Raw genomic sequence first — 57,671 nt, 5'->3', positions numbered from 1 at the left:
ACGGAGAGGATATCAAGGTTGTCCTTGGAGGCATTTCTTATATCGATAAGGTATCCGATCCGCAGCAAGGGGCAGTTAACAAGAATATTCTCGGCTATGATATTGAATTCAAGAGCAATCCGTATTCCCTGGAAGCCATGAATCACATTCCTGCGCTACAGGCATCCACCGAGCAGGCACTCGCTGAATCCGGTCTGGACAACGCCAAGGCAAGCGTATGGATCAGCGGGCAAACGGCTACCCAATACGATACCAAAGAAATCGGAGAACGGGATACGGATCTGATTATTCCCGTCGTGATCGGGATGATTACCATACTGCTGTTAATCTATCTGCGGTCTGTGGTAGCGACAGTTTATCTGGTAGCCACTGTAATCCTGTCCTTCTTCTCTGCGCTAGGACTCGGCTGGATTATTATTCATTATATTATGGGGGCAGACGCCATACAGGGGGCGATCCCGCTATATTCCTTCGTATTTCTGGTTGCGCTTGGCGAGGACTACAACATCTTCATGATCTCGAACATCTGGAAAAAGCGTAAGGTCATGCCGCTGAAGCAAGCCATTGCCGAGGGCGTAAATGAAACCGGATCGGTTATCACTTCAGCCGGGCTCATCCTGGCCGGAACCTTTGCGGTGCTGGCCAGCCTGCCGATTCAAGTGCTAGTGCAGTTCGGCATCATCACCGCCATTGGGGTGCTGCTGGACACCTTTATAGTCCGCCCGTTCTTGGTGCCGGCGATTACTGTACTCTTGGGCCGCTGGTCCTTCTGGCCTGGCAAACACAAGGAGCTGGATCGGGCGCTGTCTGTGAGTGAGGATTGATAAGTATCTGAACATACTGGAGATGGGGTGTCAGGGAGCCTTAAGTAAGGAGTGACCCGGCATCTCCGATACTATTTGATATACAAAGGGATGCCTTGCTGAACCGTATAGTTCAGCGGGGCATCCCTGTTTTGGTAGTGGGGCAAATAACGGCAGAAACGCCGTTATTGGGCGCGCCGCGGCCGGAAGTGGAGCGAATAACGGCAGAAACGCCGTTGTTGGGCGCGCCGCGGTCGGAAGTGGAGCAAACAACGGCAGAAACGCCGTTATTGGGCGCACCGCGGTCGGCCTCTGCGTGATGAGGTCTGACCCGCGCTCCTTCCGCCACCCGGAAGCCTACTCTCCTGGCGTACGGCTGAGCAGCAGCTCGTATTTGTCGAGCGAGGCTGCGATAATATTCTCGTTCTTGCCGGCGCCGCGGTGAGACTCGCGGAAGGCCGGGCTGGTGGTCCAGCCCTTGAAGGCGTCCTCATCCTCCCACGTGGTGCATATTTTCAGTTCTTCTACACCGTCCTTGGGTGCGCCGTGCCATACCTCCAAGCGGATGAATTCAGGCATGTCCTGTACGCCATTAGCTTGGCCAAAACGGCTGGCCAGGCCATCTCCGTGGCCTTCTTTTACCTTAATGGTATTCGTTACTACGATCATGTCCTGTCCTCCTTCGAAAGGTTAACTCTCCCGTTTACTGCGGATTAGTAGTCCATATTCCTGCAGTTTTCAGGAAGACCCGGTCCGGCAGCTTCAAGGCGGCCAGCGTGAGCTCGGCCACATCTTCAGGCTGCATCATCCGGTCCTCGTCGCCGATCTTCAGGCCGGCATTCTCCGCCAGTCCGGTGTTAACGGTGCTTGGGGTGAGTGCAACCACACGGATGTTGTGCTTGCGGACTTCCTGTGCCAGCGCTTCAGTCATGCCCATGAGCGCGAACTTGGAAGCACAGTAAGCAGAGCCGGTGGCAAAGCCCCGCTCTCCGGCTGTGGAAGAGATGTTGATGATATTGCCGCTGCTGCGCTCAATCATTGCCGGCAGAGCTGCCCGGGTTACATAGTAGCTGCCAAATAGGTTGATCTGCATATGGCGTTCCCAATCTGCAGGGTCCATCTCAAGAAAAGTACCGAACTTGGCGATACCCGCATTGTTGATCAGCGCATCGAACGCGCCAAGGTCATTCTGCAGGGCAACTACGGCCCGCTCTGCTTCCTCGCGGACAGCGATGTCTGCCACTGCAATGCTTACCTTGACATCATAAACTTCGGTCAGCGCCGACTTCAGTGCCTCCAGATCGGCTGCAGTTCTGGAGATCAGTCCCAGATTTGCACCTTCTTTGGCCAGTGACATAGCCAGAGCTTTACCGATCCCTTTGCCGGCACCGGTAATGACAATACTTTTTCCTCTCAAATCCATGATCTTACGTCACGCTCCTTTGCAATGCTTATTAATAGGGCTGCTATTCAGCTCCCATTATACCCGAGCGGGAACGGAGAATCACGTCTCAGACAGGAGGGGTTGCTTCAGCTTACTCCCCGGACTCCAGCCTGGTGAGCGGAAGTGTCGCCGGACCTTCCAGCACCTCTCCTTCAAAAGAGAAGCGGGAGCCGTGGCAAGGGCAGTCCCAGGAGCGTTCTCCCTCGTTCCACTCCGTTTCGCAGCCCATATGAGTGCAGGTTCTGTCCACCAAATGCAGATGTCCTTCAGGGTCACGGTAGGCCCCAACGCGCTTGCCGTCATGAAAGACGACTGCACCTTGATCCGGCTTCAGATCATGCGTCTTCTTATGGACAATCTCTACCTTGCCTGCGATCAGCTCCTTGGCGACATTGGCGTTTTGGACGATGAAATTTTTGATCGAAGGCCGGGCCTTGAAGCGCGAGGGGTCGTATAGTTCTGTGTACGGATTGGTATGCCGCTGGATACCGTCTGCGATCAGGCGCGCCGCCAGGGTTCCGGTGGTCATGCCCCATTTACGGAAGCCGGTGGCGATATATATTTCTTCATCCTCGGCTGTTTTGCCGATATAAGGCACACGGTCCAGAGTGACCAGGTCCTGGGTCGACCACCGGAAGGGAATACCCCGAATGCCCAATAGCTCCCCGGCGAACTTCTCCAGATTCTCATAATGGCCGAAGGTGCAGATGCCTTGTCCGGTTTTGTGGTTGTCACCGCCGACAATGACCAGTTTTTTGCCATTCCATTCCACTGCCCGCAGAGAACGGGCGGGAGTTCCGGCACTTAGATACATTCCACCCTCATAATCGGTTTCCGGATCAATAGCCAGACAGTAGGAGCGCTCCGCATGCAGACGGGAGAAATATAGTGCGCCGCCGTCATAAAAAGGAAAGTGGGATGCGGAAACAGCATGTCTGCAGTTGATTTTCAGCTTCTGTTGCTCTGTGTACAGTGTAAGCAAGCCGCCATCCTTGTCCACTTGTTCTCCAATCATCGTATGCTCGTAGATCATCCCTCCCTTCTCCAAAATAACGTCCAGCAGTCCCTTAAGGTAGTGGAGCGGATGAAAACGGGCTTGGCCCGGAAGCATAATGGCACCGTCAACCCTCAGGGGAAGCGAAATATGATCCTGCCACTCCCCCGGAAGTCCAATTTTGCCATAGGCCTCGAACTCTGCCTCCAGCTGTTTCAGCGTCTTCTCATCGCCCTTATCGGCATAGAGATAAGCTGGTTCGCGTGTAAGTCCGCAGGACAGGTTCAGTTCTTGCGCCGTTTGGATAATCCACTCCAATGCCTCACTGTTTGACTGGAAATAGAGCCGGGCTGCGTCTTCCCCGAAATCCTTGACCAGATCATGATAGATCAGTCCGTGCTGGGCGGTGATTTTGGCGGTCGTAAATCCGGTAGTGCCGGCAAAAAGTTCACCCGCTTCCAGCAGCGTCACCTTATATCCTGCCTTGGTCAGCAGGTAGGCCGTGGTAATCCCGGTAATTCCGCCGCCGACAATCGCAACATCGGTATCGTGGTTTTCGGCAAGAGGTGGAAAGGAAGGTATTTCGCTGCTGGCTCTCCAGAACGATTGCGGAAATTGCGGAAGACTTTGTGGGAACTGTTGTGAACTGTTCATCCTATTCTCCTTCATGTTAATCTCCTCCATCACTGTAAGACTCATTTCATTTATTACCACACTCCTGCCAAAAGAAACCCTGGTGGAGGGAGCATGCCTGATGAAAAGTACTGCGTGCGATATTTCTGCGTGCTGCGCCTGCCGGATTGACTATGTCATCTTTTGTATTTATACTTGATCTAAAAACAAATTAGAGGATGATAAAGATGAAGACCCTGAATCTGACCTCCCAGCGTCAAGCCGTGTATGATATTGTCCGGGGTTCCCATGACCACCCCACTGCCGCAGAAGTAATGAACCGGCTGGTAGAGCAGGGACATAATCTCGCCTATGGGACCGTATATAACTCTTTACGCTATCTGTCGGACAAACAAATGATCCGCGAATTGAAGCTGGGTGAGGCCGCCAGCCGATATGATGCCCGTCTCGATGACCATCAGCATATTCTCTGTGAGGTTTGCGGGGCGGTGGATGAGGTCATGACCCAGGTGCCACAGGAATGGACAGACAAGGTCAGTGAGGAGACAGGCTATTCGATTACTCATGCTCATGTGGTGTTTGGAGGGGTATGTCCATCCTGCAGAAACAAAATAGGCAAGAGGTCTTAAGCACTGGCTGGAAGTGAAAATTAAATCCGGAAAATCATGAACATATATAAGAAAAGACCGTTTTCATGGAAACGGTCTTTTTGCTGTGTTTATATGAAAATTCTACAAATAAGTATGATAATACTGAAGAGTTGGTAAATAAAAAAGGGTTTGTTGGGCTGATATATAATTATATATTAGGCTGAAGATCAAGTCATGCTTAAGACCCAAAAGAAAGCGAGCGTGAACATGCGTATGAAACTCAAGTCCCGTTTAACCATCCGTATGAAGCTGATTACCACATATTTGCTTGTCCTTCTGGTACCGAGCATGATTATAGGCTGGCAAACCTACGATTCGGCCAGCAGCAAAGTGGAAGGCCAGCTTATGAACAATGCCAAGGAAAGTGTAGCGGCAGTAAATGAAATCATTGACGCGAATATTCAATCCAAAATGGATGATATCCAGTATTTTGCCAAGAAGGTTTCCTCCGCAGCGCTGAATGGAGAACAGTCTGGAGACGCCAGTGCTGCGGTAAAAGAAAGATTGAAGGAGTATGCCGTGCTTCACCCTGATGTGCTGGATATTCATGTCGCAACCAGCAGGGCGAAGATGGTGCATGCCGCGGATGTCAAGTTCCCGGAAGGGTATGACCCGCGCAAAGAGAACGCTTACGTGAATGCACTGAAGCATGGGAAGGGACCGGTGATTTCACCGGCTTTCCAGACGGTTAATAATGAAACGGCAGTAGCGATTTCCGCTGTACTTGAAGATGGCGGAGGAGTTATGACTCTGAACCTCAACCTGGCTGAATTGGCGAATCTGACAGACATTAAGGTGGGTCAGGAAGGATACATCTTCCTTATCGACAGCAGCAAAAAGTTTCTCGTACATCCTACAGAAAAGATTGGGCAGGAAACCTCGCTTGATTTCGTGAAGCTGATGTTTGAGGGTGAGAGCGGTTCATTTGATTATACCTACAAGGACGCCCACAAAAAGATGACCTATCAGGTGAACGGGCTCACCGGCTGGAGAATCGGGGGAACCATCAGCAAAAGTGAGGTGACCGCTGCCACGAGCGGGATTCGGGACAAGGCTCTGATCGTAATCTCCATCTCGGTACTGCTCGCACTGGTGCTAATCTATTTCAATGTGTCCTCTATCCTGAAGCCGCTGACTCGTCTGCGCAAGGCAACAGAGATCATTGCCCGGGGAGACCTCTCGGAAGATATTGGTGACTTCCATAGAGATGAAATCGGACTACTGGCGAATAATTTCCGTTCCATGGTCGTGAATTTGCGCGATATGATAATCAGCGTGCAGGAGATGACTGACAATGTGTCCGCCTCCGCAGAAGAGCTGACCGCCGGGGCGGAACAGACAACGAAGGCTATTGAGCATGTAACAATAGCGATTCAGGAAGTAGCGGCAGGCACGGAGCGGCAGGTGCACAGTGTGCATAAAGGAACGGAGAGTACAGCCGCAACCGCAAACGAAGTGGCGCAAATCTCCGGGTTCATGGAGCAGGTATCGGCAATGATGGATAAAACCTCGTTGTCCGCAGCGGAGGGGAATGACTCTGTGATTAGCGTAGTAGACAAAATTAACGGCATTCATGAAACGGTGGAGGAGCTCAGCGGTGTGATCGACAAGCTGAACGGCCGCACCAGCCAGATTCACGGGATAGTCGGTGTTATAACCGGCATTGCCCGCCAGACGAATCTTCTGGCTCTCAATGCTTCCATAGAAGCGGCCAGAGCCGGTGAACAGGGCAGGGGCTTTGCCGTTGTGGCATCGGAGGTCCGCAAGCTGGCCGAGGAATCGGAGAAATCGGCGCATAGGATCGCGGAGCAGATTTTTTCCATTAACACAGAGATGCAGCAGGCAACGGTGACGATGGAGGATGCCCGGGGCAAGGTGTCGGAGGGGATTCTTGCGGTGGATTCAACGGGGCGTTCCTTCTCCCGCATCCGCAGAGCCGTTAAGGGGGCAGCAGAGAAGATTGAAGCTATGAAAGGAGCCGTTGACACGCTGACAGCAGAAGCTGTCAGTATGCAGGCAGCCATTAGCGAGATCCAAGGAATCTCCCAGGAGGCAGCCGGTAATACGGAGACGATTTCTGCAGCTGCCGAGGAGCAGCTCGCTTCAGTGGAGGAGATTGCATCTTCATCGGCCGATCTTAGTCATCTTGCGGAGGAATTGCAGAAGCTCGTGGGACGTTTTAAGTTGTATTCGACAAAATCATAAGCTAAGAATAGCTTTGCATCTTTTCTTTTTCCGCCCTTTGCAAGTATACTGATAAGCAATAATGTTTGGGCTGTTGAGGGGGAGGAAGGGATATGGCAGAGCAATTGCAGGGGGTTACCGTTGCCCTGGCGGGTCCGCGCAAAGCAGAGGAAATGGCCAAGCTGGTGCAGAACATGGGTGGTACCGCATTACATCGTCCTGCACAAGGAACGGTGTTTCTGGATGATGAGGCCCTGCGGGAGGGAATCACAGCCTGGACCGCCCATCCACCGGACCTGGCTATTCTGACGACGGGAATGGGGCTGGAAGCCCTGTTTGATATGGCAACGCAAATGAAGCTGGAGGATCGCTTTCTCGAGGTTCTCTCCGCTGCGCCGATAGCGGCACGTGGCTACAAGACTGTTAATGCGCTGAAGAAGCGCGGGCTCCGGCCTGACGTACGTGATGACGACGGCAGCACAGCCGGAGTGATACGGGGCCTCGAAGACTGGGATCTGCGCGGCAAATCGGTTGTGCTTCAGCTGCACGGCGATCCGGCCCCTCAGCTGGTGTCCTGGCTGAAGGAAGCAGGAGCGTCTGTCCTTCAAGTGGAGCCTTACCGCCATACGCCGCCGGAGCCTGGGGCGCTTGCTCTTCTATTTGACGATATCGCTGAAGGCAGAGTTGACGCTGTAGCCTTCACGAGCGCTCCGCAATTCCGATTTCTGGCCCAATATGCCAGGGAGCAGGGGAATCTGCAGGAGCTCGTGCGGGCTTTTGAAGACAAGGTACTGGCTGTTTCTGTAGGCCGGATTACCTCGGAGTCCTTGAAAGAGGAAGGGATAACGCGAATTGTGATGCCTGAGCATGAACGGATGGGCAGCATGTTCGTGGAGCTTGGCAAGTACATCGCAGCACAACGCTATTAATTACAACTACAGATACAGAAAGAAGGAGGAGGCCCCCTATGGACAAGAGAAAATGTCTACTTTTGGGTGACTATACCCATCCCCGTTTCCACCCGCTGCAGGGTGTGGATAAACAAATTAGTGAAATCCTGAATGATCTGCTGATTGTTCAGTGTTCGGAGAACAAAAAGCTGCTGCTCAGCGAGCACCTGGCCGGGTATGATCTATGCATCGCATACAATGAATTATGGAATGAGACGGTCTCTCCCCAGCAGACTGCCGGTCTGCTGAGCTATGTAAGCGGCGGCGGCGGACTGATCGTCCTGCATACCGGAATCTCACTGGCCAAGCGTAACGAGCTGGCGCAGCTGATCGGCGGCAGATTTACCGGTCATCCGCCTTATGCTCCGCTGAACTTCAAAGTGCTGGAGCATGATATTACTGAGGGTATTGAAGATTTCCAGCTTGATGAGGAGCCGTACACCTTTGACTTCGATCCGTTTACGGACAAGACCATATTGCTCGAGTATGAAGCAGAAGGTGAAATGCGGCCGGCGGCCTGGTGCCACAGCTTCGGGCTTGGGCGGGTGGTTTTTCTGATGCCTGGTCATCATGAGCCTTCCTTCACCCATCCGGCGATCCGTCAGCTGATCCTCCGGGCAGCCACCTGGGCAGCACGGATTCCCAGATAATGATCCTGACAACGGGCTTCAGCTGCCTTAAGCTTTGTGAAATTGCCCGCTAAAGGGTATACTTTATCCATAACTGGAATCATTGGGAGGAAAGTGCGATGAGTGATTTGTTCAAGAAAGCAATCTCATTAGGAGTAGGCCTCACCATTGTCAGCAAGGAAAAGGTAGAGAAGGTAGTCGAAGAACTGGTGAAAAAGGGCGAGCTTGCGCCGTCCGAATCCAAGGCTCTGGTGGACCGGCTTGTGGAGCGGGGCGAGGAAGAGCGCGGAATGTTCAAGTCTGCGATTCATGAACAGGTTGAGCGTGTGCTGAAAGAGCTTAAAATCCCTGTTCAGAGTGACGTTGCCGAGCTGGAAGCACGGATTGCGGTCTTGGAACGCCGTGTGGCCGAACTGGAAGGCACTCCTTCCCCGGAGGAGACATTGCCGGAAACGCGTACGGATTAAATGGCGGTACGCATAAGACATGCCGGACGGTACCGGTCTATTGCCATGGCGCTCATGCGTCATGGCTTCGGTTATATGGTGGAGGAACTCGGCCTCTACCATCTGCTGTCCCTTCCGCGGCGGATGATTACCCAGGAGGTTCACGAGAGTCTGACGCTGGGAGAGCGGATTCGCCGGGTGCTGGAGGATTTGGGGCCAACCTTTGTGAAGCTGGGCCAACTGGCCAGTACCCGATCTGATCTGTTACCCGATTCCATTATTCAGGAACTGGTGAAGCTTCAGGACAGTGTCCCTCCGTTCTCGGCGGAAACTGCGCGCAATATTTTGGAGCAAGAGCTTGACCAGTCTATTGATGAGATGTTCAGTTACTTTGAGAATGCCCCGCTCGCTGCAGCTTCCATCGGCCAGGTCCACCGGGCCGTCCTGCATGGAGGACAGAGTGTAGCGGTCAAAATACAGCGTCCTGGTGTCATGCGGACCATGACAAGGGATCTGGAAATTCTTCAGGATCTCAGCGCTCTGGCCGAGAGAAAAATGGACTGGGCGAAACAATACGGACTTACCCGGATGGTCGAGGAATTCTCCCGCGCCTTGCTTGCCGAACTGGACTACGGCCAGGAAGGGCGTAATGCGGAACGGATTGCAGGTCAGCTCGCCGAACAGGATCCGGTCTATATCCCGGCGATTTATTGGGATTACAGTTCTACCCGTATACTCACGATGGAGTATGTCGAAGGTGTCACACTGAACCACCGTGAGGAGCTGCTGCTGAAGGGCGTGAAGCTGAAGGCGCTTGCCCAGCAGCTCGTGGAGATGATGCTGAATCAGATCTTTATTCATGGTTTTTTTCATGCCGATCCCCATCCCGGGAATGTCATGAGGATGGATGACGGCAAGCTGGCACTGATTGATTTCGGTATGGTAGGACGGCTCAGCGAAGAAATGAAGGACAACCTGTCTTCGCTGGTTATCGCGCTGATGCGGAAGAATACCGATTCCATGGTGAGGGCCATTCTGCGGCTGGGTGTAATCCCCGAGGAAGCCGACCGGATGGCGCTGCACGATGATATGGACAGGCTGCGTGAGTCCTATTATGATATTCCCTTCAATCAGGTGAGCATTGGCAAGGCATTGAACGATCTCTTTGGCATCGCCCGCAAGCACCGGCTGGTTATTCCGCCGGACCTGGCGATGCTGGGCAAGACGATGCTGACGCTGGAGGGTGTCGTCGGCAACCTTGATCCAGCCTTCAGCATTGTGCAGATGGCTGAGCCTTTCGGAAGGCGGCTGGTGAGACAACGGTTCAGCGGCAGCCGCCTCCAGCGCAAGATTCTTAGCGGAGCGGCTGATCTTGCAGAAAGTCTGGTGGAGCTGCCTGCCCAGGCCAGACAATTGTCTGCTCTGATTAGCAAGGGTAAGCTTAAGGTGGAGATCGGGCTGCCGGAGCTGAAGGGAGTCGAGCAAAAGCTGAGCCGGGTGGGCAACCGTTTGTCATTCAGCATTGTACTCCTTGCCTTCAGCATTATTATGGCCGGTCTGATTGTCGCTTCCTCGCTGCGCGGAGAGCCCTCTATGCTCTGGGATTTCCCGATTGTTGAGATCGGCTCCGTAATTGCCGCGTTGATGATTCTGTGGCTGCTGTACTCCATCTTCAAGTCAGGGAGATTCTAGCGAATAAATATTCTTAGATAGTGCACACAAACCCTGCTGGATCAAGTACAATATATAGGTTAACTTCTTAATCCTATAAGAAGCTATTCGTAAAGAGTGTAATGGAACGCAAATGGAATGCCGTCTGAATGTCCGGTGGATCGCTGCTGCCCCAGAAACCGAACCTTGGACCGCACATCTGCAGGCAAAGGGCGGCTAGTGAGACGGAAGGGCTCCGGTGACGGGGTTCTTCCGCTTTTGTTTGAAATGGTTCCGTCCGCATAACAGGACGGCAATTCGTTTCTGCTTGAATACGTGGCTATAGGCCGCTGGCGGCAACTGCAACATGCCTACATTACTCCAGAAAATGGATGACTATAGTGTTATGAATTGAACAACATTAAAGAAAATTGTGAGGTGGAGACTATGCCGGGTTTTAAAGAATTAGGAGTATCTGAATTATTGAACGGACTGCTTCAGGGTCAGGGTATTGTGAAGCCTACGCCAGTTCAGGAAGAAGCCATTCCGCCGCTGGTTCAGGGGCTGGACGTTATTGCCAGAGCCAAGACGGGAACAGGGAAGACACTTGCGTTCCTGCTGCCAATTATGGACAAGATCCGTGTGGAGCAGGCGTATCCGCAGGCGCTTATCATGGCACCGACACGCGAACTGGCACTGCAGATTACGGAAGAAGCGCGCAAGCTGGCACGCCATACCGGCGTGAAGATTCTGGCGGTTTACGGCGGTCAGGATGTGGAGAAGCAGCTGCGCAAGCTGGAGGGCGGACGTCATCTGATTATCGGGACTCCGGGCAGATTGCTTGATCATATGAGACGGGGAACCCTCGATCTGAATGGAGTCAAAATGCTCGTTCTGGATGAAGCCGACCAAATGCTGCATATGGGCTTCCTGGAGGATGTGGAGACGATTATTACGGCTGTGCCTTACCGACGCCAGACGATGCTCTTTTCTGCGACGATGCCAGATCCGATCAAGCGGCTGGCCAGTAACTACATGAAAGAGCCGCTGGATATCATTATTAAAAGCGGTTCACCTATTCCGCTGGACAATATCCGCCAGCAGGTCGTGGAATGCTCGGACCGTAACAAGGAAGAGGCGCTGATCGCGCTGATCGAGCGGGACCGTCCGTATCTGGCGATTATTTTCTGCCGGACCAAGCGCCGGGTCTCAAAGCTGAATGAAGCGCTGCAAGCGGCCGGGTATGATTGCGACGAGCTGCACGGCGATTTGTCGCAGGGTAAACGCGAAGCGGTCATGAAGCGGTTCCGCGAAGCTAAGCTGCAGCTTTTGGTTGCTACGGACGTCGCCGCCCGCGGTCTGGACGTTGAAGGCATCACCCATGTCTTCAACTTTGATCTGCCGCTGGATGCGGACAGCTACATTCACCGGATCGGCCGGACCGGCCGCGCAGGCGGCAAGGGACTGGCGATCACGTTCTCTTCGCCGCGCGAACGCGCCGGGCTCGACCTGATCGAGCACGGCATTTCCCAGCGGCTGGACCGCCGCCGGTACGAGAAGGATGAATTCGGCGTAGGCGAATTCACCTCTGTGCAGGCTGGCGGCGGCTCGCCTCGCGGCGGACGCCAGAACGCCGCACCGGAAGCGGCCCGCAGCGGACGCGGCGGGCGCGGCCAGGGGCGCAGCGGCGGAGCGCCGCGCGCTGAAGCCGGAGCACGGCCGGGCGGACGCGGCCGTGGCAAGGAAGCAGGCGGCTGGGGCGCGCCTGCAGAAGGACGCAGCAGCCGCGGCGAAGCGGCTGGCGGCAAGCGCAGCGCCTATGGCGCGGCTGCGCCAAGGGACGGCGGGCCCGCCGGCAAAAGCGCGGCGAAGCCAAGAACGGGCGGCGGCTACGGCAGCTTCGACGCCCGCAGCAACCCGGCTGCAGGTTCTGCAGCCGGTGGGAATGCCGCCGGCCCGCGCGGCGGCAGAGGGGCCGCCGGTTCGGGTGGCGGCCCAAGCAGCGGCTACAGCGCCAATGTCTCGCGTGGCGCGGAAGCCGGAGGCTTCAGCTATGGAGCCTCCAAAGGGGCAGGCTCGGGCAGCGGGTATAACCCGGGCGGCGCTCAGGCCAGCCCTAAGCATAGAGCGAACGTGGCCCGCAGCAATGACGCTGGCGGCTGGAGTTCGGCGGCGCCAGCGAAAGGCGGCGGCTCACGCGGCGGCTCCAAGGGCGGCAAAGGCGGCTTTAGCTCGGGTGGTCGCAGCGGCGGTGGGAATGCCTCATCGCGTGGCGGCCGTGGCAACGGTTCCGGCGGCTCACGCGGGGGCCGCGGCTCGTCCAGATAAAGGCGCTGGATTTCAGTATTGAAACTTGTTACCATAGGACGGTCAGCTTGCGGGCTGACGTTCTGTGGTAACATTTTTTTTTGAATATAAGCATTTACTTGCGGTTGCCTGGTGGCCTGGTTAGTTATTGTTTAAGGTTTTGAAACATTTTGGATACAATGCTTGTCTATAATAAAAGTTGAGTTGTTGTATAGAGCACCGGGTGAAACATTCATAAACATTCTGGGAGGAAACACGGCATATGTCTAAGACTGGAAAAATCGTTATTTTATTCATCATCGTAATCGCTGTGGGCTGGGGAATCGGTAAGTACACCTCACCTTCGCCTTCAGCTTCACAGGAAGAGGGGGCATCTGCTGGCGCGGGCAATGATCTTCAGGCACAGCCAGGCACTGCTCCCGACCCTTCTGCCGTGGCCTCTGAAACTCCGGAGGAGACAGGCGCGGACACGGGGAGCGAGCCTTCAACTGCCCCTGCTGACAAGCCGGACAATTCCGGCAATCAGGCAAGTGCAGAGCCTTCACCAACCGCGACCGATAAACCATCGGATGCAGGCAGCAGTGGTTCAGGCGATCCGTCTGCAGAGCTTACGGCTGCCGAGCCGGAGAGCCTGGAGGCAATCATTAATAAGCAGTACAAGCTTCCGGACGGTTATAAGCCAACTGATCTGGTCTATCCGGACGTGCCGTTTATTTTCTCCGAAAAGATTGAGAAGCGCATGATGCGCAAGGCCGCGGCTACCGCGCTGGAAAAAATGTTCGCAGGAGCCAAGAAAGACGGCGTACACCTGGCCGGGGTTTCCGGCTACCGTTCAGAAGCTACACAGACCCGGCTGTTCAACAATTATGTAGCCAAAGATGGCGAAGAGAAGGCTCGCACTTACAGTGCCGTGCCTGGGCACAGCGAGCATCAGACAGGTTTGGCTATCGACCTTTCCGGCACTGACGGCAAATGTGCCGCAGAGAGCTGTTTTGCCGGAACAGAGGAAGCCAATTGGCTTGCAGCCCATGCAGCGGAGTACGGCTTCATCATCCGTTATCCTGAAGGCAAGCAGGCCATTACAGGATACATGTATGAGCCTTGGCATGTCCGTTATGTAGGCAAGGACATTGCCGCATCCATCGCGGAGAGAGGCATTACGCTGGAAGAGTATTTTGATGCGGTTCCGGTGTCGAAGTAATTGAGTTGTTGAATGTTTACAGGCACTGCAGCCCGCCGCAAGGGGGAGGCAGTGCTTTTTTCTTTGTTGTGGAACGAATCGGAAGTCAAAAGGGTAGCGCGGGGAGCTTCAGGAAGTGAAGTGGAATAAGTACACCTAAATATACGAAAAGGTCTCCTGCAGAGGGAATAGTTGGAGAAAGTATACTTCATTTAAGCGAGTTCATCCGAAAAGATGAAAATCGGTCGGAATAGGTATCCTTTTTCCAACTAACGCTTACGCAGTAGTGGGATGGGACAGCATTAGGTTCACTTTTTCCACTTGGACTTGCCGCCAAATCTAATGAGGCCGTCCAGGCCACTTTGCACCAGAAATCATATAGCGGCTACGCTGTCCTGTTCATAACAAGTAGGCTCTTGTACCAATCTTTATAGCCGCCGATACGCAATTTTGGCCTGTTTCTAAGCCCACTTTAAAATATAAGTTGTTAAAATATCATTCCAAACTACATATAAGTTAGAGGCAGGGAGATACAGCACTCATTATCATTCAATATGGAGTGGAGGAGGAATGAAATGACCAAGCAGATTCAGGCAGATGTTGTTATTATCGGCGGAGGGACGGGAGGTTGTTCGGCCGCCCTGGGTGCTGCCAGATCAGGACGGTCGGTCATAATGACCGAGGAATATGATTGGATCGGCGGACAGCTCACCAGTCAGGTGGTGCCGCCTGACGAGAACCGCTGGATCGAGCAGTTTGGCTGTACGGCAAGCTACCGGACTTATCGCAATGCAGTGCGCGACTATTACCGCAGATTATTTCCGCTCACGGAGCAGGCGCGCGCCCGAGCGGCCCTCAATCCTGGAAATGCCTGGGTCAGCCGGCTCTCTCATGAGCCGCGCACCGCGCTGGCTGTACTCCGGGATATGCTGGCCCCCTATGTGCATAGCGGGCGGCTGCAGATATGGACAGGATACAAGCCCGTGCGGGCGGAGACAGACGGCGATGATGTGATTTCGGTAACGGTATGCGGTCAGGATGGGGATAAGTTGGTCCTGACCGGCAGCTACTTTTTGGATGCGACTGAAGAAGGAGATGTGTTGCCGCTGGCAGGCGTAGAGTACGTAACGGGTGCCGAGTCCGCTGCAGAGACCGGGGAAAGGCACGCGCTTGCGGGTCCTGCGGATCCGCAGGATATTCAAGCGTTTACGCATTGTCTGGCAGTGGACTATACCGCGGGTGAAGATTATACGATTGCCAAGCCACGGGAATATAACTTTTGGAGAAGCTACCAGGCCGATTTTTGGCCTGCTCCGCAGCTCAGCTGGACCGTTCCTTCCCCTTCGACGCTAACGCCTGTAACCTACGTGCTCTTACCGGAGGAGGGGGCGAATCCGCTGTTTACTTACCGTAGACTGGCAGACCGCAGCAATTTTCAGCCGGGGGTCTACAAGACAGACCTCAGTGTGGTCAACTGGCCGCAGAATGACTATTGGCTTGGGTCGATTATTGACGTTTCTCCCAGAGAAAGGCAGCGCCACCTGGAGAGCGCAAAGCAGCTCAGTCTTTCCCTGCTGTACTGGATGCAGACGGAGGCACCGCGCAAGGATGGCGGCATAGGTTATCCCGGCCTGCGTCCACGTCCAGATGCTACGGGGGCGCCGCATGGCCTTGCGCAAGCTCCATATATTCGGGAAGGACGGCGAATCCGGGCGGAATTCACTGTCCTTGAGCAGCATCTCAGTCCGGCCGATCGCCCGGACGGCCGGGCTGAGAAATACCCGGATACGGTTGGTATTGGCAGTTACCGGATTGATCTTCACCCCAGTACAGCGCTGCGGACCTTTATCGACATTCCTTCGCTGCCGTTCCAGATTCCACTGGGAGCGCTGATCCCGATTCGGGTGAACAACCTGATCGCTGCTGCCAAAAACATTGGGACCACGCATATCACCAACGGCTGCTACCGGCTTCATCCGGTGGAATGGAATATTGGAGAGGCTGCCGGTATGCTGGCTGCATACTGTCTGGATAACGGGATTACACCCCGTGAGGTACGGAATTCTCCCCAGCAGCTGAGCAGCTTCCAGACCCGCCTGCGCAATAACGGCTTTGAGCTGGAGTGGCCGTCCATAGGCGTAGTCTAGGCTGGACAAGGGACGAAGCCGGCCAGTATTTCTGTGTTTTCTGTGTATTAGGGATTGGCGGAAAAGTCTTCACCTGCTGTGGCTGCCTTCACCAGTGAAGGCAGCCATCTCCCGTTGATTCATCTGTCTGACCCATGGTTAAGTAGTGGGAAACCATGAATTTTCCAGCGGAAGGGGAATTTCAGATGTCGGAACATAATCATGTTGTAGATAAGGACGGAAATGTTGCGCTAGGCAAAGTGAATGAAGCCCTGGACCGGATTGACCCTGAACAAAAGGAAGTCATCTTGAACAATTTTGAGGATTTCAAGGCCTATTTAGGAAAGCGTATTCATCTGGCTCGGAAGATAGGTCTGGGTGAAGAGCAGCTGGCGGTGGCGGCGGAAAAAATAGCCGACTATCTGGCTGACCATGAAGAACCCCGCAATAGTGAGGAGAAGCTGCTGCAGGAGCTGTGGAAGGTGGGCAGCAAGGAAGAACGCCACCGGTTGGCTCATATGCTGGTGAAGCTGGCCCGGTGAGCCGGTCAGGTGCTACGGTACCGGCATCTCAAAGCATAGGCTTGAAGAATCCGCCCCGCAACGGGGCGGATTCTTGCTGAATGAGAGGATCCGGGAATAGTGGGGAAGGCGCGGGCACCGGGATGCTATACTGGAGGAAGCAAATGATAACCAACAGTTTATTCATCCCATTACCTGACTTGGAGATGCTCAGTCTATGAAATTAAGCATTTTGGATCAATCACCGGTCTCTGAGGGTTGCACGCCCGCCGAGGCAATCGCCCAGACCGTAAGCCTTGCCAGAGAGGCTGACAGGCTGGGCTATCACCGTTTCTGGGTCTCCGAGCATCATGCCGCACGCGGACTGGCTGGTTCAAGTCCCGAGGTGCTGATGGCCCATCTGGCTGCAGTAACCTCAACGATCCGCATTGGTTCGGGAGCCGTGCTGCTCCCTCATTACAGCGCGTACAAGGTAGCCGAGAATTTTCGGGTACTCGAAGCGTTATATCCCGGTCGCATCGATCTTGGAGTGGGCAGAGCCGCAGGAGGCGGGGCGCTTGCTGCAAGAGCGCTTCAGGAGAACCGGACAGGAGGGGCGGATCTTTACGAATTGCAGATCAGGGACCTGCTCAGCTATCTGTACGGCGGTCCGGATGCCGCACACCGTTTTGCCGGGCTGGAGACCAGTCCGCAAGTCAGCACAGCACCGGAGCTCTGGCTGCTCGGGTCCAGCAAGGAGAGCGCTGCTCTTGCTGCGAGACTGGGCACCCGCTTCGCCTATGCCAGGTTCATTAATGGTGACGGAGGCGGACAGGCGGTACAGTCCTTTCGGCGAAGCTTCCACCCGTCCTCCGCAGCCACTGCTCCACGGGCGCTGGTGTCGGTGTTTGCCGTCTGTGCCGGAACTTCCGCAGAGGCGGACCGGCTGGCTGCCAGCATGGATTTGTCGCTGGTTCTGCTGGAGAAAGGCCATGTCTCGACAGGCACACCTTCAGTAGAAACCGCTCTGGACTACACCTATACACCGTACGATCGCTTTCGGATTGAGGAGAACCGCAGGCGGACGGTCCTGGGATCGCCGGAGGAGGTGCGGCAGCAGTTTATCGCGCTCATGGAGGAATACTGCTGCGAGGAGATTATGTTCGCCATGCCGATGCATGGCTTTGAGGCTAAGCTGAAATCTCTACGGCTGATTGCCCGCGCCTGCGGATTGTCCCGAACGGAAGGAGATCATTAGCTTGTCCGGGCACATTGCCTATATTTTGTATTCCTCCGGCAATAAGGTAAGATGAAGGATGGCTGTACAGTGCATAGCCGGTTGATCAATCCACGGATGAAGGGAAGGATGCAGAATGTCTATTTACAGTTTTGCCGGGGTGAAACCATCGGGTACGGAAGTACCTTTCAAGGATTATGAAGGCAAGGTGCTGCTGATTGCCAACACGGCCAGCAAATGCGGACTTACACCACAGTACGGTGAATTGCAAAAGCTCTATGAGCAGTACGGAGACCAAGGGCTTGTCGTATTGGGTTTTCCCTGCAACCAATTTGCCGGCCAGGAGCCGGGAACCAGTGAAGAAGCGGAAGAGTTCTGCCAGATTAATTATGGCGTGAAGTTCCCTGTTTTTTCCAAAGTAGATGTGAACGGACCGGATGCCAGTCTGCTCTTTCAGTATTTGAAGGGCCAGCAGCCGGGTGATGGCGAGAGCAGTGACATCCAGTGGAACTTCACCAAATTTCTCGTGGACCGCAGCGGCAATGTGGTAGCCCGTGTGGAGCCGAAGGAATCACCGGAAGGCATGAAGGCACAGATCGAAGCCTTGCTCTAAGATGCGCATTTTTTTCGAATCCTAGCCGCTTAGCTGTCTTTTATAAATTGAATGTATACCTACACCCTCTGAATGACGGCATTTGCTGTGTTTAGGGGGATTTTTCAGTTACGGCTTATGAAAATTATCCTTGACGCTTTTCAAAGACACTGTATTCTTTGAAGAGGAATAGGTAATCATGGGGAATTGCATAAAGGGCATAATGAAGCAGGATAATAACGGTAGGAGGGTCTTAAAAAGGCATGAGGTTAATTACAGAGGTGGCATCGGCAGCAGGGATTCATGAGGAACATCTGGAGCTGTACGGCAAATATAAAAGCAAGCTGTCGCCATCCCTTTGGGATGAGCTTAAGCACAAACAGGACGGAAAGCTGGTGCTGGTTACCGCAGTGAATCCGACCCCGGCAGGCGAAGGCAAAACGCTGACAACGATTGGATTGTCCCAGGCGCTGAATGCGGCGGGAATCAAGACCGTAGCTGCGTTGCGCGAACCATCGCTCGGTCCATGTCTGGGCATGAAAGGCGGAGCAACAGGCGGAGGCAAGGCGCAGATTGTTCCGGCGGACGAGATCAACCTGCATTTCACGGGCGATATACATGCGGTAACTTCGGCGCATAATCTGCTGTCGGCCATGATTGACAATCATATTTTCCAGGGCAATGCGCTGGGTCTTGACCCTCAGCGTATAGTCTGGAAACGTGTAATGGATATGAATGACCGCAGCTTGCGCAGTATTGTGACCGGCCTCGGCGATGGTAACGGTACGGTGCGGGAGAGCGGATTCCAGATCACGACTGCCTCAGAAATTATGGCCGTGCTGTGTCTGTGTGACGATCTTGCCGATCTCAAAAACCGGCTCGGCCGCATGCTGGTCGGATATGACCAGTTGGGGCAGCCGGTGACGGCAAAAGAAATCGGAGCAGTAGAAGCCATGGCTGCGCTGCTGAAGGAAGCCGTGAAGCCTAATCTGGTGCAGACACTGGAAGGTACACCGGTTATCGTGCACGGCGGACCATTTGCCAATATCGCGCACGGCTGCAGCAGCGTAATCGGTACCCGTTATGCCTTGAAGCTGGGTGATGTGGTGGTGACTGAAGCGGGGTTCGGTGCGGATCTGGGCGCTGAGAAGTTCATGGATATCAAATGCCGCCAAGCCGGACTCACTCCCGCGGCAGCTGTGCTGGTAGTGACGGTGAAATCGCTGAAATACAATGGCGGTGTCCGTAAAGATGAGCTGTACACAACCAACCGGGCAGCTTTGCTCTCCGGTATTGCCAACATGGAGCGTCATATTGAGAATTTGGGCAAATTCGGCGTTCCAGTGCTTGTGGCGCTTAATCACTTCGAGGGTGATGCCCCTTCGGAGATTAACGATGTCCTGGAGGCTTGCCGCCGTCTGGGTGTGCCGGCAGCCACTTCCAAAGTATGGGCGGAAGGCAGCGCCGGGGGGCTTGAACTCGCACTGGAGCTGAAGAAGCTCTTGGAACAGGGAGAAGGCGAGCCCTCGGCTTTCGCTCCTTTGTATGAGGACAATCTGGACATTCCGGCCAAAATCAATAAAATCGTTACCGAAATCTACCGCGGAGCTGAAGTGTCCTTCTCGCCGGCAGCGAAGCGCAGCCTGAACATTATAGAGAAGCTCGGTCTGCAGCAGCTTCAGGTTTGTATGGCGAAGACTCCATACTCATTCTCAGACCAGCCAAGACTGCTGGGAGCACCCGAAGGCTTCACCATGGGCGTCCGCGATATTACGTTGTCGCTTGGAGCGGGTTTTGCGGTGGTCATCACCGGCAATATGGTCACTATGCCTGGACTTCCGGCCAAGCCGGCGGCAGAGGGTATACAGGTAGACGAGGATGGCGTTATTAACGGCTTGGAATAAATCAAAGTCATCTTGATTCAAGACTTCAGCCCCCGTATCTCTGCAACTTAAGCAGAAGTATGGGGGCTTTGCTGCGTGACTTGCCGGCTAGACGGTTCCCTGCTCCTTCCTCTTCCCTCCAGACATAATGTACTTGCCCGGGGGGAAACTAATGCGGACGCACCGAGAAATAAGGGGGTTATAAATCCGTATCAAATGTGAACAATGTGAGAAAAATCACAAAAAGGGCTTGTAATGTGAGAAAAATCACAATATAATCAACGCATAAAGTGAAATTAATCACATACAAACACAAATAAATGGAATGCCCAATTTGGAGGAGGAACAAACCATGAAAGTAGCAGTCGTAGGATGTACCCATGCCGGAACCGCGGCAATCGTCAACACCGCCCAGCTTTACCCTGATGCCGAGATTACCGTGTATGAACGCAATGATAATATTTCTTTCCTGTCATGCGGGATCGCGCTTTATGTGGGTGGAGTCATCAAGGACCCGCAGGGGCTGTTCTACTCATCGCCGGAGAAGCTTGCGGAGCTTGGCGTTAAGACGAACATGCGTCACGAAGTTATCGGGATTGATACAGAACGCAAAACACTGCGTGCCCGCAATCTGGCGACAGGCCAGGAATTCGATGACTCCTATGACAAGCTGATCATGACCACCGGCTCATGGCCGATTGTTCCCAAGCTGGAGGGCATGGAGCTTGACGGTATTCTCCTCTCCAAGAACTACAATCATTCCAACACCATCATCGAAAGAGCACAGCAGGTGGACAGAATCACTGTTGTCGGCGCCGGGTATATCGGAGTTGAGCTGGTGGAGGCATTTCAAATGAACGGCAAGCAGGTTACGCTGATTGACGGCGAGGACCGTATCCTGAGCAAATATCTGGATGAAGAATTCACCACGCCTATCCAAAAATCGCTGGAGGATCACGGAATCACTCTTGCACTCGGCGAGAAGGTTAGCTCGTTTGCAGGAGAGAATGGCAAAGTGACCAAGGTGATCACCAGCAAAGGCGAGCATGAGACAGATCTGGTTATCCTTTGTATCGGATTCCGTCCGAATACCGAACTGCTGAAGGGTAAAGTGGATATGCTGCCTAACGGCGCAATTATTGTCAACGACTATATGCAGACCAGCCTTCCGGACATCTATGCTGCTGGTGACAGCTGTGCAATTCATTATAATCCAACCGGCAAACATGCTTACATTCCGCTGGCCACCAACGCTGTACGCATGGGAACGCTGGTAGCCCGCAATCTGGTATCGCAGACGATTCCATACATGGGTACACAGGGAACCTCGGGAATTAAGATTTATGAAGATAATATTGCCGGAACCGGGCTGACAGAGGATGCCGCTATTGCAGAAGGTATGGATATCGAGAGTGTACTGTTGACTGACAACTATCGTCCTGAGTTCATGCCAACCTTCGAGCAGGTGCAGCTAAAAGTGGTCTTTGACCGCTCGACCCGCCGCATTCTCGGCGCACAGATCATGTCCAAGATGGATCTGACGCAGTCGATCAATACCGTGTCGGTGTGCATCCAGAATAAAATGACTGTTGATCAGCTGGCCTTCATCGATTTCTTCTTCCAACCGCACTACAACAAACCTTGGAATTTCTTGAATACTGCGGGACTTCAAGCCCTGCCTACAGCAGTTGCCCGCAAGGAAATTGTAACAGTCTAAACCTTAGGCCATCCCCATTAGCCGGTGCCGATTTTGTGGCTCCGGCTTTTTGCTGTGCTCCGGCATTTTTGGAGAAACGGACGCCGACTTCTTCAGGAAAGGGTGAATCCGTTTCTTTTTACATAAAAATATTCCCCAGCGGATGCTTATGTGGTAAATTTGACATGTCAGTGAAAACTTTCACTTAGTTTTTGCAAGAGTGATATTTATCACGTAAATGTGTTAGTTGACACGCTACAATGGCATAAAGGAACAAATTTTAAGTAATTAGAAGGGGATAGGAATCATGGCTTATAACAAACCACAGGGGATTGCCGAAGTCACGGTAGAGAACGGAATTAAGAAGGCACATAATCCACTCAGTTCCGTACTTATTCTAGGCTTCTTGGGGGGAGCGTTCATCGCGCTCGGATTTTTGCTGGACATTCGCGTTATCGCAGGCGCACCGAAGGAATGGGGCTCTATCGCTAACTTTATCGGTGCTTCCGTGTTCCCGGTAGGTCTGATCCTGGTGCTGCTGGCCGGAGGGGAACTGCTGACCGGTAATATGATGGCTGTGCCGCTGGCTTTTATGGCGAAGAAGATTTCGCTATGGGAAATGTTCAAGAATCTGGTGCTGATTACAATCAGTAATTTCGCCGGTGCCTTGTTCGTCGCTTATTTCTTCGGCCACGTTGTTGGCCTCACTGCAGATGGCGTGTATCTGGATAAACTGGTGGATATGGCCGGACACAAGATTGATGCCACCTTCCTGCAGGCCTTTGTTTCCGGTATCGGTTGTAACTGGCTCGTTGCTCTAGCGGTATGGCTCTCTTACGGAGCGGATAATTTCAGCGGTAAAATCCTCGGGATCTGGTTTCCGACCATGGCGTTTGTAGCTATCGGCTTCCAGCACGTTGTAGCTAATATGTTCCTTATCCCTGCTGCTATTTTTGAAGGTCACTTTACCTGGTCCCAGTATTTCGGCAATTTCGCTCCGGTCTGGCTGGGCAACCTCACAGGCGGCGCCATCTTTGTCGCTTTCGCATACTGGATGGCTTACCTGCGCAAAGCGCCAGCAGCTGTTCAATCGGTGGAAGGTATTTCTGCTGCCGGTGTGAAAAAACACGCATAAAATACTTCCGTTCTGCATGGCCGGACGGTTATATCGACACTCCCCGAATGTTTCGGGGAGTGTTTTTTGTATCTTAGGCAACACAAAATTCGCCGTGCATATCCGACTCGGGGGAACGAAATCGGGATCACGGCGAATTCATAGGGAGTGTTTCATATGCTCTATTACCCTGGCATAGTTGGAACGAATCAGTTTGTTTTCGCCTATTTTCTTTACGTGGAACAGGTGCGGTTATAGAATATACATATTCAAGTGACAAGGGGGGACTAACGCCCATGAGTTACAGCGGAGATGGGATTTTTCCGGCGGTATGTCCGCTGGATTGCCCCGACACATGCGGACTTCTAGTGCATAAGCAGGATGGTAAAATCATAAAAGTGGAAGGCAACCCCGAGCATCCGGTGACCAAAGGGGCGATCTGCAACAAGGTACGACATATGGCGGAACGGGTGCACCACCCCGAACGTCTGTTGCAGCCTCTGCGTCGTACAGGACCGAAAGGGAGCGGTTCTTTTACACCGATCAGCTGGGAAGAGGCCATCGGCGAAATCGCCGGCCGTTTCAAGGAACTGTCCGGTACCTATGGGCCGGAAAGCATTCTTCCGTACAGCTTCTATGGCAATATGGGTGTGCTCAGTGTGGACGGGATGGACCGGAGATTTTTTAATGCGCTCGGTGCAAGTCGTCTGGAGCAGGGCATTTGCAGTGCGGCAGGCACTGCTGGCTGGAAATATACGATGGGATTCAATGGCGGGACAAGCCCCGAGGATACGGTCAATGCCGATCTGATTATTGTCTGGGGCGGCAACATTGTCAGCACGAACATGCATCAGGTCGTCTATGCCGAGCAGGCCCGCAAACGGGGGGCGAAGGTGGTTGTGATCGATGTGCACCGCAACCGTACGGCGCAGTGGGCAGACTGGTTCCTGCCGCTGTATCCCGGCACAGATACAGCCCTCGCACTCGGGATGATGCATGTCCTGTTCAGGGATGGCATGACGAATGAAGCATTTATGGAGCGTTATACAACCGGACACACGGAGCTGCGCGAGCATGTGCTTGCGTACCCGCCTGAACGGGTCGCAGAGATTACTGGCATTGCGGCGGCAGATATCGAGAAGCTGGCCAAGCTATACGGCGAAGCTAAGGTATCACATATCCACATCGGCAATGGCCTGCAGCACCACGATAATGGGGGTATGAATGTGCGCACGATTGCTTGTCTTCCGGCACTTACAGGTGCTTGGCTGAAGACCGGAGGCGGAGCGATCAAGTCAAACGGGGGCTATACCGCAACGAATGCCCGCGCACTGACGCGTCCTGATCTGCGTCCAAACCGCGGGACGCGCACGATCAACATGAACCGGATCGGTGAAGCGCTGGAGATGAAAGAGCAGCCGGTAATGGGCATGTTCGTCTACTGCTGCAATCCTGTAGTGGTGGCTCCCGATGCGGATCGTGTGCGCAAGGGATTTGCCCGCGAGGATTTGTTCACAGTAGTGCATGATCTGTTTATGACCGACACGGCTCTCTATGCCGATATCCTATTGCCTGCAACCTCCACGTTTGAGAATGTGGATCTGTACGGATCGTATTGGCATCATTATATGCAGCTTCAGGAGCCTGTGCTGGATGCGCCGGGCGAATGCAAGAGCAATATGGAGGTCTTCTCGCTGCTTGGCCGGGCGATGGGCTTTGATGCAGCAGCTTTCAGCGATTCCGAATATGATATGATCCGTCAGGCGCTGGATTATCCGCGCAATCCCTATATGAACGGGGTCACGCTGGAGCGGCTGGCGGTTGAACGGTTCGTGAAGCTGGATATGTCGCCGCAGGCGGATTATTTGGAACAACTGCCGACACCATCCGGCAGAATCGAGCTCTATTCCAAGGCCATGGAGCTGGCGGGGCTGCCTCCGCTGCCAACATACATGCCGCTGAAGGAAGGCTATGACGGTCAGCGGCTACCTCAGCCGGGGACGCCGTATCCCCTGATGTTCGTTTCGCCGCCGAACCATAATTTCCTGAATTCCACCTTCTCCAATGTGGAGAAGCACCAGCGCATGGAGAAGCGGCCGACGTTGCAGATTCATCCCGTAGATGCGGCGGCAAGAGGCATTGCAGACGGCGACGAACTGACCGTGTATAACGGCAGAGGCGCTATTGAGCTGTGGGCAATGGTAACGGACAAGATGCTTCCGGGCACCGTGATCAGCCAAGGGCTGTGGTGGGAAGGCAAGGGACGCAGACAGAGGGTTAACGTGCTGACACCGGACCGGCTGAGTGATATGGGCAATGGGGCCACTTTTTTCTCAGCAACGGTAGAAGTGAAGCGAAGCGGGGAAGCGCAGCCTGCAGGAGAATCTGTGTAATTTGAAAGGAAATTGAATGGAAAGTGTTTGCTCAGGTGACGCGCCAATGCGTCAGTTCATATGCTTGCTCTTGACCCTGTTTTGGGATGATACTGGATGGATTAATGACACATAGTTAACAGGGGATGAAAGACAAAATATGAAGTTTTTGCAAGGATATCCTAAGGAAGTCAAAGTATTTCTCATTGCCAGCTTGATCAACGCAACCGGCAGCGCGCTCATGTGGCCGCTTGTGACCATGTATGTATACGATGAGCTCGGCCGCAGTATGAAAGATGCCGGTATCGTACTGCTTGTTCAGGCACTCGGCGGGATTGCCGGCCAGCTGCTGGGTGGCTCTCTCTATCATAAGGTCGGCGTTAACCGCCTGATTGTGGGGGCTCTCGCCTTGACTGCCTTGTCCTTATTCTTCATTCCTGCGGCAAGCAGCAACTGGCATTTGTTCATCGTCTTGATGGGATTATTCGGATTATTCAACTCGCTGTCTCTGCCGGCAATCCAGGCATTTGTCGGATTCCGCTTTGCCGAGCAGCGTGCGGAGCTGTTTAACATCATCTATGTTTGTAATAATATAGGAGTAGCCATCGGAACGTCACTTAGCGGCTTTCTGGGCAATTATATGCTTAGTTTTGTACTGAACGGAGTGACCTCGGCGGTGTTTGCCGTATTTTTCTTTTTTTATTTGCGCAAGGTGGGAACAGCATCACCGGATGAGCAGCACCTGAGAAAACAACCTCAGCATGAACAATCCGGCTGGAGGCTTATGGGCCACACGCGGATTTATCTGTTCATGGCCATTGGTTCGATGTTTCTGCTGATCGGGAATTCGATCTGGAATGCCGGCGTATCACCGTTCATTATCTCGGAAGGCTGGCCGAAGCAGACCTACGGCTTCCTGTGGACGCTGAACGGAATTCTGATCTTCGCCGCGCAGCCGCTGGTCAGCCTGATCAAACGCTGGTTCGCGGCAACCTCAACGGCGCAAATGACAGCAAGTGCCGTGTTCTATCTGGCCGGCTATGCAGTGATCCTGCTTATGCCAAGCTATCCGGGCCTGCTGCTGGCGATGGTGCTGGCTACACTTGGAGAGATGCTGATCTCCCCTGCCATGCCTTCGTTCATCTCAGACCATTCCGGCCACAGTGCACCATTCTACCTGGGGCTCAGTGGTGGAATCGGCGCGGTTGGCAGAGTGATCGGGCCTTATCTGCTGGGCGTCCAGTTTGATAGCGGAGGACTTGCGCCGACGGGGTGGCTGGCCTGCGGGATGGCTGTTCTGTCGGTTGGGTTCTTTGGATTCCATGCATACATCAACCGCATGTCCCGTACACTGGAACGGGATGCGGCATAAATCTGCAAGTGGGAATCCGTCATTGAACACGGTAGCCCGTTTCCGGGTGAATAGAGTAAGGCAAGGGGTGTAAAAGCGATGCAACAACTGAACAGGGATGCCTTTACAATCCGGCCCTCGGAAATCAAGGATGCCCGGGAGCTGATTGTTCTTGATAATATGATCTGGACCGAGGATACAACACCCGGACCGTTAATGTGGCGCTCGCGCGAGGATTATCTGATGCATGCCCCTCCCGGTTCGCAGCTGGTGGCTCTGCAGGATGGAGAATTGTGCGGCTATGTTGGCTTTGGTTGTCCCAGCGGTATGGAGAGTAACCGCCATGTGTGTGAGGTCAATATCGCCGTTCACCCCCGTTTTCAGAGACAGGGTATTGGGCGCGAGCTGATCCAGGCGATCAAAAGCCATGCGGCAGAGAATGGAATTCGCAAATTGCGGCTGCGTGTGCTGTCCTGTAACGAACCTGCGCTTGCATTTTACCGCAAATGCGGGTTCGTGGAAGAAGGCCGTCTCCATGAGGAGTTCTATCTCCGCGGACGTTATGTAGATGAAGTCTTTATGAGCTGCAAGCTGATTGGAGGGAATACGAATGGAAGTCATTTCGCTTAATGTAGGCAAGCCCAAGACCGTGGATTACAGGGGCAAACCGCTGGAAACAGGCATTTACAAACTGCCGGCAGCCGGTAGGATGCAGCTTCATTCGGAAGGGTTCGACGGAGACGGACAAGCGGACCTTGTGAATCACGGCGGTCCCGATAAGGCAGTGTGCGTGTATCCCTTTGAGCATTATGCTTATTGGGAGGAGTGGCTGGGCAAGAAGCTGGAGTATTCTGCGTTTGGCGAAAATATCACAGCCAGCGGCCTGCTGGAGACGGAGGTCTGCATCGGCGATGTGTACGAGATGGGTTCGGCTCTGCTGCAGGTTAGCCAGCCGCGTTTTCCGTGCTACAAGCTGGCGCAAAAACACGGACCCGCCGATATGCCGGCCCAGGTGTTGAAAACCGGATACAGCGGCTTCTACTTCCGTGTACTACGTGAGGGTCAGGTGGCCGCTGGCGACCCAATCATCAAACGGGAAAACGGCGAGGGCAGCTTTCCCGTCAAGCAGGTGCTCTATCTCATGGAGCACGGACGCAAGGTCAAGACTGGTTTGGCAGAGCTTGCCCGGCTGGAGACCCTGTCTGCTGTGACGCGGGCGAAATTCCAGGGCTGGCTGGATGCGGAGGAGAGCTAGAGCGTCCGTGCTGTTATTGCCGGAGCTTAAGACGAATGTCCGGCTTTAATCATGCACGGCGTATGCAAGGATTCCGTCCATACGGTTTAATATTTGAAAAGTGTCCAGGCAGATCAAACCCCCGGGGGAATCCTCCGGGGGTTTGGGTATTGCAGTTAGGTTCAAACCCAAGCATAGGCCTTTCATTCCAACGAGCTTGCACCTTCCGTACCGCGTACTGAAGCACCAAACCTGCTCTTTCCGCATCACGTACTGTATCAGGACACCTATACTTTCCGTACTGCTTTCCGTCCTAGCAGCCTCCACTCCACTTTCTCACCCCAGCAGCTTCCACTCACTGCGCAGCAGGCCATAGACAGCGTGGTTCACATAGCCGGCCGGGAGCTTCTCCGCCTGGCGGATGACTCCCTCGAATATGAAGCTCAGCCGTTCAGGTATGGCCCGGCTTGCCCGGTTTCCGGTGGCACAGCGGATTTCGACGCGGTTCAGATCCATTTCGAGCAGTGCGTAATCCACGAGGACCCGGCAGGCGCTGGTCATGTAGCCTTTGCCTTCATAGCCTTCGCCGAGCCAGTAACCGATGCCGACCGAGCGGTTGTGCCAGTCAATCTCGTGGTATCCGATGATACCGGCCAGCTCGCCCCGGACCCACAGTCCGGCGGAGAAACCGCCGTTCTCACTGGCCTGCTTTACGGAATTTTTGATAAATGTCTCCAGATGAGCCTGCTCCGTCACCCCGTCAACCCAAGGCAGCCACTGTCTGAGGCGGGTGCGCGAGCGCTCCACCAGCGCGAACATGTGGCGTGCATGCTCAGGCATCAGCAGCTTCAGCGTAAGCTCTTCATCAATGACATAATTGAACATGAGGCTACCCCCTCTGCGGCACAAGGATTAGCGTTTCTTCCATTCCAATGCGTAAATGTCTTCCTCCAGCGATTGCATCCGCTCACCTACCAGTGTGCGGCAGTCGCCCAGTGCTCCGTTATAAATCGCCGGGCCCAGCTCCTGCAGGAAGAATTCCAGCAGGCTGTCCGCCGCCAGATGACCGATAGTTTCACCGCGCTCGGCCTCGAAGTAGGCCTGGATATTCCCGGTAATGATCTCCCGCTGTTCTTTGGGCAGCTTGATCGGCTTCATGAATGAGTCCCCCTCTATTAGATTTACAGATATATACACCCATAATCCTCATGCTACTCCATAGCTGTGAAATAAGTCAAAGCACCCCGTAAAAACAGGCCTCTGAAGCTGGACCTCCCAGCCGTTTCTTCTTGACTTTTATTGAACATTCCCCGGTTAACGGGTATATTAGTAGGAAACATGTTCATACAAGGAAGTAGTAATATTACAGAATGAAAGGTTGATAACTGTGGAGAACCGTGGAACACCCTCCAATTTCATCAAGAATGTCATTACCGAAGATCTGAGCTCGGGAAAAGTGAAGGAAGTGGTCACCCGCTTCCCGCCGGAACCGAACGGTTATTTACATATCGGGCATGCCAAAGCGATCTGGATTAATTTTACCCTGGCTGATGAATTCGGCGGCAAGACCCACCTGAGATTCGACGACACCAATCCGCTCAAAGAGGATACGGAATACGTGAACTCTATTCAGGAGGATGTGAAGTGGCTCGGCTATGAATGGGAAGAGCTGCGTTTTGCTTCGGATTACTTCGGGGAAATGTACGAAAGAGCAGAGCTGCTGATTCAAAAAGGCAAAGCTTACGTGGACGACCTTACAGCTGAGCAAATCCGTGAGCATCGGGGTACGCTGACCGAGCCGGGAGTGAACAGCCCGTACCGGGAGCGCGGAATCGAAGAGAACCTGGATCTGTTCCGCCGCATGCGGGCAGGGGAATTCAAGGATGGCGAAAAGGTGCTGCGCGCCAAAATCGACATGTCCGCCCCTAACATCAACCTGCGCGACCCGGTCATTTACCGGATTTCCCATTCTCATCATCATAATACGGGCGATGCATGGTGCATCTATCCGATGTACACCTTTGCGCATCCGCTTGAGGATGCTATTGAGCATGTGACACATTCGCTCTGCTCCCTGGAGTTTGAGGACCAGCGGCCATTCTACGACTGGGTGGTAGCCGAATGCGAAATGCCGGCTTCCCCGCATCAATACGAATTCGGGCGCCTTAATCTCGCCCAGACGGTCACGAGTAAGCGCAAGCTGAAGCTGCTGGTGGATGAAGGCCATGTTGACGGCTGGGACGATCCGCGCATGCCGACGATCTCCGGGCTCCGCCGCCGTGGATATACGCCGGAAGCGATCCGCAGCTTTGTGCATGAGACTGGTATTTCTAAGAGCCAGGGTCTGGTGGACCTGCAAATGCTGGAGCACTTCATCCGTGAGGATCTCAAGCTGACGGTACCACGGACCATGTCGGTGCTGCGGCCACTGAAGGTGGTCATTACCAACTATCCTGAAGGCCAAACAGAATGGTTCGAAATTGAGAACAATGTGGAGAATGAGGCCATGGGCACCCGCCAAATTCCGTTCTCCCGTGAGATCTATATTGAGCGTGACGACTTCATGGAGAACCCGCCGAACAAGTATTTCCGTCTGTTCCCCGGCAATGAAGTGCGCCTGAAGAATGCTTATTTCATCAAATGTACGGATTTCATCAAGGATGAGAACGGCGAAGTTGTCGAGCTGCATTGTACGTACGACCCGGAAACCAAGAGCGGCAGCGGCTTCACCGGCCGGAAGGTAAAGGGAACGCTGCACTGGGTGGATGCCAGCCAAGCTGTGCCGGCAGAATTCCGCCTCTACGAGCCACTGATTTCCGCCGAGGAGGCGGACCAGGAGGCTGAAGTCGAAGGCATGGAGTCTTCCGCCGACAAGCCGGAACCAACCTTCCTGGATCAGTTGAATCCGAAATCTATCGAGATCCTCCATGGCTTTGTGGAGCCGGGGCTGAAGGACAGTGTAGCGCAGGACAAGTTCCAGTTCTTCCGTCATGGATACTTCAACGTGGACAGCAAATATTCGGCACCGGATCACCTGGTATTCAATCTTATCGTTTCCCTCAAAAGCTCGTTCCAGCCTGCCAAATAAGGCTGAAGCATCTGCAATGCCGCAAGGGGGTGCCTGGAGTCATGAAATGACGGGGGAGCCCCTTTGCTTTGGGGCGGAAGGGCGGAATCAAAGGTAGAAATACCTTTGAATGAGCCAAACAGGTGAAGTAGAGCCGAATCAAAGGTAGAAATACCTTTGGATGAGCAGGAGCAGCAGTTGACTAAAAATAAAAAGCAGCGATCATCCAGCCAAGGGACTGGATGATCGCTGCTTTTCTGATTTTTACGGCCTGAGACTCAGGCTTCAACTTTTTAGTTCAAAGATCTTCTAGTTCTTCGTCCGGATGCCCGCCGTGAGGATGATAGCCCCCGCGGCTGACAAGCAGCCACATCGCGCCGAATCCCAGGGTTCCGATCAGCGTCAGAAAGACGCTGGATTGGTACATGTTCTGTGCGCCAAGATACTGGTATAGCCAGCCGCCGAGAACACCGCCCATAATCCCGGAGAGGCCGCTCCAGGTCAGGGTATACAGCGCTTGTCCCGAGGAACGGTAAGGTTTCGGAACCAGCAGCATGGTCAGCCGGGTGCCGACAAAGAAGAACCCCCCGAATGTAACGCAATGCAGGATTTGTATAAAGGCCACTTGCAGCGGTGTAGTCGCATCGGCCATTAGCCACCAGCGCAGGACGAACAGGGCGCTGACCAGCGCCAGCCAGCCGAGCAGTACCGGTATGCTGCGTTTCAGGTAACGGTCGCACAACAGCAGAACAGCCACCTCCAGAATCGAGGAGAGGAACACGGCCAGACCGATCATGGTTTTGCTGCCCCCAAGCTCCGTGATATACAGGGACACGAAGGTGTTGTTCATCGTATTGGGGATCGAGACTAGAATTCCGAAGAAGATGAAGCTCAGAAAAAACGGATGATAAAAGATCTGCCCGAAACCCTTGAATGGCATCGGCGCAATGCCGATGGAATGATCGAGCCTGGGCAGGACAATCAGAGAGATCATGGCTGCACAGAGCAGCGCCGCAAATAGGTAGGACAGCACGGACACCCCGCCCCAATCGATTACCGGCCCGGCCAGAATAGCCGTAAACGCCCAACCCAGCGATCCCCACAGCCGGAAAGAGCTGAAGCGGTGCCTTGTACCGTCAATGTAGCTCAGAATCATGGTGTTGCTCTCGGCAAACAGCGGACCCTGGAAGAAATAAAAGAACAGTATGGAGACATAGATCATTTCATATGTATTTGCCTGAAACACAACCTGGGATAACACCAGCGTCCCTGTCAGCATCAGCAGAACAATCCGGCGGATATTCTGATACCGGTCTGTCCAAATGCCCCAGAAGGGATTGGCAATAATGGAGACAAGCGCCCCAACAGACATTAAACTCCCGATCTCCAGCTTGTTCATACCCACTTCCTGCAGGTATAGTGGAAAGAAGCTGGTGAAGAGGACGATTGTCCCATATAAGAAGAAGTTGTACCACTTCAATGAGGTGAAGGAAAACTGCTTATCAAGGTTCTCCCGCAAAATTGGGCACTCCTTTCCTGCCAGATGCCTTTCATTCATTCACAACAGCCTTGAAGAGGCTGCTTCTACCACTGTAACACTTGTTGAAAAGGGATACAAACCTGCGTTAAAATCATTGCCAAATCCATGGAATAGTGAGGATATATATGGGAATTACAGGAGTGATTTTGGCTGGAGGACGCTCCCGGCGTATGGGAGCCGACAAAGCGCTGCTTATGCTGGAGGGACAGCCGCTGATCGCTTACAGCGCAGCCAGGTTATCCTCCATAACGGATCATGTAGTCATTGCTTGCGGTGAAGAAGAACGGGGGGCTTACCGCATGTTTCACCTGCCGTTGATCCCGGATATCTATCCGGGACTCGGGCCGCTGGCCGGGCTGCATGCCGCACTTCAGGGATCGCATACGGAATGGGTAGCTGTACTGGCCTGTGACCTGCCTTTTGCTTCGGAAGGGCTGTTCTTGCATATGCTGGAGATTGCGTACGGAGGGGGGGATATACAGGCCGTTGTTCCTGTAACCTCCGAAGGCCGAGTTCAGCCGCTGCTCGCGCTCTATAACCGGAGCATCCTCCCTATTCTGGAGAAATTCCTGTCGCGGCGGCAACTGCGGGTAATGGAGTTCCTGGATGTACTTGATGTTCATTATGTCCGGGACAGTGATTATGAGGAAGGCCCCCGAACACATGCGTTTTCCCTGATGAACATGAACACACCGGAGGACTATGCTGCCGCCGTCAAGCTGGCCTCGCTTCACCCGGATGATTCTTCTGTACAATAGTCAGCCGTTTAACTTCAGTTTACACGGCTAGGATAATGTGGTGATTAAGGCGGAAGAGACGGCAGACGACGTCATTGCATGAATCCGCTGGAAAGGGGAATTTCTATGAATACTAATCAGCCTGACAAGAAACAGGGTGCGTCCTTGAGGCCTTTTTTGAAGCTATTGCAGGGCACCAGACCTTCCTATGGACTGCTTACTCTTGCTGTTGCGCTTAGCATGATATCGACTCTTGTGGGTCTTGTGATTCCCATGTTCACCAAGAACATGGTCGACGGGTTCTCGCTGGCATCTATCAGCAAGCTGCAGATCGCCGGTATTGTGGGGGCTTTTATTGGCCAGACCCTTGCTGGAGGAATCTCGATCTACCTGCTGAACTATGCCGGTCAGAAGACAGTGGCAGGCTTGCGGGACAGGTTGTGGCGTAAATTTCTTGTGCTTCCGGTCGCTTACTACAATGACAACCGTACCGGAGAAAGTGTCAGCCGGATGACGAATGACACCGGGATCATCAAGACGCTGATTTCGGAGCATTTGGCGAGCCTGTTCACCGGAGTGATCTCCATCGTCGGCTCGATTGCTGTACTGCTCTATCTGAACTGGCAAATGACGCTGGTGCTGTTCACGGTACTCCCGCTGTCCGCACTGATTCTGGTTCCGCTGGGACGGCAGATGTACAAAATATCCAAGGGCACACAGGACGAAACAGCGTCCTTTACCGCTACACTCAGCGGCGTTTTGTCTGAAATCCGGCTGGTGAAATCCTCCGGTGCGGAGCAAAAAGAATATGAAGCAGGGCGTACCGGAATCATGAACCTGCTGTCCTTCGGTATCCGTGAGGGCAAAATCAGCGCCATGATCAGCCCGCTCGTCTCCTTCGTATTCATGATGCTGCTGGTAGTGATTATCGGCTACGGCGGAATGCAGGTGTCTTCAGGTGTCCTGACGGCAGGGGAGCTGGTCGCGTTCATCCTGTATTTAATTCAGATCGTGATGCCGCTGACCCAACTGACCCAGTTCTTCACCCAGATTCAAAAAGCCAAAGGCGCCTCCGAACGGATCATTGAGACCCTGGCGGCCGATGAAGAAATTTACGAGGGTGTAGAGGAAGCCAAGGGGGCTGAAGAGCCTATCGTGATCGACGATTTAAGCTTTGGTTACAAAACAGGTGAACCGGTGCTCAGCGGGGTAAGCTTCTCCATGCTGCCGGGACAGGTGACGGCGATTGTCGGACCCAGCGGGGGCGGCAAAACGACTCTTTTCTCGCTGCTGGAACGGTTCTATGAACCGCAGAGCGGAGTGATCAAGCTGGGCTCGAAGCCGGTGTCCACCTTCTCCCTTCGTTCCTGGCGCAAGCTGATCGGTTACGTATCTCAAGAAAGCCCGCTGCTCTCCGGCACAATTGCCGACAACCTGGCTTATGGTCTGAACCGGGAGGTTGGTGTGGATGAGCTGCGCCGTGCGGCAGCGATGGCCTATGCCGACGGCTTCATCAGCGAGCTGCCACAGGGTTATGATACAGATGTCGGTGAACGCGGGGTGAAGCTGTCCGGAGGTCAGCGCCAGCGGATCGCCATTGCCCGGGCACTGCTGCGCGATCCCAAGATTCTGATGCTCGACGAAGCCACCTCCAGTCTCGACAGCCAGTCGGAAGCGGTGGTGCAAAAAGCTTTGTCCAACCTGATGAAGGGACGGACGACGATTGTCATTGCCCACCGGCTGGCGACTGTAGTGAATGCGGACCAGATTATTTTTATGGAAAAGGGCCGGATTACCGGCAGGGGAACACATGAGGAGCTGCTAAGAGAGCATGAGCTGTACCGGGAATTCGCTAACCAGCAGCTGCAGCTGAATACACCGGAGCTTCCGGACGGCGGAGAAGGGGAGGGTTCAGCAGGATATGGCCAAAATTCTGGTAGTGGACGACGATCCGCACATCCGCGAATTGGTGGAAGTCTTTTTGAGGGCTGAAGGCATGGAAGAGGTCTACGGCGCTTCTGATGGAGTGGAGGCGCTGCAGGTCCTTGAGGATAACAGTGTGGATCTGGCGGTTATTGATGTCATGATGCCGAATATGGATGGCTGGGAGCTGTGCCGGCAGCTGCGGAGAAGCTATGAATTTCCGATACTGATGCTGACGGCCAGAGGCGAAACCTCGCAGATCGTCAAGGGCTTCGAGCTGGGGACCGACGATTATCTGGTCAAGCCGTTCGAGCCTCCCGTGCTGATTGCCCGGGTCAAGGCGCTGTTGAAACGGTACCAGATTTCTGCCGCGCAGAGCGTAGCGGTAGGACATCTGCGCATGAACCGCAAAACCTTCGAGGCCATCACGGATCAGGGGAATATAACGCTGCCGCTTAAGGAATTTGAGCTGCTGTTCAAGCTGGCCAGCTATCCGGGGCAGACGCTGACGCGTGACCGGCTGATTGAAGAAATTTGGGGATATGATTTCGATGGGAATGAACGCACGCTGGATGTGCACGTGGGCCGCCTGCGAGATCGGTTTGCCCAGGAGGACTTTGGTTTTACCATCCGCACGGTTCGTGGTCTCGGCTACCGCCTGGAGGTGGATAAATAAATGAGCAGAAGCAGAGCAGGAGAGATTGTAAAAGCAGTCATGGGGATGATCATGGTCATCACAGGCTTCTATCTTTCCTGGAACGCCGGGTATTTCGGGCTAAAGCTGCTCGAGAAGCATTTTAAATGGTCTTTTACACCCTATAGGTTTCAATTGCTGACGATGGTGCTGCAGTTTCTCATCCTGTTCCTGCTGGCTGGCATCGCGGGGCTGATCGGACGCCTGAGAGGAGGCGAACGAGCCTTCTATATCCCGATTATTACAGCGATGCGGCAAATTTCCAAGGGGGACTTCAAGGTGGAGCTGGAGAACGACAGGCGCTATGGGCAATTTGGAAGTATTGTTGAAGGCATCAACGAAATGGCCAGCGAGCTGAACCGGATGGAAACCATGCGCCAGGATTTCATCTCGAATGTCTCCCATGAGATCCAGTCTCCGCTCACCTCCATTCGCGGCTTCGCCCGCGCGCTGAGGGATGAAGGGCTGAGTGCGGAGAGCAGGGCGCATTATCTTGATATCATTGAAGCCGAAGGCAGCCGCCTCTCTGGACTCAGTGACAATCTGCTGAAGCTGTCGGTACTCGAAGCAGAGAGCTTTCCGTTCGAACGCAAGGCTTACCGGCTGGATAAGCAGCTGCAGGAGATGATTCTGGCCTGTGAGCCGCAGTGGCTGGGCAAGAACATTGATGTCGAGGCTGAACTGGAGGAGGTCACTGTAGAAGCGGTCAAGGATCTCCTGAGCCAGGTATGGACCAACCTGCTGCATAACAGCATCAAATTCACCCCGAAGGGCGGAATGATTATGGTCCGGCTGCAGACGCTGGATAACAGGATAGAAATTGAGATTAGAGACACTGGCATCGGCATTGCCGAGGAGGAGCTGCCCCGTATTTTTGAACGTTTCTATAAGGTGGACCAGGCCAGAAGCATCAGTGGGGGCGGAAGCGGACTTGGCTTGTCTCTGGTCAAAAAAATCGTGGATCTTCACGATGGCACCATAACCATCACAAGCCGTCCCGGAGAGGGGACGGCTTGTGTAGTGGCCTTGCCGCTGAAGCTTAGATAAATCCGCCGTTCACGCGGAGCGTCTGGCCGGTAACCCACCCGGACTGTGCTCCGGCGAGGAAGCTGACGACACCGGCGATGTCGTCCGGCTGGCCCAGACGTCCGAAGGCATTCATCTTCTTCAGACCCTCAAGCTGAGCTTCGGATTTGCCCTCCAGGAACAAGTCTGTGGCGACAGGACCGGGCGCAACCGCGTTGATAGTGATGCCTTTGCTGCCGAACTCCTTGGCCAGCTGGCGGGTGAACTGCTCCACGGCGCCTTTGGTTCCGGCATAGATGCTGTAGGCCGGGAACATCTGCCCATTAACTGAAGTGGAGAAGTTGATGATCCGCCCGCCCTGTTCCAGGTGCAAGAAGGCCTGCTGGCAAGAGAAGTAGGTTCCTTTGACATTAATGGCGAACTGCTTGTCGAACTGCTCTTCGGTAGCCTCCCCGATCAGGCTGTTGATCATAATTCCTGCGTTGTTGACCACAATATCGATTTGTCCGAACAAGGCTTTTGTATCCTTGTACAGCTGTTCAATCTGTGCGGGCTTGCTGATATCGGCCTGAACCGCAGCGGCGGTTCCGCCTTTGGCTTGGATGCCCTGTACCACCTCTTCCGCCTGTTTCGGGCTGCTTGAATAGTTGATGACTACCGAGGCCCCCTCTTCCGCTAATCTCTCCGCGACAGTACGTCCTATGCCTCTTGACGACCCGGTAACAATCGCAACCTTGCCTTGCAGGGACTGACTCATTATATATTCCTCCCAGAATGTGATATGGATTTACTTAATGAACTGAAGCGGTAAGGCCCTGTTCCAGAAGCAGCCATAGCTGATCGAAGTCCTGCCTGGTGCTTGCACTCTGCCATTCATAGGCATGAGCCGGATGGTGAAACCTGGATGTAGCATAAAAAATCGTGCGGGCGAGAACCCCCTTTTCGGTACTCTGTGTAATCCGGTTCTGCTGTACCCCTCTGTCAATAAGGATGCTCATCTGATCTATAATCCGCTGAATGTGCAGCTGGATCAGCTCAGCGGCTTCCATCGTAACATCCGTGTACATCTTGAACATTTCACTGTCCTGTTCGGCATAGTGACGCTTCAGCTCGATCAGCCGGGCGATATATATTCTTAACTGCGCTAGCGCATTCTCTGCCGGGGCATTCACAATCTGGTCCAGCGGGACAACGATCTGCTCTTCCAGCCAGCGTTCCGTAACTGCTTCCCTCAGTGCCGCTTTGCTGGGGAAATGGCGGTACAGGGTGCCGTGGCTGACACCAAGCAGCTTGGCTACATCGGTTACCGAGGTCTTATCAGGCCCGAATCTTCGCAGCGTCTGTTCTGCGGCATCCATAATCTCCGTTTTACTCAGAAATGAACTTGCCTTGTTCATGAGCTCACCCTCCTCTGGTACACAGCATAACATTGATTTTATCAAATGACAAATAATATTATATGTCATTTGATAAATGATTTGAGATTACAAAAGTGTTCAACAAATTTCGACATCGCTTTACATTCACCCTCTATTCTTAATACAGATTGCATGTAATTTTAAGAATATTGGAGGAACACATGTTGAAGAAAAGAAATCTCTGTTTCTATTTGTCCACATCACTTGCTGCAGCGCTTATGTGGCAAAGCTTGTCCATACCACTGGCCTACGGCTCGCCTGCAGAAACCTTGACCCCGCAGGAACCTGCGGCTTCCGTTAGTACAGGGAAATGGATGTCGGGCGAATATCATGCCCATACCTATGAATCCAATGATGCCCAGGAATCCCTTAAGGATGTGCTGGGTAATGCTTTTGATAAGAATGGACTGGATTGGCTGTTTCTGGCAGATCACCTGCGTGTATCCGACCGTGATGATGCAGGCACTGCACTGCCTGGCGGCTCGATTCCCTTGTCTCAAGGGATAGCAGCCTACCAGACGCCGGTAATTAAGCAGCTGCAGGCAGAGGGCAAATACGCCGGTAAAATCATTTTCTCCGGATTTGAATGGGATATGCCGCAGTACGATCATGCCGCAGTTGGCATCGTTACGGACGAGCCCGGCTCGGAGGCAGCACTGAAGGCCATTAACCAATTCGAATATTTATTTACGAACCGTGATGCGAAGCTGTTCAGCGCGGCGGATGTGGCGGCGTGGAGTGCGTCAGACAGCAGGGCTTATTCTACCAAAGCAGATACCCGGACCGGGATTCAGTGGCTGAGTAACCATTATCCTGAGAGCTACCTCCTGATTAACCATCCTTCGCGGAAAAATGGCAGCAGTGCAGAGATCAAAATTGCCGATGTGCGTGACTTCAACAATATTGACCCGCATGTCGTTTTTGGCCTGGAAGGGATGCTCGGCAATCAGATGGCGCCGGACCGTGGTGAAACCGTTGACGTCTATGGAGGCACGGATGTGAAAGTCGCTAAGGTCGGAGGCTTCTGGGATGCGCTGCTCGGCGAGGGCCGCAGATTCTGGAATTTTGCCAACTCCGATTTCCATTTCAAAACAAGCCGGGACAACAAATACTCCAGCGGCTACTGGCCGGGAGAATACTCCAGGAACTATACGTGGGTGGACGGTTCTGACATCCAAGCAGTGGTTGACGGCATGCGGTCGGGCAAATCCTTCTCCGTGTTCGGCGATCTGATCAACGCTCTAGATTTCAAACTGGCTGCTGACGGGAAGAAGGAAGAAACAGGCGGTGAACTGGAAATAACCGAGGGGGACAACTTGGAGTTGACGATCCGATTTAAAAGCCCTGACAAAAATAATAACGGTGATCCGGTTCAGGTGGATCATGTGGATCTGATTTCCGGTGAAGTAAGCGGCAAGGCCGTACCAGGCACGCCGGAGTATAACAAAGCGACGAATGAGAGCACGAAGGTTGTGGCCCGATTCACAAGTAAGGACTGGACTACGGATGCGGAGGGCTATAACGTCATTACCTACAAGCTGGGCGCCGCGGACAAGGACCGTTATTACCGCTTGAGAGGCACGAACCTGGGAGTCAATGTTCCCGGCGAGACCAGTGACGGTGAACCTCTGCTGGATGTGAAAAATCTTACCGTGGACAACGCGACCCGGTTTGCTGAGATCAACAAGCGCAACTATCAGGATCTGTGGTTCTATTCCAATCCGATCTTCGTTGATGTGGTACCGTACAGCGACAAGCAGGCAGTGGATGATACTTTAGCGTCGCTGGACCTTGGAAATACAACGGCGGTGACCGCCGATCTGAAGCTTCCTGAGGGCGGCAAGCATGGCGCACTGGTGAAGTGGGAGAGCAGTAATACAGAAGTGTTGAGCACCCGGGATGGGGTGGGTCATATTGCCCGTCCGGCAGCAGGACAGCCCGATGCTTCAGTATCGCTGAAGGCAACAGCAAGCCGCGGAAATGAGAAAGAAGTGAAGACGTTCGATCTTACTATAAAAGCTATGGATTACACAGACGCTGAAGCTGTGCTGCTCGCCAAAGAGAAGCTGACGATCGGAGACACAAGTGCTGTAAAAAGCGATCTGTACCTCCCTGCAGCGGGGGAACAGGGTACAAACATCAGCTGGGAGAGCTCAAGTCCGCTGCTGATGACAAACGGCGGGAAGCTTGCTTATCGTCCGCAGCAAGACACGAAGCTGACCCTGACCGCAACGATTCGGCGCGGGAATGCCGCAGAAGTAAAGACCTTCGAAGTTAGGCTTAGCGGCGATGTCAGCGCGACTCCGCTTGCGCTCCACGGCACTCTGCAAACGGCGGATGGACATGCCTATCTTAGCGGTGCATGGACGAACCAGAATGTAACTGCAAGTGTATATGCTAATGTGTATATTCCGGGCAGTATGGTATCCTTTAAGGTTCGTTTGGATGGTGGGGAAGGTCAGCCGTATGAGAAAGGTCAATCTATCAAGCTTACTGCAGAAGGCAAGCACCAGTTGGAGCTTCAAGCGGTGGATACATTGGGGAATACAGCCTCACTGCCGCTTGCGGTAAATATTGACCGGACCGCGCCTGTGATTTCTCTGAAGGGCGGCAGCAGCCTGACCCTTGCCCAAGGGACCAGCTTCGTAGATCCGGGTACGGAGATTACTGATAAGCTGGGCATTGCGGGACAGGTAACAGTAACTGGAACAGTAGAAACCCTGACTCCGGGAACCTATACACTGCGTTACAATGCCAATGATCTGGCCGGGAATGCAGCCCTTGAAGTGGTTCGGACGGTAGTGGTAACAGCACCACCTTCCAACACCGGTAATGGTAATGGTAGCGGTGGAGGTACGACCATCAGTCCGGTTACTACTCCGCCTGCCACAACTGTAGAGAAACCTCCTGTTGTAGAGGTAAAGGTTGAGGTAGCGGCACAGCAGGTCGCTACAGGATCACTTCAAGGTGTGGCGAGCTTCTCTGTTCCGGCAGGAGCATTACCTGCAAATGCCACGCTTACACTAAAAGCTCTGGCAGCAAATGAAGCACCGGCCGCAGGGCAGCTCAAGTCCTTAAGCCCAGCGGTGGCATTCGCTGCAAGCAGAGAAAGCAAGCTCAGCAAGCCGGTGTCATTATCCCTCGCCTATGATCAGGGGGAGGTCACATCCGGCCATAAAGCAGCTGTATATTATTACAATGAGCAGAGCGGCAACTGGATTTACGTGGGGGGCACCTCCAATCCGGATGGGACGATCACCGCAAATGCTAACCGCTTCGCGACCTATACTGTAATGAATTATCAGCCTCTGGCGCTCACAGATCTGAGCAACCACTGGGTAACAGAGTATACAGACCGTCTGATCGGGATGGGCGTCATGAAGGGCTTCGAAGACCAAAGCTTCCGCCCGAATGAATCGGTCACCAGAGCACAGTTCGCTTCCATTATCGTCAGGGCGCTGGGACTGAAAGCATCCGGCAGTGCCGCTGAATTCGCTGACCAGGGCAGCATTCCTGCTTGGGCGGCTGGCGATGTAGCGGCAGCTGTAGAATCCGGGATCATCCAAGGCCATGCATCTGGGGGCCAAGCCGTATTTAGAGGCTCGGAGAAGATTACCCGCGCCGAAATGTCGGTGATGCTTGCCAATGCCTTAAGCACCGGCTCCGCCACACTTACGGGCAGCGGCATTGTCCTTGCCGATCAATCAGCGATCCCGGCATGGGCGCAGGCATCGGTGAAAGCCGGAATCGCAGCCGGAATTCTGGGCGGCTTCGAAGATAATACCTTCCGCCCGGACAAGACAGCCACCCGTGCGGAGGCCGCAGCAGCAATCTATAAGCTGCTTGCAGCGCTCTCGATCTAGATGACAAACAAAGGCCGTTCCTGTTTATTACACAGGGCCGGTCTTTATTTGTGTCAGGCAAGTATGCTATTCCTTCATTATGCGAACGGGAACGGCTGACATCGCTGTAACTTACTTAAAAACGGCTAAGCTGTCCAGGTTAAGGACAACTTAGCCGTTTGCTCGTTGCGCTGCTCAAACACCCGCCTGCTGCAGCTTGCGGATCAGTCCGGCTAGCAGTGGGAGGCCAAGCTCAAGTTCGGCAGGCGAGGCGTAGACATAGGACAACCGCAGATGGCGGCTGTCACCACGGTCATACAGATCGCCTGTGTTCAGTAACAGCCCTGTTTTATGGGCCATGCGGAACAGCGTCCGCAGCGGTACCGGCTTGTCCAGGGATAGCCAGATGTAGAAGCCGCCCGCCGGAACATTCCATGCAGCCAGTCCGGTAAAATGGCGCTGTAGCAGATGCAGCACGGCATCCCGCCGTTGCCGAAGCCGGGCCCGCAGAAGCTGGAGATGCTCCTCGTGATAGCCGCCCTCCAGCCACCGGGCGGCGGCCAGCTGTGATAGCGAGCTGGCTCCGTAATCGGTCTGCATCTTAATGTCAGCCAGCCGCCGCACGACGGGCTCCGGGCCGACGATCCAGCCGATGCGCAGCCCGGGGCTGGCTGCTTTGGAGAGGGTGCCGAGATGCAGTACTCTGCCTTCGCGGTCCAGTGCTTTTAGCGGTGGAGGCGGAGGTGTATCGAGCCAGAGCTCCTGATAGGCTCCGTCCTCCAGGATCGGGAGGCCAAGCTGACCCGTTACCTCCATGAGTTCCTGCCTCCGCTTCGCGTCCATCAGCACTCCTGTTGGATTATGAAAGGACGGGATGCTGTACAGCATAGCTGCCTTGGACCGGCGGGCTTCCCGGGCCAGCCCGTCCATTTGCAGCCCCTGCTCATCCATAGGCAGGCCGCTGAACTTCACGCCAGCGGATTGGAAGGCATGAATGGAATAGAGATAGGACGGCTTCTCCAGCAGGATAGTGGACCCGCGCGGCAAAAGGCCAACCGCAATCAGCTGCAGCCCCTGAAGTGCTCCGGAAGTGATCAGAATGGAGTCGGAATCAGCTTGTATGCCATTCTTCTCCAGCTCGCGGCTTACCGCTCTCCGTAGTCCGGCGCTGCCAAGGGGCTCCTCATAGGAGAGGGGAGGCAGGGTCTGCCGTGAGAGTTCGGCCAGCACACGGGTCATGGCCGAGCCGGGCAGCAGCTCCGGTGCCGGCTCTCCGGTGCCGAGGCGGATCAGCCCCTGCTCATATTCCAGGCGGTTGATGTCCTGTACCGTAGGCAGATTAGGGTAGTGTACGCCCTCTTCAACGTAAGCATTCCAGCTTCCGGCAGACGGCACTTGCAATAGATCTGTTCTTACCGCATCAGCAGATGAGACCGCTCCGCCTGCGGCTGCCCGTACATCAGCCACCCGGGTCCCGCCGCCCCGCCTGCCCTCAATCAGCCCCAGCGCTGATAGCTGGCCCAGTGCGGTTACGACCGTGCTGCGGTTCACACCCAGCTGGCGGCAGAGCTCGCGCTGAGGGGCCAGCCGCATGCCGGGCGGCCAAGCCCCACTGCTGATTTTATCCATGAGATAATTGGAGATTTGCCTGTGCAGCGGTAGCGGGGATGCCGGGTCCGGTGTCCATCGCTTGCCGGGGCTTTGTTCCGTACAATGTTTTTCTGTCACAAGCCCAGCTCCTTTTGGAGAGTTATTTACCTAAGCTGATTTAGGAAGGGTTCTTTTATTTGAAGTATACCACCGTTGTCCTGCCTTCCTTAGTTTGGTTGGGTGACAATTGGAGGACTTGGCTGGTTACGTATCCCGTTCATACGGGGTACTATCAGGAATGCGGCGGAACCCAATCATAGCCCGCAAGCAGACTGGGAGGAACAGATTAATGTGGGAAGCAGTAGTACATGGAATAATATTGGCCTTCGGGCTTATTTTGCCGCTGGGCGTACAGAATATATTTGTGTTTAACCAAGGGGCGCTTCAGTCCCGGTTCCGCAGAGCCTTGCCTGTGGTTCTTACGGCAGCCGTATGCGACACACTGCTGATTGCTGCTGCCGTTGGCGGGATTTCGCTCATTTTGCTGTCTGTGGAGTGGGTGACGCCAATCGTGTATGGTGCGGGAATTCTATTTCTATGCATCATGGGCTGGAAAATCTGGAATGCAGCTCCGTCGGAGGGAGAGGCCCGAATGCTGTCTCTGAAAGGCCAAGTGGCCTACGCCCTCTCGGTGTCTTTGCTGAACCCGCATGCGCTACTGGATACAGTGGGGGTCATCGGCACTAATTCCCTGCAATATACCGGCGCTGAACGCTGGGCTTTTGCGGCCGCCACAGCCGGCGTCTCCTGGATATGGTTTCTGAGCCTGGCGGCAGCCGGACGGTTGCTTGGCAGAACTGATTCCTCAGGCAGGATGATCCGGCTGCTGAATACCGCTTCAGCTTTGCTGATTTGGGGCATTGCGGTGTACATGGGAGTACAGCTGTGGAGATCATTTTGACATGCTAATCCTTGTTTCATTGGGAAATGGCAACTGGGTTGCCTTAATTTTAAAATATTTTGTTCTGTTCACTTTTTATACTAATCTAGTCTATTGACCGGTGGAATATTATCACATAGTATTACAGATATCAAAGAAAAATCCTATTTTTTGGAATTCGAAAGGCGGTGTTTCCATGGAGGCTACAGCCACGATTCGAGATCAGCTAGCGAGTTATTTATCTGAACAAGGCATGTCTATTAATCAGTTTGCGGACAGATCCGGCATTAATTCCGGAACACTGAGCCGGATTGTCAAAGGGCATCAGCCTATCGCAATGAGTCACCTGGAGCTGATTACCAAAGGAATAGGGGAGGTGGAGGATCACTTTTTTAGCCTGTATGTAGATGAATGCTTCTATCATTCGGCACCCACCTGGCGGCGGCTGCGGCCATTCATGATCAGGTGTGCAGAGCTTGGACGCATGGATTGCATTGAACGAATGGTCCAGATTCTGCTCGATAATCTCAGCAATGTGCCAACGTTATTCGACGTAGCCGAGGGACTGTTTGAGCATGGTCAGTGGAAGGCGGCAGCAATCTTGTACGAGAATGTGAGCGCCAGCGAGAAATACCAGTATTCCGAACGCCTGGCGGTATGCCAGTATCGTTTGTTCCGGATCGCGCTTGGGGATGACCAGAGTGAGAATCTGCGTGCAGCGACGCTGTTCGAACCTTATGTTCCCAGACTGGATGAGGCGGATCAGTTGGATGCTTTAAAAGATTTGGCGCATGTCTATAGTTCACTTCGTCGGTGGCACAAAGTGGAGGAACTTGCCAAAGAATTGCTTCGTATTGCCTCCATCCAGTACGAGCTACAGTATAAATTGGATAGGAAATGGGGAATGCGAAAACAACCAACAAGACCTATCTATGGTTACATTTTATATTCTTATCTCCTTCAATCGTTTGTCTGCGAAGAAAATGAGGATTATGTAGCTGCGCTAGGATTTGTATCCAAGTATGCTGATGGAAGTTGGATAAAAGAAAGTACAAATGAAGCCAAGCAAATAGTTAACCAATTTAAAGAATGGGCAATAGCAAACACATATTTGTACCGCATAATGAATGGCGATGAGGGAGTACTAGATGAATATGTAGACTATATTTCGATTAGAGATAATGAAGTTTTTATTGCTTTATTTAGAATAGTACAAGCTGCTAATCGTTACAGCTGGAATATCGACTATATCCTTGATCGATTTTCCTCATACCTTTCATATAGAAGGTACACTACTGTTTTTGGCGATTATAATAAACAATTGACGGCTGATCAATATGCTCAGTTTCTTACTGAGTTGGCGAGTTATTATTTGTGTAATAAGAATTGCCTAGGGATTCAGGCCATACTACATAGTATGGACTTTTCTTTTAAGATTAACTGTGAGAGCAACGTTATAAAGTGTGTGGATTTATTTGAACAGTACCGAGATAAAGCTAGTGATGAAGAAACAAAACAGTATAAAAATCTGATTAGTGAGGTGCGGGATCATAATGAAAAGAAGAGGGAGAGTATTTCTAGTTTTGTTTAGTTTGGCACTCCTACTTATTGCACCATTGGCTTATGGGGAACCCGGCACTGGAGTAACGGTCAATACCAATGAGCCTTTGTTTCAAACATTGGGGCATGGTGCTGGGGGTTTTTAATTCAGCTTATATGCTTGATAATCTATATGGAAATTCTAATCACTTTTCCACGGTGCTGTTGATGAGAATGAGCCATAAAAAGTAATACATAAGTGACGTCCCCGTTAATCAGGGGCGTCTTTTTTTATGGACAACCCTTTAAAAAGTCTTTATCACGGTAAATTATTAAGGCAATGCAACCCTGGTAATAATTTATATTTTTACATAATTACCTAAAATATTACACAAGGAGGCGAGACCTGTATGAATAATGCTGTATTCACTAGAATTCGTATCGAGCGGGCAAGACGCAAGCTTCATCAGAAGCAAATGCAGTATGGTGGTTTTAGCCACCCTGAGGTGCTTCGGCAATCGGTAGAACTGGACAAGCTGCTGAACAATTACAGTCATATTCATATGAAACAGAGATGTCCATCCGCTTAAGTGGATTTTTTCACTATGTAGATAACGACCTTGCCAATAGAGGATGTAAATTTCCTGAATATAAGTCCTAAATAAAGGTGGTATAGAATTGGAGCAGACAGTTACAATCCGCGATGAGCTATGGGCATACCTAACCCAAAAGGGCCTGTCGATTAACAGGTTCGCACTACTCAGCGGGATCCATTCCGGAACACTTAGCCGAATCATGAAAGGTCAACAGGCGATGGCCATGAGCCATCTTGAACGCATTACCCGAACACTGGGATTAGCAGAGGATTACTTTTTCACTAAATATGTGGAAGAATGTCTGTATCTTTCGGCACCGACATGGCGGCGGATTCGGCCTTTTATTTTGCGTTCCGCACAGCTTGAACGTCTGGATTGCATTGAGCGGTTGGCGCGTAGCTTGCTGGATAATCTCATCTATGCACCTCTGCTGTTTGAACTTGCGGAAGAACTATTCCAGCAGGAATTACAGCAGTCGGCTGCTATTCTCTATGAGAATGTGGCTGTCAGCGAGAAATACCAGCATTCGGAGCGGCTGGCACTCTGCCAATATCGTTTATTTCTAATGGCTTTGGGTGATGATCCTCAGCGTAACTTGATAGCGGCCACTTTATTTGAAAGCTATGTGACTCGGCTGGATGAGGCCTATCAGCTGGATGCCATCAAACAATTGGTACATATACATTATTCGCTGCATAATTGGGAGAAAGTAGAGGAATGGACACAGGAATTGCACCGGCTTGCTTCCATTCAATATAAGCTGCGCAGTCGAGCAGACCAAGAGAATAGCACTACAAAAGTATTAGAAAGACCGTTATATTTTTATATTCTATACGCTCAACTTATGCGTTCCTGCATCTATGAGGAGCAAGGAGATTACAAGACTGCTCTGGAGCTGGTGCCACTTTACACAGATGGGAGCTGGATACAGGAGGAAGGAGAAGATGTTAATCGAATTGTAATCCAATTCAAGGAGTGGGGAACGGCAAATACTTATTTGCTTCGCTTAATGGATGGACAGCAGGATGTACTAGATGAATATGTGAATTTTGTTTCGACAAGGGAAAATGAGATCTTTACGGCCTTGTTCAGAATTGTGCAGACGGCCAATCGTTATCAATGGGATGTGGACCACATCTTGCAGCGTTTTTCGGCTTATATTCCTTATCGGAGATACTCCGGTATCTTTACCAAACGCAATAAGCAGATCAACGATGATCATCATGCCCGGTTCCGCAGTGAACTGGCTACCTACTATTTATCCCGCAGACGCTTTGGGGGCAAAGAAATAGCCATGCGCAGCGTGGACTTCACTGCTGAAGTCGATAATGAGCGCAACGTGATTAAAGGCAAGATTTTGGTGGATTTTGAAATTAATATTTAACGTGGAATGCAAATACGGAATCCGTAAAGGAAGGTCTGAGTGCATAAGTATTGCATAACAAACCGGCCGTGCCATCCTGAGAAGGATCGCACGGCCGGTTATTTGACGTTGTCTGGCCGCTACCCGCCGATTTGCGACATGCGTCTCGCGGTTGGGGTATGGCTTTGTATTTTGCGCTCCAGGGCGAGCGCCATTTCGTGGTTATGCGGCTTGTTGCCCAAGGCCTGGCGGAATAAGGCTTGTACGGCTGCAGGATCACTGGTCAGAGGGCGTACATTGTACTCATCTGCCCAGTAGAGACAGGCCTTAATGTGTCCGTCTGCCGTAAGGCGCAGGCGGTTGCAATTGTCGCAGAAGTGCTCGCTTACCGGATGGATCAGCCCGAAGGTTCCGCGCGCACCGACCACCCGCCGGTTCTGGGAGGGGCCATTGCCCGAGGGCATGTCTGCTTCTTCAGTAGCCCAGCCTGCCTCATTGCAGGCTTCAATTACCCTTTCCAGCGGCAGATACGTCTGACGCCAGGCATCGCTTGCGCTGCCGATGGGCATATATTCTATGAACCGTACATTCAGCGGGCTGTTCAGGGTCAGCGAGATGAAGTCCTTGATCTCATCATCATTGATGCCTTTCATCAGCACCACATTGAGCTTAATCGGGGAGAGTTCTGCCGCCTCTGCGGCTTCAATCCCTTTCAGCACCTTGGCGACTTCTCCGCCGCGTGTAATCATGGCGAAGCGGTCCTGCTGAAGTGAATCCAGGCTAATGTTCACACGTGACAAGCCCGCCTGCTTGAGCAGAGCGGCTTTGGCGGGAAGCATCAGGCCGTTGGTCGTAAGTGATATATCTTCAATGCCCGGGATGGAGGCAATCATGGAGACCAGCTTATCCAAATCCTTGCGGACCAGAGGTTCGCCTCCGGTTAGCCGGACCTTGCGTAACCCCAGAGGGGCCAGCGCTTCCACCACTGCGGTAATTTCTTCGTAACTCATAATCTCGTCCTGGGGCTGGAATTGCATTCCTTCCGCAGGCATACAATAAATGCAGCGCAGGTTGCAGCGGTCTGTAACCGAAATGCGCATATAATCATGCAATCGTCCAAAAGGGTCCGTCAACGGTTCCATAGGTGCTCCCTTCAGCGTCGTATTTTAAAGTTGAAACGGATGTCGTCCATATAAGGACAGAAGCCGTTTCCACTTGGTTTAAATTTTAAGGAATGTTAGCGTCCACGTCAATGCACCATGGCTGTGGCATGTATCGTAAATGAAAGTGGTAGAGGGGGACGCCTGTTGTTTATGAATAGAAACAGACAACCTAAATAATATGTGACGAAACCCAAATGGCAAAGCCCAATTTTGACAGAAGTACGACAATTTAAGGGAATGGTCATAAAATGCTCACCGAAAGCGCTTCCTAATTCCGATATAATCTAGGTGCAGAAGAATTGTTCGTTTACATTCACTCACTTTTTGCGAAGAACAGAGCCAGGAGACCGGATAACGCGCGCCTTACATGCTATAGGCGATAAGCGCCCGGCAAACCAATAGGGAGGATTTGCAAAATGACTATAACCACTGTTCCATCGCTTGTCGTGCCGGAGGCATTCACTCGTTGGCTGGAAAGCCGGGGATTAATATATCAACTTTTAGTGGACTTTTATGGACGAAAGCCCAGTCTGTCTCTGGTCGCCCAGTGGAGCCGCAACCGCCAGATCAGTGTCGCAGCCGAGATGACGGAAGGCGGACGGGAGCTCAAACGCTACCTTTGCAGTCAGGAGCCTTCAGCGCTGCCGCAGATATGTGAGCGGGAGAACCGTGAATACATGCGCCTGATGAATGAACGTGCGGCCAGTACTATTGTGGCGCGCGAAGCAGCGGAGCTTGGCCGTGAGGAAGAATTCTGCAACGTGCTATCGGATGTGTATGCCTCGGCGGGAATTGTATTCAAGAAATGCGGCGGTGAAGCCGATGATCATATCTCCATTGAGCTGGAATTCATGGCTGTGCTGCATGAGCGTATGCTGTACAACAGCTTCTCGATCCGCAGTGCCATGGACCTGCTGGAGATCCAGGAGCAGTTCCTGGAGGAGCATCTGCTGAAATGGACGCCGCAGTTCTGCGAGCGCCTGAATGCGGCAACGGATAGCCCGCTCTATCTTGGACTCAGCCATATGCTGGAGGAATTCCTGCCGCAGGACCTGCAAATGCTGCGAGCCTGGAAAGCTTCGCTCGAGAGTTCCGCATCGGCGATGGCCTAGAGGGTGTATACAGACAGAAATAAGACCGTCCCAAGTCAGGGCGGTCTATTTTTTATATATAAGCATTAATAAATTTCGGGGTGAGAGCAGGACTATCACTCTGTTTTTGTTTTTGGTAAGGTAGAGTTATATTGTTGATGCACAAGCGGGTGGGAGGACAGACCATGAACAAAGAAGAACAGGTCTTAACGGGTTTCAGGGACTTATTTAATAAGATGGTTTGGCTTAATAAGGATAAGATGGAAGACAGTCTTAAGGGCCATAAGTCTTCTGAAGTACACTGTATCGAATACATTGAAAGAAATACAGATTCCAACGTGACAAAACTTGCGGAGTCCTTGTATATGACTAGAGGTGCCATAAGTAAAATAACGAAGAAGCTCATGAATAAAGGCCTTATTGAAAGCTACCAGAAACCGGATAACAATAAAGAAATCTACTTTAGACTTACTGAGCAGGGAAAAAAAATTAACAAAATCCATGAGGAACTGCACCAAGAGTTTCGAGAGCGGGATAAAGCCGTATTTGAGCAAGTAACTGAGGAGCAATTTGACAGTATGCTTATTTTCATGGATAGGTATAATAGGCATCTGGATGCAGAAATAAAAAAACTGGGTGCAGATACGAGGCCGGAATAAATTTGAATACTGAAAATCAAACCACAGGCAGCCGGGTTCTATGGAGAACGGGCTGCTTTTTTACGGCTATTTTATTGTTGACTAGGAAACAAAAATGTAATACGATGAATTTGTTTCCTAGGAAATAAAACGATAGCTTTTAAGGGGAGAACTTAAGTGTCCAAATTCAGCTCACACAATGAACAGAAAACTGAACAAACCGTAGATAAGCACGCATTAATATTCGGTCTTATTTCTGTTTTTCTTTGCGGAATAGGCTTCAGTATCATAGCACCTGTCGTCCCATTCTTAGTAAAGCCTTATACAAGTAATCCTGGAGAACAAGCTATAGTTGTTACGCTGCTGACCTCTGTTTATGCACTCTGCGTATTTTTTGCTGCCCCCGTACTTGGAGCCCTGAGCGATAAATATGGCCGTCGTCCGTTGCTCTTGATTTGCCTTTTCGGTTCCGCAGTCGGGTACTTGGTTTTTGGCATAGGAGGAGCTCTATGGGTACTGTTTGCCGGACGGATAATTGAAGGTGTAACCGGCGGCAGCATAAGCACGATCTTCGCCTATTTTGCTGACATCATTCCTCCGGAGCAGAGAACCAAATACTTTGGGTGGGTAAGTGCGGTTGTAGGAGTAGGCACCGTTATCGGCCCAACTCTGGGCGGGTTACTTGCCAAGTTTGGTTATTCTGTACCTATGTACTTTGGAGCCGTAATCACTTTGTTGAATGTTGCCTATGGATTCTTCTTAATGCCGGAGAGCCTTGGCAAGAATAACAGATTGAAAGAGATTACCCTAGTAAGACTGAATCCATTTATACAGCTTGCAAGCATACTTTCCATGAAGAACTTAAGCAGGCTGCTTATCTCAGCATTCCTGCTCTGGATTCCGAACGGATCTTTACAGGCTGTTTTTTCACAATTTACAATGGATACTTTCAGTTGGAAGCCTGCACTAATCGGCCTTATGTTCTCAATCATGGGCTTCCAGGATATCATTTCCCAAGGTCTCATCATGCCAAAGCTTTTGAAAAGGTTCAGTGATGAACAGATAGCCATTCTTGGAATGGTCTCGGAGATGATCGGCTACAGTCTGTTTGCGCTATCTGCTTTGTTCGCATGCTATCCTCTTTTTATCGCTGGAATGTTTATATTTGGTTTTGGCGATTCAGTCTTCGGGCCTTCTTTCAATGGGATGCTCTCCAAATCTGCCGATTCGAGCGAACAAGGAAGGATTCAAGGAGGGAGCCAGTCTATTCAGGCTCTGGCAAGAATGATCGGGCCTATCATCGGAGGTCAAATCTATGTGTCACTTGGCCATGCCGCGCCTGCTTTTATGGGTGTGATCCTTATAGCAGCGGCAATACCCGTTTTATATAAGAGAACGCAACTCAAAGTGTAGTCTATCCATAAAAGAGCACGGAGCCTTCCCAAAAGGAAAGACGCCGTGCTCTTCGGAGATTAAGCCTTATTCATATACCTTTTTGCTGCGGAATTTCATCAGGAATTCATACACGACCGGCACAACGACAAGTGTCAGCAGGGTGGAGCTGACAAGACCGCCGATAACCGTTACACCGAGACCCTTGGAGATGATGCCGGCACTGTTTTCGAGGCCGGATACGAGCGGCAGCAGTGCGCCGATGGTCGCCAGTGCGGTCATCAGAATCGGACGCAGGCGGGTAGCTCCGGCTTCAAGCAAGGCTTGACGCGTGGACAACCCTTCTTTTTCCTTGTGGATTACACGGTCGATCAAGACAATCGCATTGGTGACGACGATCCCGATGAGCATCAGTGCGCCCATAAGTGCAGAGACGTTCAGCGTTTCTCCCGCCAGTAGCAGGGCAACCAGTGCACCGATAATCGTGAATGGCAGGGAGAACAGGATCGCGAACGGTGCAAGACCGCCGCCAAACGTAACCACAAGCACGAAGTACACAATGGCAACAGCGGCTGCCATGGCAATGCCGAGCTGTCCGAATGTATCATTAATCTGCTCGGTTACACCGCCGAAGGTGACGGTCACGCCATCCGGCAGGTCGAGGGCATCGATTTTTTCCTTGACGCTGTTCGAAGCGCTGTTCACATCATTTGAAATAATCTCGGCGGTAACATCGACCTTCATTTTACCGTCTTCCCGGGTAATGGAGTCTGGCGAAGTTCCGTTCTCAATCTTGGCTACCTCACTAATCGGCACCGTAATACCAAGCGGGGAAGTTAGTGTAGCGTCTTCCATTTCCTGAATGCTAGTATACGTATCTTTGTCGGTTTCAATGTAGACATTATAGTTTTTACCGTCCATTGCTACCTCTGTCAGCACAGGGCGGGTACCGGCAGGACTAAGCTTCATAGCAATTTGTCCGGCGGTTAGGCCGAGCGAACTGAGTTTTGCCTGATCCGCAACGATGGTGTACTGATCATAGGCTTCAGAGAGACTGGTCTCCCCGTCCTTGAAGTTGTCGGTGTCAGCCTTCACGATACCGGCAATTTCGTCGGCTACCGGCTTAAGCTGATCCAGACTGTCGCCAAAAATGTTCACGGTCAGCGTACTGCCGCCAAGACCACCGCCGGACATGCCGGACAAATCACCCCAGACACCATTCGGAACTTCTTTGGTCAGACCTTCAATCAGATTTTCTTTTACCTTATCGAAATCAGGAGTATCACTGTCGAAAGTTACATAGAAGAGCCCCGAATTTCCTGAGCCCATCCCGAACGGGCTACTGCCTCCGATGGAATATTGCATTTTATCCAGATGCTCTTTATCCATATACTTTTGAGCCAGAATATATTTTTCGGCCTTCAGGCCCTGCTCCTTGACGTCATCCAGCGTTTGTCCTGCTTTTGGAGAGAAGGTGAGCGTAACGTTCTTCTCTTCCTGGGAAGGCAGGAAGCTGACACCGATAGGTTTAATCAGGAACACGCTGCCTATCAGCAGAAGCACAGCAACGCCGAAGGTGATCAGCTTATGGGATAGCGACCAATTCAGAATCTTCTGATAGCCGGCAGCCATTCTGTCGGGCTTCCCGCTGTGGCTTTTCTTGCCTTTCTTCAGGCCGTTGCGGAACAGCGTATGTGCCAGTGCGGGCACCAGGGTAATGGCAACTACAAGTGAAGCGAGCAGTGCGAATACCATCGTGAGGGCAAACGGCAGGAACAGCTCGCCTACCATACCGCTGACAAAAGCGAGCGGCAGGAATACAGCGATCGTTACGATGGTTGAGGACATAATCGGCACGAACATTTCACGTGTCGCCGCGCTTATTAGCTCACGGCCGCGCAGCTTCTCTCCAGACAGGGTCAGCCGTCGGAAGATATTCTCTATGACAACAATCGAGTCATCGACGACACGCCCTATGGCAACCGTCATCGCTCCAAGCGTCATCATATTCAGCGTGATGTCCATCTGACGCAGGCAGAGAATCGCAATCAGCAGGGATAATGGGATGGAGATGATGGAAATAATCGTCGAGCGGATATTCCGCAGGAACAGCAGGATAATCAGCACGGCGAACAGGGCGCCAAAGGCAGCCTTGGACAGCATCGTATTTACGGAATCCTCAATCGGCTTTCCTTGATCCAGCAGGACGGTGAGATTCATCGACTTGAACTGCTTCTTCAGTTCTTCCGTTTTATCCTTAACGCCGTTGACCACGTCTACCGTGTTGGCGTCATTGGCTTTTACAATCTGAATCCCGATGGATTCCTTGCCGTTCGTGCGGGAGATCGACTCTGATTTGCCGACAACTTCGATAGATGCCAGTTCTCCCAGCTTGACTGTGGGCAGTCCGGTCATAGCCGCACCGGGAGCAGCACCAGTACCTGCTGCGGCACCAGCCGAAGCACCAGCTGCACTAGCACCTGGAGCTGCGCTTGCGCCAGAAGGTACTACAGGAATACTCAGGTTTTTCAGATCTTCAACGGTAGTGACATTTCCGTCTACTACCACTGCTTTTTGCGAATCTTCCATGGTGAAGAGTCCAAGAGGCACACGCAGGGAAGAGCCTTGGACAATCCCCTTGACCGTATCTTCAGTCAGCCCGTATTGCTTCAGCTTGTCCTGGTTGAACTTAAGGGTAACTTCCTTCACATATTGTCCGGCAATCTGCACGGAGGCTACGCCTTCGATATCTTCCAGAGCCGGACGGATATCGTTCTCAGCGATGCGGGTCAGTCCTTCAAGATCCTCAGAGCTGTTGTCGGACAAGCTGAGTGAAATGACCGGCAGGGAGCTCAGGCTGAACCGGGAGATTTGCGGCTTTTGCACATTCTCCGGCAAGGTGACTTCATTCAGCGCCTCCCGGACAGCCGCCGTAGCGTTATCCAGATTCGTTCCATAATCAAATTCAATGGTGATGCTGGAGGCATTTTCGAGCGAGTTCGAGGTGAGTGTCTTCACGCCGTCCACATTGCGGAGCTTTTGCTCCAGCGGCTTGCTGACATCGTTCACTACGCCCTCCGGTGCGGCCCCCGGGTAAATCGTGGTAATGCTGAGATAAGGAATGCTGATGTTAGGCAGTGTCTCCTGCTTCATGGTTAGACCGCTGTAGAGACCGGCGAACACAATGATGATCGTCAGAAGCCAAATAGCGAATTTGTTTCTGAGCGAGAAATTAATTAAGCTCTTCATAAGTTACGTTTCTGCTCCTCTCGGGCCTTCCGTAGGGAAAACCTCAGTATAAATGTGTGACTGTTACTCCTATACGTCTTTCTCTCTCTTGTGCCTAAACGCGCTTGATCAGTGAAAACCGCATATGCCGGGTGATTGAAGCGAGATCTGCTTCTGTAGATCCTCCAGTTGCTGTTGAACGGCGGAACAGCCCTGCAGGTTACCCAGCATGCCTTGGATAATAGCCTTGCGGGGGTGGGGCATGAGAATTTCGCCTTCCAGAATGGCTAACGACTCCAGAGCGTCATCTACGTTTTGCGGGTCCATGTCCTGGGCTGAATTCAGCAGCTCCTTCATTTCTTTGATCAGCTGCAAGGGATTTCGTTGTAGGTTGTTACCATCATGATTCTCTATCCAGCTGTCCAGAACGATGGGAGCGATCAGGGGGACATGATGTCCGGCGAGAAGACCGGCGACCACAATATCCAGAAGGTCCACAAGATGATCGGCAAGACGCGGAATGGAAACTGCGGACTCGTGGTTGAAAAGAACCCAGATATAGGAATGGAGAATTCCATGCCCCAGCAAGAATAACTCTCCTGTATAAGGGATGATCTCCTTGCCGTACATAATCTCCAGCTTGTCCCGGGACCAGTTCAGCAGGGGGCCGTTGATCTTGCGCAGCCATTCAGGCGCATCGGGCATGCCTTTTCCGGCCAGCTCCTGAATTTGCCGCTGAAAAAATTCCCTCAGCTCATACACATGATGAAGCAGAATTTCAATCTGGTTGCGCAGCTTCACGCGGGGAGATCTTGAGCTCTCCTCTTCCTGCTGCAGCGGGTCGTGGATCATACGGAAGCAATATATATAAATGCTGCGTTCCAGCTCCTCCTTGGATTTGAAAACCAGGTAGAGACTGCCTTTGGATATCCCGCATAATTCTGCAATCTCCTGCATCGAGGTGGAGGATGAACCTTTCACAGCGAATAGCTGCATGGCTGTTTTAATAATCTGTTCTTTTTTCATAGCATTTTTATCGGCTGACAAGGATGTTGGCTCCTTTCTGACCAATGAGTTCTGTAATTGACTATTGGGTCAAACTGATTATAGTATATATGTTGAGCCAATACAAATGTAGCTACGCAGGAGGCAGTCAAGTGGTTACAGTATTGTTGTAATTTCTGTTTTGCAACCGATTCCTGTAGGAAGAAAGGTTTTCTTCATGTAATATATAAATGTGTCATTTTAGTGATGAAAGGCAGAAAGAGAAGGTAGGTTATCTATGAGAAGAGGATTGCAGGCATTTGTCATTATTGCAGCTTTATTGGCATTTTATTACTTTGGCTTCGGTGTATTAGGCAATACCGCCGGTACCATTGTCAGTGTGTTCTCCACTTTGACCGTCATCTCCATCGCACTCGGTATTTTTATGGAGAACCGTAATCCCTCCACTACTATGTCATGGATCTTGCTGCTGGCCTTGATTCCGGTGGTGGGACTCATCTTGTATTTTCTCTTCGGACAGAATGTGTTCAAACGGCGTAAATACGATAAAAAAGCACAACGTGACCTAATGGCCTATGAACGGATTGAGAATGACGCCCTGCGTATGCACCAGGACTGGTCCATCTTTGATCCCAACCGCCAAAAGCTGCTGGGATTATCACAGAGGCTGGCGCGGACACCTGTTTCATTCAACTCCGAAACCCGAATTCTGACCAATGGCGAAGAGACCTTTGGCACGCTGCTGCTGGAGCTGCGGCAGGCACAGCACCATATTCATATGGAATACTATATTTTTCGGGCCGACCATATCGGGACGCGGATTCAGCAGATTCTGATTGAGAAGGCTCGTGCGGGTGTAACCGTCAGATTTATGTATGATGCGGTCGGTAGTATTCAGCTGTCC

46 protein-coding genes (2 of these 46 only partly in view) are annotated in these 57,671 nt (G+C 52.5%); 34 read left to right on the top strand and 12 right to left on the bottom strand.

Annotation, left to right across the window (positions count from 1 at the left end):
- Positions 1–824, top strand: the end of a protein-coding gene (locus ACTJKB_RS12005; protein WP_440834210.1) for an MMPL family transporter. It extends 1,402 nt beyond the left edge of the window; 824 of the gene's 2,226 nt are visible here — the last part of the coding sequence; its start codon lies off the left edge, out of view; the stop codon is at positions 822–824.
- 336 nt (positions 825–1,160) lie between these two features.
- On the opposite strand, the gene ACTJKB_RS12000 is transcribed toward ACTJKB_RS12005, so the two are convergent.
- From ACTJKB_RS12000 to ACTJKB_RS11990, 3 genes are all read right to left on the bottom strand, one after another.
- Entirely contained in the window at positions 1,161–1,472 is a 312-nt protein-coding gene (locus tag ACTJKB_RS12000) for an antibiotic biosynthesis monooxygenase (protein WP_440834209.1), read from the bottom strand.
- A gap of 34 nt (positions 1,473–1,506) precedes the next feature.
- Positions 1,507–2,226 (bottom strand): 3-ketoacyl-ACP reductase, encoded by a 720-nt coding sequence (locus tag ACTJKB_RS11995; protein WP_440834208.1) that lies wholly within the window; start codon positions 2,224–2,226, stop codon positions 1,507–1,509.
- Between the two features lie 112 nt (positions 2,227–2,338).
- Positions 2,339–3,895 carry an FAD-dependent oxidoreductase gene (locus tag ACTJKB_RS11990; protein ID WP_440834745.1) on the bottom strand — a complete coding sequence of 519 codons (1,557 nt, stop codon included), beginning with the start codon at positions 3,893–3,895 and terminating at the stop codon, positions 2,339–2,341.
- Between the two features lie 206 nt (positions 3,896–4,101).
- Here ACTJKB_RS11990 and ACTJKB_RS11985 point away from each other — a divergent pair, with 206 nt between their 5' ends.
- From ACTJKB_RS11985 to ACTJKB_RS11895, 19 genes are all read left to right on the top strand, one after another.
- Positions 4,102–4,503, top strand: a complete 402-nt coding sequence (locus ACTJKB_RS11985) for a Fur family transcriptional regulator (RefSeq protein WP_440834206.1) — start codon at positions 4,102–4,104, stop codon at positions 4,501–4,503.
- Positions 4,504–4,731: 228 nt separating this feature from the next.
- A complete protein-coding gene (locus ACTJKB_RS11980) occupies positions 4,732–6,729 on the top strand; it encodes a methyl-accepting chemotaxis protein (RefSeq protein ID WP_440834204.1) in 1,998 nt (665 codons plus the stop codon).
- A gap of 92 nt (positions 6,730–6,821) precedes the next feature.
- A complete protein-coding gene (locus ACTJKB_RS11975; protein WP_440834202.1) occupies positions 6,822–7,637 on the top strand; it encodes a uroporphyrinogen-III synthase in 816 nt (271 codons plus the stop codon).
- 38 nt (positions 7,638–7,675) lie between these two features.
- Positions 7,676–8,308 carry a ThuA domain-containing protein gene (locus ACTJKB_RS11970; RefSeq protein ID WP_440834201.1) on the top strand — a complete coding sequence of 211 codons (633 nt, stop codon included), beginning with the start codon at positions 7,676–7,678 and terminating at the stop codon, positions 8,306–8,308.
- Between the two features lie 98 nt (positions 8,309–8,406).
- Complete coding sequence (locus ACTJKB_RS11965; protein ID WP_440834200.1) at positions 8,407–8,754, top strand: phasin family protein; 348 nt, start codon at positions 8,407–8,409, stop codon at positions 8,752–8,754.
- Positions 8,755–10,425, top strand: a complete 1,671-nt coding sequence (locus ACTJKB_RS11960; protein ID WP_440834198.1) for an ABC1 kinase family protein — start codon at positions 8,755–8,757, stop codon at positions 10,423–10,425.
- A gap of 405 nt (positions 10,426–10,830) precedes the next feature.
- Positions 10,831–12,711 carry a DEAD/DEAH box helicase gene (locus tag ACTJKB_RS11955; protein WP_440834197.1) on the top strand — a complete coding sequence of 627 codons (1,881 nt, stop codon included), beginning with the start codon at positions 10,831–10,833 and terminating at the stop codon, positions 12,709–12,711.
- A gap of 241 nt (positions 12,712–12,952) precedes the next feature.
- Positions 12,953–13,891: a D-alanyl-D-alanine carboxypeptidase family protein gene (locus ACTJKB_RS11950; RefSeq protein ID WP_440834195.1), complete on the top strand. Its 939-nt coding sequence runs from the start codon at positions 12,953–12,955 to the stop codon at positions 13,889–13,891.
- Between the two features lie 554 nt (positions 13,892–14,445).
- A complete protein-coding gene (locus ACTJKB_RS11945) occupies positions 14,446–16,017 on the top strand; it encodes an FAD-dependent oxidoreductase (protein WP_440834194.1) in 1,572 nt (523 codons plus the stop codon).
- A 185-nt stretch (positions 16,018–16,202) separates the two neighbouring features.
- Positions 16,203–16,538: a DUF3243 domain-containing protein gene (locus tag ACTJKB_RS11940; protein ID WP_074087367.1), complete on the top strand. Its 336-nt coding sequence runs from the start codon at positions 16,203–16,205 to the stop codon at positions 16,536–16,538.
- A gap of 196 nt (positions 16,539–16,734) precedes the next feature.
- Entirely contained in the window at positions 16,735–17,754 is a 1,020-nt protein-coding gene (locus ACTJKB_RS11935) for an LLM class flavin-dependent oxidoreductase (RefSeq protein ID WP_440834192.1), read from the top strand.
- A 115-nt stretch (positions 17,755–17,869) separates the two neighbouring features.
- On the top strand, positions 17,870–18,346 hold the full coding sequence (locus ACTJKB_RS11930) for a glutathione peroxidase (protein ID WP_440834191.1): 477 nt from the start codon (positions 17,870–17,872) through the stop codon (positions 18,344–18,346).
- Positions 18,347–18,588: 242 nt separating this feature from the next.
- Entirely contained in the window at positions 18,589–20,229 is a 1,641-nt protein-coding gene (locus ACTJKB_RS11925) for a formate--tetrahydrofolate ligase (RefSeq protein WP_440834190.1), read from the top strand.
- 331 nt (positions 20,230–20,560) lie between these two features.
- Positions 20,561–21,925 carry an FAD-dependent oxidoreductase gene (locus ACTJKB_RS11920; RefSeq protein WP_440834188.1) on the top strand — a complete coding sequence of 455 codons (1,365 nt, stop codon included), beginning with the start codon at positions 20,561–20,563 and terminating at the stop codon, positions 21,923–21,925.
- Between the two features lie 286 nt (positions 21,926–22,211).
- A complete protein-coding gene (locus ACTJKB_RS11915; RefSeq protein ID WP_440834187.1) occupies positions 22,212–23,039 on the top strand; it encodes a formate/nitrite transporter family protein in 828 nt (275 codons plus the stop codon).
- 275 nt (positions 23,040–23,314) lie between these two features.
- Entirely contained in the window at positions 23,315–25,411 is a 2,097-nt protein-coding gene (locus tag ACTJKB_RS11910) for a molybdopterin-containing oxidoreductase family protein (RefSeq protein ID WP_440834185.1), read from the top strand.
- 139 nt (positions 25,412–25,550) lie between these two features.
- On the top strand, positions 25,551–26,762 hold the full coding sequence (locus tag ACTJKB_RS11905; protein WP_440834183.1) for an MFS transporter: 1,212 nt from the start codon (positions 25,551–25,553) through the stop codon (positions 26,760–26,762).
- A gap of 78 nt (positions 26,763–26,840) precedes the next feature.
- Positions 26,841–27,371, top strand: coding sequence for an N-acetyltransferase family protein (locus ACTJKB_RS11900; protein ID WP_440834182.1), 531 nt, complete (start codon positions 26,841–26,843; stop codon positions 27,369–27,371).
- Positions 27,337–27,996, top strand: coding sequence for an MOSC domain-containing protein (locus ACTJKB_RS11895; protein WP_440834180.1), 660 nt, complete (start codon positions 27,337–27,339; stop codon positions 27,994–27,996). Before ACTJKB_RS11900 ends, ACTJKB_RS11895 begins: the two co-directional genes overlap by 35 nt.
- Before the next feature lie 315 nt (positions 27,997–28,311).
- Here ACTJKB_RS11895 and ACTJKB_RS11890 read toward each other — a convergent pair whose 3' ends face one another.
- Together ACTJKB_RS11890 and ACTJKB_RS11885 are read right to left on the bottom strand one after the other, a co-directional pair.
- Complete coding sequence (locus ACTJKB_RS11890; protein WP_440834178.1) at positions 28,312–28,860, bottom strand: GNAT family N-acetyltransferase; 549 nt, start codon at positions 28,858–28,860, stop codon at positions 28,312–28,314.
- A 27-nt stretch (positions 28,861–28,887) separates the two neighbouring features.
- Positions 28,888–29,133 (bottom strand): DUF2164 domain-containing protein, encoded by a 246-nt coding sequence (locus ACTJKB_RS11885; protein WP_440834177.1) that lies wholly within the window; start codon positions 29,131–29,133, stop codon positions 28,888–28,890.
- Between the two features lie 229 nt (positions 29,134–29,362).
- Between ACTJKB_RS11885 and ACTJKB_RS11880 the strand changes: the two genes are divergently transcribed.
- Positions 29,363–31,063, top strand: coding sequence for a glutamine--tRNA ligase/YqeY domain fusion protein (locus ACTJKB_RS11880; RefSeq protein WP_440834744.1), 1,701 nt, complete (start codon positions 29,363–29,365; stop codon positions 31,061–31,063).
- Positions 31,064–31,340: 277 nt separating this feature from the next.
- Here the strand turns inward: ACTJKB_RS11880 and ACTJKB_RS11875 are convergent, their stop codons facing one another.
- Entirely contained in the window at positions 31,341–32,600 is a 1,260-nt protein-coding gene (locus ACTJKB_RS11875) for an MFS transporter (protein WP_440834175.1), read from the bottom strand.
- Between the two features lie 107 nt (positions 32,601–32,707).
- Here ACTJKB_RS11875 and mobA point away from each other — a divergent pair, with 107 nt between their 5' ends.
- The 4 genes from mobA to ACTJKB_RS11855 all read left to right on the top strand — a co-directional run bounded on the left by mobA (position 32,708) and on the right by ACTJKB_RS11855 (position 36,983).
- Positions 32,708–33,340, top strand: a complete 633-nt coding sequence (gene mobA / locus ACTJKB_RS11870) for a molybdenum cofactor guanylyltransferase (protein WP_440834174.1) — start codon at positions 32,708–32,710, stop codon at positions 33,338–33,340.
- A gap of 105 nt (positions 33,341–33,445) precedes the next feature.
- Positions 33,446–35,311, top strand: a complete 1,866-nt coding sequence (locus tag ACTJKB_RS11865; RefSeq protein ID WP_440834173.1) for an ABC transporter ATP-binding protein — start codon at positions 33,446–33,448, stop codon at positions 35,309–35,311.
- Positions 35,241–35,918, top strand: coding sequence for a response regulator transcription factor (locus ACTJKB_RS11860; protein ID WP_440834171.1), 678 nt, complete (start codon positions 35,241–35,243; stop codon positions 35,916–35,918). The genes ACTJKB_RS11865 and ACTJKB_RS11860 overlap by 71 nt, the downstream gene beginning before the upstream one ends.
- Complete coding sequence (locus ACTJKB_RS11855; protein WP_440834170.1) at positions 35,919–36,983, top strand: sensor histidine kinase; 1,065 nt, start codon at positions 35,919–35,921, stop codon at positions 36,981–36,983.
- Here ACTJKB_RS11855 and ACTJKB_RS11850 read toward each other — a convergent pair.
- Positions 36,976–37,719: an SDR family oxidoreductase gene (locus ACTJKB_RS11850; protein ID WP_440834169.1), complete on the bottom strand. Its 744-nt coding sequence runs from the start codon at positions 37,717–37,719 to the stop codon at positions 36,976–36,978. The two genes, ACTJKB_RS11855 and ACTJKB_RS11850, sit on opposite strands and share 8 nt — an antisense overlap.
- A 34-nt stretch (positions 37,720–37,753) precedes the next feature.
- Complete coding sequence (locus ACTJKB_RS11845) at positions 37,754–38,359, bottom strand: TetR family transcriptional regulator (RefSeq protein WP_440834168.1); 606 nt, start codon at positions 38,357–38,359, stop codon at positions 37,754–37,756.
- Between the two features lie 182 nt (positions 38,360–38,541).
- Between ACTJKB_RS11845 and ACTJKB_RS11840 the strand changes: the two genes are divergently transcribed.
- Positions 38,542–42,243, top strand: coding sequence for an immunoglobulin-like domain-containing protein (locus ACTJKB_RS11840; RefSeq protein ID WP_440834166.1), 3,702 nt, complete (start codon positions 38,542–38,544; stop codon positions 42,241–42,243).
- Positions 42,244–42,417: 174 nt separating this feature from the next.
- Here the strand turns inward: ACTJKB_RS11840 and ACTJKB_RS11835 are convergent, their stop codons facing one another.
- On the bottom strand, positions 42,418–43,950 hold the full coding sequence (locus ACTJKB_RS11835; RefSeq protein ID WP_440834165.1) for a PLP-dependent aminotransferase family protein: 1,533 nt from the start codon (positions 43,948–43,950) through the stop codon (positions 42,418–42,420).
- A 211-nt stretch (positions 43,951–44,161) separates the two neighbouring features.
- Between ACTJKB_RS11835 and ACTJKB_RS11830 the strand changes: the two genes are divergently transcribed.
- The 4 genes from ACTJKB_RS11830 to ACTJKB_RS11815 all read left to right on the top strand — a co-directional run bounded on the left by ACTJKB_RS11830 (position 44,162) and on the right by ACTJKB_RS11815 (position 48,271).
- Positions 44,162–44,773, top strand: a complete 612-nt coding sequence (locus tag ACTJKB_RS11830; protein WP_440834163.1) for a LysE/ArgO family amino acid transporter — start codon at positions 44,162–44,164, stop codon at positions 44,771–44,773.
- A gap of 175 nt (positions 44,774–44,948) precedes the next feature.
- Positions 44,949–46,343: a helix-turn-helix domain-containing protein gene (locus tag ACTJKB_RS11825; RefSeq protein WP_440834162.1), complete on the top strand. Its 1,395-nt coding sequence runs from the start codon at positions 44,949–44,951 to the stop codon at positions 46,341–46,343.
- Positions 46,344–46,701: 358 nt separating this feature from the next.
- On the top strand, positions 46,702–46,881 hold the full coding sequence (locus ACTJKB_RS11820; protein ID WP_440834160.1) for a Spo0E family sporulation regulatory protein-aspartic acid phosphatase: 180 nt from the start codon (positions 46,702–46,704) through the stop codon (positions 46,879–46,881).
- 88 nt (positions 46,882–46,969) lie between these two features.
- Complete coding sequence (locus ACTJKB_RS11815) at positions 46,970–48,271, top strand: helix-turn-helix domain-containing protein (RefSeq protein WP_440834158.1); 1,302 nt, start codon at positions 46,970–46,972, stop codon at positions 48,269–48,271.
- 119 nt (positions 48,272–48,390) lie between these two features.
- On the opposite strand, the gene moaA is transcribed toward ACTJKB_RS11815, so the two are convergent.
- Positions 48,391–49,392, bottom strand: coding sequence for a GTP 3',8-cyclase MoaA (gene moaA / locus ACTJKB_RS11810; protein ID WP_440834156.1), 1,002 nt, complete (start codon positions 49,390–49,392; stop codon positions 48,391–48,393).
- Between the two features lie 437 nt (positions 49,393–49,829).
- Between moaA and ACTJKB_RS11805 the strand changes: the two genes are divergently transcribed.
- The 3 genes from ACTJKB_RS11805 (at position 49,830) to ACTJKB_RS11795 (ending at position 52,555) form a co-directional block, all read left to right on the top strand.
- The gene (locus ACTJKB_RS11805; RefSeq protein ID WP_074087346.1) at positions 49,830–50,525 is read left to right on the top strand and encodes a TorD/DmsD family molecular chaperone; all 696 of its coding nucleotides are present in this window, start codon (positions 49,830–49,832) and stop codon (positions 50,523–50,525) included.
- A gap of 164 nt (positions 50,526–50,689) precedes the next feature.
- A complete protein-coding gene (locus ACTJKB_RS11800) occupies positions 50,690–51,163 on the top strand; it encodes a MarR family transcriptional regulator (protein ID WP_440834154.1) in 474 nt (157 codons plus the stop codon).
- A gap of 156 nt (positions 51,164–51,319) precedes the next feature.
- Positions 51,320–52,555, top strand: coding sequence for an MFS transporter (locus tag ACTJKB_RS11795; RefSeq protein ID WP_440834152.1), 1,236 nt, complete (start codon positions 51,320–51,322; stop codon positions 52,553–52,555).
- Positions 52,556–52,621: 66 nt separating this feature from the next.
- On the opposite strand, the gene ACTJKB_RS11790 is transcribed toward ACTJKB_RS11795, so the two are convergent.
- Together ACTJKB_RS11790 and ACTJKB_RS11785 are read right to left on the bottom strand one after the other, a co-directional pair.
- Positions 52,622–55,783: an efflux RND transporter permease subunit gene (locus ACTJKB_RS11790; RefSeq protein ID WP_440834151.1), complete on the bottom strand. Its 3,162-nt coding sequence runs from the start codon at positions 55,781–55,783 to the stop codon at positions 52,622–52,624.
- Between the two features lie 108 nt (positions 55,784–55,891).
- Positions 55,892–56,809 carry a TetR/AcrR family transcriptional regulator gene (locus ACTJKB_RS11785; protein ID WP_440834150.1) on the bottom strand — a complete coding sequence of 306 codons (918 nt, stop codon included), beginning with the start codon at positions 56,807–56,809 and terminating at the stop codon, positions 55,892–55,894.
- Between the two features lie 235 nt (positions 56,810–57,044).
- On the opposite strand from ACTJKB_RS11785, the gene cls reads away from it, so the two are divergent.
- Positions 57,045–57,671, top strand: the 5' portion of a protein-coding gene (cls, locus tag ACTJKB_RS11780; RefSeq protein ID WP_440834148.1) for a cardiolipin synthase. The gene runs 882 nt beyond the window's last position; 627 of the gene's 1,509 nt are visible here — the first part of the coding sequence; the start codon lies at positions 57,045–57,047; its stop codon lies off the right edge, out of view.

The sequence above is a fragment of the Paenibacillus sp. 22594 genome, assembly GCF_052044425.1.
Classification (GTDB): Bacteria; Bacillota; Bacilli; order Paenibacillales; family Paenibacillaceae; genus Paenibacillus_AQ.
Note: the sequence above shows the minus strand (reverse complement) of the source record. Positions and strands in the feature narration are given on the sequence as shown.

Coding starts and splice junctions, on each gene's coding strand:
- ACTJKB_RS12000 (WP_440834209.1), bottom strand. CDS start 1,472: ATGATCGTAGTAACGAATACCATTAAGGTAAAAGAAGGCCACGGAGAT.
- ACTJKB_RS11995 (WP_440834208.1), bottom strand. CDS start 2,226: ATGGATTTGAGAGGAAAAAGTATTGTCATTACCGGTGCCGGCAAAGGG.
- ACTJKB_RS11990 (WP_440834745.1), bottom strand. CDS start 3,895: ATGAACAGTTCACAACAGTTCCCACAAAGTCTTCCGCAATTTCCGCAA.
- ACTJKB_RS11985 (WP_440834206.1), top strand. CDS start 4,102: ATGAAGACCCTGAATCTGACCTCCCAGCGTCAAGCCGTGTATGATATT.
- ACTJKB_RS11980 (WP_440834204.1), top strand. CDS start 4,732: ATGCGTATGAAACTCAAGTCCCGTTTAACCATCCGTATGAAGCTGATT.
- ACTJKB_RS11975 (WP_440834202.1), top strand. CDS start 6,822: ATGGCAGAGCAATTGCAGGGGGTTACCGTTGCCCTGGCGGGTCCGCGC.
- ACTJKB_RS11970 (WP_440834201.1), top strand. CDS start 7,676: ATGGACAAGAGAAAATGTCTACTTTTGGGTGACTATACCCATCCCCGT.
- ACTJKB_RS11965 (WP_440834200.1), top strand. CDS start 8,407: ATGAGTGATTTGTTCAAGAAAGCAATCTCATTAGGAGTAGGCCTCACC.
- ACTJKB_RS11960 (WP_440834198.1), top strand. CDS start 8,755: ATGGCGGTACGCATAAGACATGCCGGACGGTACCGGTCTATTGCCATG.
- ACTJKB_RS11955 (WP_440834197.1), top strand. CDS start 10,831: ATGCCGGGTTTTAAAGAATTAGGAGTATCTGAATTATTGAACGGACTG.
- ACTJKB_RS11950 (WP_440834195.1), top strand. CDS start 12,953: ATGTCTAAGACTGGAAAAATCGTTATTTTATTCATCATCGTAATCGCT.
- ACTJKB_RS11945 (WP_440834194.1), top strand. CDS start 14,446: ATGACCAAGCAGATTCAGGCAGATGTTGTTATTATCGGCGGAGGGACG.
- ACTJKB_RS11940 (WP_074087367.1), top strand. CDS start 16,203: ATGTCGGAACATAATCATGTTGTAGATAAGGACGGAAATGTTGCGCTA.
- ACTJKB_RS11935 (WP_440834192.1), top strand. CDS start 16,735: ATGAAATTAAGCATTTTGGATCAATCACCGGTCTCTGAGGGTTGCACG.
- ACTJKB_RS11930 (WP_440834191.1), top strand. CDS start 17,870: ATGTCTATTTACAGTTTTGCCGGGGTGAAACCATCGGGTACGGAAGTA.
- ACTJKB_RS11925 (WP_440834190.1), top strand. CDS start 18,589: ATGAGGTTAATTACAGAGGTGGCATCGGCAGCAGGGATTCATGAGGAA.
- ACTJKB_RS11920 (WP_440834188.1), top strand. CDS start 20,561: ATGAAAGTAGCAGTCGTAGGATGTACCCATGCCGGAACCGCGGCAATC.
- ACTJKB_RS11915 (WP_440834187.1), top strand. CDS start 22,212: ATGGCTTATAACAAACCACAGGGGATTGCCGAAGTCACGGTAGAGAAC.
- ACTJKB_RS11910 (WP_440834185.1), top strand. CDS start 23,315: ATGAGTTACAGCGGAGATGGGATTTTTCCGGCGGTATGTCCGCTGGAT.
- ACTJKB_RS11905 (WP_440834183.1), top strand. CDS start 25,551: ATGAAGTTTTTGCAAGGATATCCTAAGGAAGTCAAAGTATTTCTCATT.
- ACTJKB_RS11900 (WP_440834182.1), top strand. CDS start 26,841: ATGCAACAACTGAACAGGGATGCCTTTACAATCCGGCCCTCGGAAATC.
- ACTJKB_RS11890 (WP_440834178.1), bottom strand. CDS start 28,860: ATGTTCAATTATGTCATTGATGAAGAGCTTACGCTGAAGCTGCTGATG.
- ACTJKB_RS11885 (WP_440834177.1), bottom strand. CDS start 29,133: ATGAAGCCGATCAAGCTGCCCAAAGAACAGCGGGAGATCATTACCGGG.
- ACTJKB_RS11875 (WP_440834175.1), bottom strand. CDS start 32,600: ATGAATGAAAGGCATCTGGCAGGAAAGGAGTGCCCAATTTTGCGGGAG.
- mobA (WP_440834174.1), top strand. CDS start 32,708: ATGGGAATTACAGGAGTGATTTTGGCTGGAGGACGCTCCCGGCGTATG.
- ACTJKB_RS11865 (WP_440834173.1), top strand. CDS start 33,446: ATGAATACTAATCAGCCTGACAAGAAACAGGGTGCGTCCTTGAGGCCT.
- ACTJKB_RS11860 (WP_440834171.1), top strand. CDS start 35,241: ATGGCCAAAATTCTGGTAGTGGACGACGATCCGCACATCCGCGAATTG.
- ACTJKB_RS11855 (WP_440834170.1), top strand. CDS start 35,919: ATGAGCAGAAGCAGAGCAGGAGAGATTGTAAAAGCAGTCATGGGGATG.
- ACTJKB_RS11850 (WP_440834169.1), bottom strand. CDS start 37,719: ATGAGTCAGTCCCTGCAAGGCAAGGTTGCGATTGTTACCGGGTCGTCA.
- ACTJKB_RS11845 (WP_440834168.1), bottom strand. CDS start 38,359: ATGAACAAGGCAAGTTCATTTCTGAGTAAAACGGAGATTATGGATGCC.
- ACTJKB_RS11840 (WP_440834166.1), top strand. CDS start 38,542: ATGTTGAAGAAAAGAAATCTCTGTTTCTATTTGTCCACATCACTTGCT.
- ACTJKB_RS11830 (WP_440834163.1), top strand. CDS start 44,162: ATGTGGGAAGCAGTAGTACATGGAATAATATTGGCCTTCGGGCTTATT.
- ACTJKB_RS11825 (WP_440834162.1), top strand. CDS start 44,949: ATGGAGGCTACAGCCACGATTCGAGATCAGCTAGCGAGTTATTTATCT.
- ACTJKB_RS11820 (WP_440834160.1), top strand. CDS start 46,702: ATGAATAATGCTGTATTCACTAGAATTCGTATCGAGCGGGCAAGACGC.
- moaA (WP_440834156.1), bottom strand. CDS start 49,392: ATGGAACCGTTGACGGACCCTTTTGGACGATTGCATGATTATATGCGC.
- ACTJKB_RS11805 (WP_074087346.1), top strand. CDS start 49,830: ATGACTATAACCACTGTTCCATCGCTTGTCGTGCCGGAGGCATTCACT.
- ACTJKB_RS11800 (WP_440834154.1), top strand. CDS start 50,690: ATGAACAAAGAAGAACAGGTCTTAACGGGTTTCAGGGACTTATTTAAT.
- ACTJKB_RS11790 (WP_440834151.1), bottom strand. CDS start 55,783: ATGAAGAGCTTAATTAATTTCTCGCTCAGAAACAAATTCGCTATTTGG.